We start from the raw sequence: 54,873 nt of genomic DNA, 5'->3' as shown, positions 1-54,873 counted from the left end.
CTGGTTGTTTTTTTGACCGATAAACCACCCTTTTTGTCTGCCAAGGCGGCGGCGAGAGCTTGTGCATGGGCAGGATGTTCCAGCGCATAGAGACCACGGGACACGCGCACCAATTGACCCGACTTGACCATGCGGTAAAGCGCCTGGTCGATGGCAGCGCGGGAACCCAGGAACAAGCAATCTGTCGCTGCCAACAGTTGCCCTGCCACCAACTTGCGGGCTTGGGTTTGAATAAGCTGGAAAGTACTCATGTTAGAAATTATGCAATTTTTTCTCACATAACAACAATTTAATTTTTTATAGAATTAATTAGCATCCAAAAAGTCATAAGCATTTTTGTATATCCAGCCCACAAACTGGAAGCCTTGCGCTAATTGTTCCCGCAAGCTGTCGAGGTGGACGACAGAGGCAACATCCGCGTCAATGCCGCCGCCATGCAAATGGCTATGCCAAGCCTTTGAACAACACTACCGGACGTATTTGGAAAGAACGCTGGCCAAGCCGCAGTTGGACACAGCCTACCGCGCTTATCTGGAGCGCACCGCCAAAGCCATTGACCGAGAACACAAAGGCTATTTTGCGGCTTCGCACAATGACAAATCGCAAGAAGAAGCCATCAACCTGATTTTGAAAGAGAAATAAAAACTGCTGTCGACTGACACAGACTTGAGGTTTATTTTTTCTATGTGGGCGCTGCAAGAAGGTTGGGACAACCCGAGTGTGGCAGCGAGCTACACAACATCCACAACCAAGCGGTGCAGGCTTTATCGCTTTATGCAGATCCGATCATGCCAGTGGACAGCGACATAGAGCGAACAACGGTTGACGAATCGCAGCTCGATAGCGTGACGGTTTTCGCTAAGTTACCGCGCATCAACATACCTACGCCGCTGGGCAAAAAATACAACCCTGACTTCGGCTATGCGGTACACCGCCAAGGGGACGCCAAGGCCCTGTATTTGGTGGTGGAAACCAAGGGCTATAAAACCAGAAATCGCATTGCAGATGAAGAAGGCTTCAAGATCGACAGCGCGAAAAAATTCTTTCAGGCCTTGCAGAAAGAGGGCGTGCCTGTTCGGTTTGAGACAAAGATTGATGGTGAGAATTTAAGCGCATTAATTTCAAAAATACTGAAAACCCATTCTTGACTTTTGAAAGAGTTTTTCTAATCTTCAAAAAATCACATTATTTGTTTATCCAACAAACTTGCCCTTGATCAAGCCCGCCACTTCCGCCAGCGCCACCTTGGTCGGCTCGGCGTCCCGGCGGTGCTGGTACTCCACTTGGCCTTCTTTCAGACCGCGGTCGCCGATGGTGACGCGGTGCGGCACGCCGATCAGCTCCCAGTCTGCAAACATGGCGCCGGGGCGCTCGCCGCGGTCGTCCAGCATCACATCTACACCGGCTTGCAGCAACTCGGCGTACAAGGCTTCAGCGGCGGCTTTCACCTCAGGGCTGCGGTCCGGTCCGATAGGACACACCACCACGGTAAAAGGCGCGAGAGAGTCCGGCCAGATGATGCCTTTGGCGTCGTGGTTTTGTTCAATGGCAGCAGCGGGTAAACGCGTGATGCCTATGCCGTAGCAACCCATCTCGAAAAGACGGGGCTTGCCGTCTTCAGCCAAAAATGTGGCGTTCATGGCTGCGCTGTATTTGGAACCCAGGTAAAAAATATGGCCTACTTCAATGCCTCGCTCGATTGCCAACAGCCCTTTACCGTCGGGTGAGGCATCGCCTTCGACCACGTTGCGTATGTCGGCCACCAAGTCGGGCTCGGGCAGGTCGCGGCCCCAGTTCACCCCGGTGATGTGGTGGTCCGGTTGGTTCGCGCCACAAATCCAGTTGCTCATGACTGCCACGTCGCGGTCGGCCACTGTCTTGAGAGGCTTTGGCAGTTTCAACGGCCCCAGGTAACCTGGCTTGCAGCCGAAGTGCTCGTCAATCTCTGACAGCGTGGCAAAGCGAAACCCTTTCTCAAACCCCGGCAACTTGCCGACCTTGACTTCGTTCATGTCATGGTCGCCGCGCACCAGCAGCAACCAGACTTGGCTTTTGACAATCACGCCCTTGTCGTCGGTTTCGTCTGTAGCCAAGACCAGCGACTTGACCGTGGTGGACAGCGGCACGCCCAACAACTCGGCCACGTCTTCACAAGTGCTTTTGCCTGGGGTCGGTGTCAACGTGCAAGCTGCCGAAGCCGCGCCGCGCGGCTGCGCAGGTGCCAGCGCTTGGGCTTTTTCCATGTTGGCCGCGTAATCGCTGTTCGGGCAATACACGATGGCGTCTTCGCCGGTAGCAGCAATCACTTGAAACTCTTCGCTCAGGTCGCCGCCGATAGCGCCGCTGTCGGCCGCCACGGCGCGGTAACGCAAACCGAAGCGGTCAAAAATGCGGCGGTAAGCCTGCGCCATGCTTTGGTAACTGATTTGCGCCGAAGCAGCGTCGCGGTCAAAGCTGTACGCGTCTTTCATGATGAACTCGCGCCCGCGCATCAGGCCAAACCGAGGTCTGCGCTCGTCGCGAAACTTGGTTTGTATCTGGTAAAAATTTTTCGGTAGCTGCTTGTAACTGCGAAGCTCTTGGCGAGCGATGTCGGTCACCACTTCTTCGCTGGTGGGTTGCACCACATAGTCGCGGTCATGCCGGTCTTTGATGCGCAGCAACTCGGGGCCCATCTTCTCGAAACGTCCGGTTTCCTGCCAGAGCTCGGCCGGCTGCACCACCGGCATGGTCAATTCGATGGCAGCGGCGCGGTTCATTTCTTCGCGCACGATCGCCTCGACCTTGCGAATGACGCGCAAACCCATGGGCATATAGGTGTAAATACCCGCACCCAGTTTTTTGATCATGCCGGCGCGCATCATCAACTGGTGGCTAGCGACTTCGGCGTCGGCCGGAGCCTCTTTGAGAGTGGAAATCAGGAACTGGGAAGCTTTCATGGGCAACAGTGAACGCCAACTTGGTGGCTTTTTTTAAGGGATGAAACCTATCGGCCTATTGATGCCAGCCGGATGCTGTGCATAATGGCCTCAGTTGAAATTTTTGAGGTTTGATTATGCTTGACCGTGATGGCTTTCGGCCTAACGTCGGCATCATTCTGCTGAACCAGAAGAATCAGGTTTTTTGGGGCAAGCGCATCCGCACCCACAGCTGGCAGTTTCCGCAAGGCGGCATTGACCGGGGAGAGACACCCGAGCAGGCTTTGTTCAGGGAATTGCAGGAAGAAGTGGGACTGCAAGCTGAGCATGTGCGCATTGTCGCCAGAACCCGCGACTGGTTGCGTTATGAAGTGCCGGACCGCTATATCCGCAAGGATGCACGTGGTCATTACAAGGGGCAAAAACAAATTTGGTTTTTGCTGCAATTGGTAGTGCCTGACCATGCATTGAATTTGCGTGCCAGTACACACCCCGAATTTGACGCTTGGCGTTGGAACGAATATTGGGTACCACTGGACTCCGTTGTCGAGTTCAAGCGGGGGGTTTATGAACTCGCCTTGACCGAGTTGTCTCGCTATTTACCGCGTCTGGAGACCCGCAGCTCTTTTTTACGCCAAGGCATTCGCCAGCACTCGACCGAGGACAGGGCCGCATTTCCACCGACCGAGTAAGTTCGCCAGCACTCGACCGAGGACAGGGCCGCATTGACTATTGGCGAATAAAAAGCATTCAGCGCATCAGTACCAAGTTGTCGCGGTGCACTATCTCTGGCTCAGCCACATAGCCGAGTAATTTTTCAATATCGCTAGACGGTTTTTTGCACAGCAGCCGGCATTCTGCGCTGGCGTAATTGGCCAGTCCGCGAGCCAACTCGTTGCCCAGCAAATCGCTGATGGCGATCACATCGCCGCGTGAAAACTCGCCCTTGACGCTGTGCATGCCTATGGGCAACAGGCTTTTACCCTCACCCAAAAGTTTGTGGACTGCCCCGTCATCTATCAACAGTGAACCGCGCAATTGAAGATGGTCTGCCATCCATTGTTTACGCGCCTGTTGTTTCTGGGTGGGGGCCACCAATAAAGTACCGATGGCTTGACCGTCGCACAAACGCAGCAAAGCGTCCGGCTCCCGGCCCCAAGCGATCACCGTGCTGGCACCCGAACCGGCGGCCCGCTTGGCCGCCAAAATTTTGGTCAGCATGCCGCCACGCCCGATGCTGGAACCCGCGCCGCCAGCCATGGTCTCGAGTGCCGGATCCCCAGCCTGCGCCTGCTGTACCAGCGTAGCGGTTTTGTCCTTGCGCGGGTCAGCGGTAAACAAACCCTGTTGATCGGTCAGTATGACCAAAGCGTCTGCTTCGACCAAATTGGCCACCAGTGCACCCAGCGTATCGTTGTCTCCGAATTTGATCTCGTCGTTAACCACAGTATCGTTTTCGTTGATGACCGGCAACACGTTGTGTAGCAGCAAGGTGTTCAGGGTCGAGCGGGCGTTCAAATACCGCTCGCGGTCGGCCAAATCAGCATGCGTCAGAAGCACCTGGGCGCTGCCCAATCCGTGCTGACGCAGTTTGCTTTCGTACATTTGCACCAGACCCATTTGACCAACAGCCGCGGCCGCTTGCAATTCGTGAATTTCGTGCGGCCGCTTTGCCCAGCCCAGACGCTTCATGCCTTCGGCGATAGCGCCGCTGGAGACCATGATGATTTCGCGTTTATGAGTGGCATGTATCAATGTGGCGATCTGGCGGCACCACTCGCCAATGGCTTGTTCATCCAAGCCGCGACCTTCGTTGGTGACCAGGCTGGAGCCGACTTTGACGACGATTCGTCGCGCGTCTCGCAGAATGTGGGCAGCTTCAGTCATGGAAATTCACATGCGTTGTCAAGTCAATTGCGCAAACCGTGGATCAGGTGCGACTTCTACCTGCGTGGACTTGAACTGCTTTTCCAAGTGGTCGTAGATGGCTCGCACCAATCCATCACAGCCTTCACGGTTAAGTGCAGAAATCTGAAATACCGGGCCTTTGTATTTGAAGCGTTTGACGAAATCTTTGACCCGCGCTTCACGCTCGCTGTGGGGCACCATGTCCAGTTTGTTCAACACCAACCAGCGCGGTTTGTCATACAAGGTGGGGTCATATTTTTTCAGCTCCAGCACAATCGCTTTGGCCTGCGCCACTGGATCCACCGCATCGTCAAACGGAGCCATGTCAACCATATGCAACAACAAACGCGTGCGTTGTAAATGTCGCAAAAACTGATGCCCCAATCCTGCTCCTTCGGCGGCACCTTCGATCAAGCCGGGCACGTCAGCGACCACAAAACTTTGCTCCGCAGCCACCCTCACCACGCCCAAATTGGGGTGTAACGTGGTGAACGGGTAGTCGGCAATCTTGGGTCTGGCATTGGAGATGGCGCTGATCAAGGTAGATTTACCGGCGTTGGGCATGCCTAGCAAACCGACATCGGCCAGCACTTTGAGTTCGAGCTTTAAGCTTTTGCGATCCCCCGGCCAGCCTGGCGTTTTTTGGCGCGGGGCGCGGTTGATCGAGCTTTTGAAACGCATATTGCCGAAACCGCCGTCGCCGCCTTTGGCTATCAAGATCATCTCGCCAGGCGTGAGCAACTCGTACAACACATCGTTGGTCTCAGCGTCAATCATCATGGTGCCGACTGGCATTTTCAATACGATGTCATCCCCTGCTGCGCCAAACATGTCCGAGCCCATGCCATGCTCACCGCGTCTGGCTTCATGGCGGCGCGAAAACCGGTAATCGACCAAGGTGTTGAGGCTGGGATCGGCCACCGCATACACATTGCCGCCACGGCCGCCGTCGCCGCCATTGGGACCGCCGAATTCTTTGTATTTCTCATGACGAAAGGACACACAGCCATTCCCACCGTCTCCGGCAATGATGTCTATAAACGCTTCGTCAACAAATTTCATGGGGTGATCTTAAAGAGAAAAGCCCCGACTTGCGGGGCTTTTCGGGATGGGTGTGTACCTTAAGCTGGTATCACATTCACCATGTGCTTGTTCAAAGAACCTTTGATGGAGAAAGACACATGGCCTTCAACCAGCGCAAACAAGGTGTGGTCTTTACCGATACCGACGTTGGTGCCAGGATGGAACTTGGTGCCGCGCTGACGAACAATGATGGCGCCTGCAGTGATGTGTTCGCCACCGAACGCCTTGACGCCGAGCATCTTGGGGTTGGAATCGCGACCGTTTCGCGTGGAGCCGCCGCCTTTTTTCTGTGCCATGGTGTGATTGCTCCTTAGGCTTGGATAGAGGCGATCTGCAATTCAGTGAATTGCTGGCGATGGCCTTGACGTTTCTGATAATGCTTGCGACGGCGCATTTTGAAAATGCGCACTTTGTCGTGCTTGCCATGGGCAACGACCATGGCTTTGACAGTAGCACCGGACACCAAGGGTGTGCCAACCTTGATTTCAGCGCCGTTACCGACAGCCAAAACCTGGTCAATCACAATTTCTTGGCCAACGTCCGCAGCGATCTGTTCTACTTTGATTTTTTCGCCGGTCGACACGCGATATTGCTTGCCACCGGTTTTTATGACTGCGTACATACGAACCTCTGAAAGATAGACTCTTCATTTGCTCTGCCAACGGATTTCAGCAGAGCCGAACATTTTAGCACGCAAAATGGTTTTATGCCTATTTTTCTCAGCCAATGGCTAGCGGTGCCTATAATTTCCAGCTTTAGAGAGAATAAATGATTTGAGCACCCCTGAATCCACCCAACCCAAAGCTGTCACTGGCTTGATCGGACAGGACATGCTGGCTGTGGACCAGTTCATCACGCAGCGCCTGAGCTCTGGCGTGCCTTTGGTGGGACAGGTTTCTCAACATATTATTTTGGCCGGTGGTAAGCGCTTGCGTCCAGTATTGTTGTTATTGATGGCTGGGGCTCTTGGCTACCAAGGCAGTGACCACCATAAATTGGCCGCCGTGATCGAATTCATACACACCGCGACTTTGCTGCACGATGATGTGGTCGACGACTCGCAACTACGTCGCAATCAACCCACCGCCAACGCCTCTTTCGGAAACCCAGCCAGTGTGTTGGTGGGTGATTTTCTGTATTCCCGTGCATTTCAAATGATGGTTGAATGTCAAAACCTGCGTATTTTGGAGATCGTGTCTGAAGCCACCAATGTGATTGCCGAGGGCGAGGTCATGCAACTTATGAATATGCACGACGCCTCACTCAGCGAACAAGACTATCTGACTGTCATACGCAGCAAAACCGCCAAATTGTTTGAAGCAAGCACCCGCTTGCCTGCCGTTCTTTGCCACAGCTCTGTGCAAATAGAGGAGGCTTGTGCAGCGTATGGCCAAGCGCTAGGAACTGCGTTTCAGGTCATTGATGATGTGCTGGACTACGATGGCGACGCTGCTTTGATCGGTAAAAATCTGGGTGACGACTTGCGCGAAGGCAAGGCTACTTTGCCTTTGATCGTCGCCATGCAACGCGGCAACGCAGAAGAATGTGCCTTGATCAAGCAAGCCATTGAAAACGGTGAGGTTGAGGCTTTACAAAAGATTGCTGACATCGTGCGCCAGACAGGGGCCATGCAAGTCACCCGTGATGCCGCCTCAGCACAAGCGCAAGTTGCTCTGTCCGCATTGAAGTTTTTACCTGAAAGCCCTTATAAACAGGCCTTGGCAGAATTGGCAGAGCAACTACTCAACCGACAAAGCTAACCGCTATTTGGCTTCTTCTTCGCTAGGTTTGGGTTTGTTAACCACTTTGTAACTTAATTCACGCTGCTTTTTGACCACCCTGAACATGCAGTCACGGCGCATTTCACCATTTTTGATTTGGTCGCAGTAAGTGCCACTGGCCGCGTAATTGGCCATGCAAAAAGCTTTTTTGTCTTTGTCTTCTAATTTTGAGCACTCTGCCATGTCGCCTGCTTGTACAGAGGAAAGGGTGATTACAAATAAGGAAAAAACAAAAAGCTTATAAGGATATTGCATTGGATGGGATGGGATGGCGACTCAATGAGTGTTTGAGGATGCTTAGTTTTTTGCAGGACCTTCTTGTAAAAACTTCTTGGCTTCTTGCAGCAATTTCAACGCGTCGTCTTCATTGCCTTCTTTGAATAGCTTTTCACCTTGCGCTCTCATGGCTTTGGCCTTTTCAAGGTCATCTCCTGTCAATTTGGTTTTAGTGAAAGCCAAATCCACGTACTTGATTTCACAAGGTACGGCGCCTGCACAGTGTGCAAAAGCCAAAGAATTCATACACAACAAAGACAGCAAAAGTATTTTTTTCATGGTCGGGTCAAACTCGAGGGTTGATGGCTAAAGAAAAGATTTTGCTATGTTATCAACTCCCTGGCTGACAGTTTCCCTGCATGTAAATAACATTTGTTTGTAAATTGACTGAACATCAACGGCCCCTTGGGGGGTGTAGCTTGGCCTGCTAGAGCGCTACAGTCGGGACTCAAAAGCGCAGATTTGAGCCCTCTCACCCCGTCCAAACTCACTATACCCACACATCCACTTGGCTACCCAGCGTATCTAGGGTGTGCTTGGGCGCATCGTTTGTTTTGCCGCGCAAAGTCTCAGCGGCCTCGGGAAACGGTGATTCGTCCATCTCTGTGAGGGCCATGGTCAATGGTTTTGCAACGCCGGCAACTTTCTTGATGGGGCCTTGCATACGGTTGAGCGGTCGATTCAGGCCGACGGCATCTATTCTCATATCTCCTCCCTGCCTGTTTTAAATTTCAAGGTTCACTTGAATAACAAGTATCGGCAGAATGACTACTATCTTTATAGTTTTTAAAAATCTATGGGCTTGTTTGGGGCTTAAGCCTTGAATTCCAGTCGTTTACCCTTATCATTAGCACTCTAGTCGGTCGAGTGCTAACAATACAGCCAAGACCGGTTTGAGTTTGTGCACCCTAGGTGCCTCATTTGTCTTGTTCAGTTTCCCTCAGGAGAACCCATGAAACTTCGTCCATTGCATGATCGCGTGATCGTCAAGCGCATTGAAAGCGAAACCAAAACCGCTTCAGGCATTGTCATTCCTGACAACGCCGCTGAAAAGCCCGACCAAGGTGAAGTACTTGCCGTCGGCCCAGGTAAGAAAAATGACAAAGGCGATCTGTCTGCCGTGAGCGTCAAAGTTGGTGACCGCGTTTTGTTCGGTAAATACAGCGGCCAGACCGTCAAGGTCGACGGCGACGAGCTGTTGGTCATGAAAGAAGAAGACCTTTTCGCAGTGGTCGAGAAGTAATTGTTACTAAGCGAACGCCATGCGTCCTTGCTCCATGCTCGCCATCCTCACGTACAAAAGTACGAACTGGCGGCTGTTCGCGGTGCGCCTGGCCTGACGTCCGCACGTCACACAATTATTTTCCCGACCAAAGTGTCCGTAACCCTCATTTGATATTTCTGGAGTCCTAACATGGCAGCAAAAGACGTAATTTTCGGCGGCGAAGCCCGCGCACGCATGGTCGAGGGTGTCAACATCCTGGCCAATGCAGTCAAAGTAACCCTGGGCCCTAAAGGCCGTAACGTGGTGCTCGAGCGCTCTTTCGGCGCCCCCACGGTGACCAAGGACGGTGTGTCCGTGGCCAAAGAAATCGAGCTCAAAGACAAATTGCAAAACATGGGCGCTCAAATGGTCAAGGAAGTGGCTTCCAAGACATCTGACAATGCAGGTGACGGCACCACCACTGCCACCGTTCTGGCTCAGGCTATTGTGCGTGAAGGCATGAAATATGTAGCAGCAGGCATGAACCCCATGGACTTGAAGCGCGGCATTGACAAAGCCGTAACTGCCCTGATCGAACAGCTGCACAAAGCTTCCAAAGCCACCACCACCAGCAAAGAAATTGCGCAGGTCGGCTCCATTTCTGCTAACAGCGACCACAGCATCGGTGAAATCATCGCCAAAGCCATGGACAAAGTCGGCAAAGAAGGCGTTATCACCGTGGAAGACGGCAAGTCATTGGAAAACGAACTCGACATCGTCGAAGGCATGCAGTTTGACCGTGGCTATTTGTCGCCTTATTTCATCAACAACCACGACAAACAAGTCGCGCTGTTGGACAACCCGTTTGTGCTGCTGTTCGACAAAAAGATCAGCAACATCCGCGAACTGCTCCCCACTTTGGAAGCCGTGGCCAAAGCCGGTCGTCCTTTGCTGATCATTGCCGAAGAAGTGGACGGCGAAGCGCTGGCGACTTTGGTGGTCAACACCATCCGCGGTATTTTGAAAGTGGTTGCTGTCAAGGCACCAGGTTTCGGCGATCGCCGCAAAGCCATGTTGGAAGACATCGCTATTCTGACTGGCGGCAAGGTGATTGCTGAAGAAGTCGGTTTGACCTTGGAAAAAGTCACGTTGGCCGATCTGGGTTCTGCCAAGCGTATCGAAGTCGGCAAAGAAAACACCACCATCATCGACGGTGCTGGTGCTGCTGCTGACATCGAAGCACGCGTCAAACAAATCCGCATTCAAATCGAAGAAGCGACCAGCGACTACGACCGCGAAAAACTGCAAGAACGCGTGGCCAAGTTGGCCGGTGGCGTGGCAGTGATCAAGGTTGGCGCTGCCACCGAAGTCGAAATGAAAGAGAAAAAAGCACGTGTGGAAGATGCATTGCACGCAACCCGCGCCGCGGTGGAAGAAGGCATCGTGGCTGGCGGCGGCGTGGCATTGCTGCGTGCCCGTCAAGCTGCAGGCAACATCAAAGGTGACAACGCTGACCAAGACGCCGGTATCAAACTGGTGTTGAAAGCGGTTGAGTCTCCTTTGCGCGAAATTGTCTACAACGCCGGTGGCGAGCCTTCTGTGGTGGTCAACGCAGTGTTGGCCGGCAAAGGTAACTACGGCTTTAACGCCGCCAACGACACCTATGGCGACATGATCGAAATGGGTATTTTGGACCCCACCAAAGTGACACGCACTGCGCTGCAAAACGCAGCGTCAGTGTCTTCACTGATGTTGACCACTGAAGCCATGGTGGCTGATGCGCCTAAGGACGAGTCAGGCGCTGGCGGCGGTATGCCTGGCGGCGACATGGGTGGCATGGGCGGTATGGGCGGCATGGGCATGTAATTGCTGCTTGCGAGGGAATACGGGGCAAAGTTGTATCAATTCATCGTGGTCTAACCACTTTCAATTCAATCACTCTTTGCTCTGTTTTCTTTGACATCCTCAAAGCTTTAAGGCTTTTAAAAACCCAAAGCCCTGCAAGGTTCACGCCTTGCAGGGCTTTGGCTTTAGATAGTTCATATCCCAGTTAAGCTCTCTCATCTCAATCGCCCCATATTTTGGGTCAGCATGGTTTTTCCATTTTTTGATTTCGACATGAAAGTTTTCAAGTTTCGATACCGTGTTCTGACCGCTTTGTATTTTTTGTTGATGTGGAGTCAGCAAGTTCATTCCAATGAACCAAACGTATCCGGCGAATCCTTGCTTGAAGTTACCAGCGGTCAACCGTTCTCATCGGTTGAATTTTTAAAGTCGGTGCAACAAGCAGATATTCTTGTACTCGGCGAAATCCACGACAACCCACGTCACCATGTGTTACGCGCTACGCTGCTGAGTGACCCATCCATGGCTGGCCGCCAGGTGGTGGCTGAACCATTGAGCGCCGGACTGCAAGTAGACAACAGCCAAGCCTTGCTTGCGGGTTTGGAGCGTGCAGGTTTTGATGCTGCAGCCTGGGGCTGGCCACTGCATGAACCTGTTTTTTCAGCAGCCCGCAGTAACGGACTGCCTATCCACGGCGGCAATATCACGCCGTCACAAACACGCGATATTTTCAAAAGCAAGGGTCACAGTCTGCCCAATGAGATTCAAGCTTTGCTCGAGCGGGCCAGCTTGAATGGTGATGAACTGAAACAACTGCGACAAGAAATTGATGAAGGCCATTGCGGCGCCTTGCCCGCCACCATGTTTGATGCCATGGTCGCTGTGCAACGGGCCCGTGATGCAACCATGTCTGAACAAATACTGCAGCATTTACCTGCTGTGCTGATCGCAGGCAACGGACACGCATGGAAACACCTGGGCGTGCCACAAATCATTCGCCACAACCGCCCTGAGTTGCGCCTTGTCAGTGTGCTTTTCCTCGAACACGCCCCGTTTGCAACTACAAGCGAACAATCTGCTTGGGCGCAAGGTTTCCAAGGCATTGCAGACTTCGTATGGGTAACACCTGCGCAACCACGCACCGATCCCTGCCTGAGCTTGGTGAAAAAATGAATACTTTTGTGGTTTTAATACAAAAATAAGTGTTTTATTTAGTTTATATGTACTAAAAATAACTTTGTTTTGTTACTATTTAGGTAATTCAACGTACTAAATAGTCTAAATGAAGCCTATCGCACTACATGAATCGCGTGATTTCAAACACGCGATTTCTGCAGCCCCTACAGATGAAGTGTTTGTCACTGCTTGCGTCTTACCGCAAACGGCGCGGCACTGGCTGTTGCCCAAGCCCCGACCCGTTAATCTGCGGGTGGTGCGGGTCCATCATCCGGCACTTGCCTTTAACAAAGGCATGCAAGTTGATCTGACTGTTTAAGCCTTTTTTATTTCAAAAGCAAGGTATCCAGCTTTTCGGTATCCGAACAAAAGGCACGAATGCCTTCGGCTAATTTAGTGTGGGCCATGTCTTCATCATTCATGGCAAAACGAAATGAGGACTCATGCAAATGCACTTCTGGTAAAGCCATATGGGCGGCTTTGTCACGGCTCAAAGCGGGCTGCACCTCAAGCTCTGTGCTTTGCAATTGAGCCAATAACTCAGGACTGATGGTCAGCAAATCGCAACCGGCCAGCGCAATGATTTGACCGGTATTTCGAAAACTCGCCCCCATGACCTCGGTCTTGATGCCGTGTTTTTTGTAATAGTTGTAGATACGAGCGACGCTTTGTACGCCTGGGTCACGGGCGCCAGCATTCGCCGCCTCATCCCATTGCGAACCAGCAGATTTTTTATACCAGTCATAGATGCGGCCGACAAATGGGGAAATCAATTTGACGCCAGCATCAGCGCACGCCACCGCCTGGGTGAATGAAAACAACAAGGTCAAATTGGTGTGAATACCCTCGCGTTCAAGCCGGGCAGCCGCTTGTATACCTTCCCAAGTAGCTGCAATTTTTATCAATACGCGTGACTTATGAATACCTTGGGATTGGTAAAAATCCATGATGCGTTGAGCACGTGCCACGGTAGCCTCGGTATCAAAACTTTGTCTGGCATCCACCTCGGTCGATACCCTGCCGGGGATCAACGCCAAAATGCTGCATCCGAACTTAACCAGTAAATGGTCCATCACCACATCGAGTGGCGCGCCTGTATGCTGTGCCCGCGTGTCTTGCAAGAGTTGCTGGTATGCCGGCATTTGTACTGCTTTGAGTATCAAAGACGGGTTGGTGGTGGCATCTTGCGGTTGGAATCGAGCAATTTGCTGAAAATCACCGGTGTCTGCCACCACCGTGGAATAAAGCTTTAATGCATCAAGTTGGTTCATTCCCAGATTATCACTCCGCTTATCACACAAGCTAAGTTACTCGGCCCAAGGAACAGGCTACATTCCTACTTATGAAAAATGTTCTTGTTTTAGGTGGCAGCGGTTTTGTCGGCCGCCATGTGTGCGAAGCGCTCAACCGTGCGGGTGTGAACGTGACTGTTGTGACCAGGCGATTACCTGCACGCTCAGTGCAAATGCTGCCGTTGATCACAGTCGTAGAGGCAGATGTTCACGACTTGAATGTATGGAGCAGATTGATGCCAAGGCATGATGCTGTGATCAATCTGGTGGCGATCCTGCACGGTGACAGGAGTGCTTTTGACAAAGTGCATGTGCAACTGCCGCGCCAGATTGCGCATGCCTGTGTGCAAACCGGTGTCAAGCGCATGTTGCATGTCAGCGCCTTGGGTGCGGACCAACACGGCCCGTCTATGTACCAACGCAGCAAGGCGCAAGGTGAAGCTGCGTTGCAGTCTGAAGTGGTGCATGGTTTGCAATTGACTGTGCTGCGACCGAGTGTTATTTTTGGTGAAGATGATGCATTCATACAGCTGTTTGCGCGTTTACAGTCGATCGCACCCTTTGTTCCATTGGCGGGCGCTGGCACCCGGTTTCAGCCGGTATGGGTGCAAGATGTGGCCAAAGCCATGGTGTATGCACTGTTACACCGCGAAACCATTGGACTCGTATACGAATTAGCCGGGCCGCATACCTTCACTTTGAAGCAACTGGTGCAACACGCTGGTGCGTGGGCCGGTCATCCGCGAACTGTGTGGGGCTTACCAAAGGCCCTGGGGTATGTACAAGCGTTGATGATGGAACTGTTGCCAGGGCCGCCGTTGATGAGTCGAGACAACCTGGCCTCCATGCAGGTCGACAACATCAGCCACGGGCAATGGCCCGGGCTGGCGCAACTCGGTGTTGCCACCCCTTCTAGCCTGCAAAGCGTGTTTCCTTTGAAGTCATAAAACACACAGCCTGCGCCAACTGGCTGACTAACTCACAGGCCGAGGTGTAGGACTATTCATGCGCTAAAGTGCCGCATGCATTCTTTTTCTTTTGGACTTTCCCGTTGAAAACTTTTCTCGTTGGCGGCGCAGTGCGCGATAGATTGCTGGGCATCAGCGGTGCTGACCGTGACTGGGTGGTGGTGGGCAGCACGCCCGAAGCCATGGCCGCGCAGGGATTTACGCCTGTAGGAAAAGACTTTCCAGTTTTTTTACATCCGCTCACCCACGAGGAATACGCACTGGCGCGCACAGAACGAAAGACCGCGCCTGGTTATAAAGGTTTTGTGGTGCATGCTTCGCCTGAAGTGACGCTGGAAGAAGATTTGGCACGACGCGACCTGAGCATCAACGCCATAGCACAAGCCGAAGACGGCTCGCTGATTGATCCCTATGGCGGACAACAAGACATACAACAGCAAGTGTTGCGCCATGTGACCGATGCGTTTCGCGAAGACCCGGTACGCATACTGCGGGTGGCGCGTTTTGCTGCGCGTTTCCCGAATTTTTCAGTTGCGCCCTCGACACTTGAATTGATGCGCAACATGGTGAAGGCTGGCGAGGTCGATGCTTTGGTCAGCGAGCGGGTCTGGCAAGAATTGTCCAAGGGTTTGATGTCTGCCATGCCTTCGCGCATGTTGCAAGTGCTCAGAGAGTGCGGCGCTTTGCATATTTTGCTGCCCGAGGTTGACCGTTTGTACGGTGTACCGCAACCGCCAGCGCACCATCCTGAAATAGATACCGGCATGCACGTGGAAATGGTATTGGATGAAACCGCCAAGGTGAATGCGCCGCTTGAAGTACGTTTTGCAGCGCTGTGTCACGACCTTGGCAAAGGAACAACCGCCACTGACCAACTGCCAAGACACATTGGGCATGAGGAACGCAGTGTCAAATTGTTGCGCGGCCTGTGTGAGCGCTGGCGTGTGCCTGTGCATTGCCGCGAACTTGCCGATGTGGTGGCGCGAGAACATGGCCATGTCCACGGCAGCTTGGCCTTAGGCGCCGAGGCAGTGCTGCGATTGTTGGTGCGCTGCGATGCGCTGCGTCGTCCCGAGCGTTTTGCCTTGTTGCTGCAAGCCTGCGAATGCGATGCGCGCGGTCGCTTAGGGTTACAAGCACGTGACTACCCGCAGTCGGCGCGGTTGCAAGCTTTATTGAACGAAGCACTCCATGTAGATACAGCTTTGATTGCCGAGCAAGCCATGCGGCAAGGTTTAAACGGTTTGGATGTGGGCAAGCGCATCGAGCATGCGCGTGTCAAAGCGATTTCTCAGCACCCTGTATTGCGTGCGGATTAAACAGCTTGATTCACTGTGCCATCAAAAACGCATTCACTCCACCCGCCCGGCCAAGTTTTTCATCAACTGCGTGACTGCCAACACGCGGCGGCTTTGTATGTCTATCAAACTGCGTTCGGCCGCAAGCGCAGCGGTTTGCGCGGTCACTACATTCAAGTAACTGACGGTTCCCGCTGCATATTGCGCTTCAGCGATGTTCACATTGCGTTTGGCAGCATCTACCGCTGACGCTTGCGCCTGAATCTGCAATTGCAATTGATAAGCAGCCACCAGGTTGTCTTGCACTTCTTGCAAACCCTGTAACACTGTTTGTTTGTAGGCAATACCTGCGGCATCCAACGCAGCGAGTGTCTCCGCCTGCACCGACTTGCGTTTGCCTCCATCCAACACAGTCAATGCCATGCTTGGGCCCATTGACCACAACAAATTGGAAGCAGTGAACAAGTTACTCAAACCGTTGTTGCTGTAACCGGCGTTGGCTGTAAAAATCACACTGGGAAAAAACGCTGCCTGTGCCGCACCAGCATTGGCCTGCGCCGACAAAACGCGCTGCTGTGCAGCCCTCACATCGGGTCGGCGTTGCATCAAATCCGCAGACACCACCTCGGGCAATGCAGGTACAACAGGCAACGCAGCGTTGGCAGCCAAATCAAGCTCACCCGGTGCTTGTCCCAACAACACTGCCAAGGCATGCAGCAATTGCATGCGACTGCTATTGACATCAATCAACTGCGCTTGTGTCGTGCTGAGTTGCAACTGCGCTTGCGCCACATCGGCTGCAGACACTACCCCAGCGTCGTAGCGGTAGCTGGTCAATTGCAAGGCACGCTGATATGCAGAAAGCGCCTGATGCAATACCAGCGCTTGCTGCTCCGCATTTCGAATAGAGACATAGGTTTGTACCAGACTCGCTTGTGCAGACAAGCGAGCCAGCGCCAAGTCTTCGCGGCTGGCCTGCAACCCTGTCTTGGCCGCCGTGGTCAACGCGTCCAAGCGACCCCAGACATCCCACTCCCAACTGACAGGTGTGGTCACACTCAGCGTATTGGCCGCTGTCCCACCTGCAGTTTGTGATCGACTGGCGCCCGCACTGACTGATACCGTGGGCGATAAATTGGCTTGTGCGCCAAGCAGTGTGGCTTGTGCTTGCCTGACCTTGGCAGATAACAACTGCACATTCAAATTGCCTTGCCCCATTTGCATTTGCAGCCGATTGAGTTCAGCGTCGTTAAACAAAGTCCACCAATCTGGATCAATTTCTACACCGCCTGTGTTTTGCATGTCAGGCATGACAGGGGCAACCGGTAAACGGGCGGGCTTGAACCAACTGCTGCAAGCAACCAATACTGTGCAAGCCACAAGCGCAGTCAACTGACCAAGTCGGTAACTCATGCCATCTGTCCATTCATAGAAGTTGGATTGTGCCTGTGCGCGTCTGATGACCTGCGACCCAGCAACATTGCACGCAATCGCTCCAATCCGACAAACACGATCGGCGTGGTGTACAGGGTCAACAACTGACTCAATACCAATCCACCCAGGACCGATAAACCCAATGGTTGTCGCATCTCAGCACCGACGCCATGGGCCAACGCCAACGGTATCGCGCCCAACATGGCCGCGGTGGTGGTCATCAAAATCGGGCGCAACCGAGTTTGCGCCGACAGATAAATCGACTGGGCTGGGCTGCGACCTTCACGTTGGTTTTGTAAAGCCACATCAATCATCAAAATAGCATTTTTCTTGACAATACCGATCAGCAAAATCACGCCTATCATGGCGATCACACTGAACTCTGTGTCAAACAACATCAGTGTGAGCAATGCGCCCACACCGGCTGACGGCAAGCTAGACAAAATCGTCAGTGGATGCAACAGGCTTTCATACAAAACGCCCAGCACCAAATACAAAGTAACCAAAGCAGCAAGCAACAACAGAGGCTGAGTTTTCAAAGATTTTTCAAACGCATTGGCCGTTCCTGCAAATCCGCCGCGCACCGACACCGGTAAATGCAGTTGCGCCACCGTGTCATTGATGGCCTCTGTGGCTTGCGACAAACTCACGCCAGACGCCAGACTGAAGCTGAAAGTATCGGACGGCACGCCCGCGTCGTGCGACACCGACAGTGAGGTTGCGGTCATCATCACTTGGGCAAACGCACGCAGCGGCACCGCTTGGCCCTTGTCGTTGATGAACTGCAAGCTGTCAAGCGTTGACGGGTTTTGCAAATGATCGGCGGCGAGTTCAAGCACCACGCGGTACTGATTCAGCGGGTTGTAAATCGTGCTGACCTGGCGTTGCGAATAGGCATTGGCCAAAGTGTTGTCTATGCTGCGCATAGACAAGCCCAATCGAGCCGCGGCATCCCTGTCAATCACCAGCGAGGTTTGCAGACCCCTGTCCTCGTAGTCGTTATTGATGTCTTCGAGTTCTTTGAGTTTGGCCATGGCACGCCTGAGTTTGGGTTCCCACTGTCGCAACTCGGACAACTCGTCGGCCTTGATGCTGTACTCGAACTGCGAGTCGCTGCTGCGTGCGCCTATTCGTAAATCTTGCACCGGCGTCATGAATAAACGTGCGCCGGGTTCTTTGGATAACTTGGCACGCAAACGCTTGACCACCTCATCTGCGCTGACATCGCGTTCATGGCGTGGCTTTAAGGTCATGAACATTTGCGCCGCATTGCGCTGGCTGTTGCCGGTAAAGCCCGTGACATTCAACACCGCCGGGTCGGCTTGCACAATCGCCAGCATGCTGTGCAACCGTTGTTGCATGGCTAAAAACGAAGAGCTTTGGTCGGCGCGAATATAGCCGTTGATACGACCAGTGTCTTGCTGCGGGAAAAAACCTTTAGGGATGCTCCGGTACAAGCTGACATTCAACACGATGGTGGCGATCAACACCAGCCACATCACCCATTGATGCCGCAAGGTCCAGGCCAGACTGCGGCGGTACCCGTTTGCCATGCGCGACGAAGCACGGTTTTTTTCCAAAGGTTTGCTTTGTGCTGGTAGCAACACCGCGCACATCATCGGCGTGGTGGTCAGTGATACCAGCAGCGATATCAGAATGGCAGAGGTCATCACCACCGCGAATTCATGGAACAACCGTCCCAGCACACCGCCCATGAAAAGAATGGGGATGAACACCGCCACCAAGGACACGCTGATAGCCACCACCGTAAAACCGATGTCCCGCGTGCCTTGCAATACAGCCTGACGCAATGGCATGCCACGTTCGCGCAAGCGGGTGATGTGCTCAAGCACCACAATGGCATCGTCGACCACAAAACCCGTGGCTATCGTCAAGGCCATCAGGCTGAGGTTATTCAAACTGAACTTCATCAGGTACATGACCGCACACGTACCCGCCAGCGACAAAGGCACGGCCACGGCCGGTATCAAAGCTGTACGCCAGCGTTTCAAAAACAATGCCACCACCAGTATCACCAAGCCCATGGACAAGGCCAAAGATTTTTGAATTTCCACAAGGGATGCGCGAATCGTAGGCGTGCGGTCTGACACCACTTCCATGCCCATACCGTCAGGCACATCTTTTTGCAGCGAAGGCAGCAAGCGGCGGACTGCATTCACCGTCTCTATCACATTGGCGCCGGGTTGCTGGTAGAGCACCATCAGCACCGCTGGCTTGCCTTGCGAGATGCCGTCTGTGCGCACATCCTGCATGGCCTCGCTCACCTTGGCAACATCTTGTATACGTACTGCGCGGTTATTTTGGTAGCGGATAACCATGCCTGCGTATTGCTCAGGTGTGCGGGCCTGGTCGTTGGCCTCGATTTGCCATGACTGGTTCGCGTCTTCCACCATGCCTTTGGGGCGGTGTGCATTGGCAGCCACCAATGTTTGGCGCACATCTTCCAAAGCAATGCCATAAGCCGACATGCGTTCTGGTTGTACCGCCACGCGAACTGCAGGTAATGCACCACCGCCAATAGTGACCTGTCCCACACCATCGACCTGCGACAAGCGTTGCACCAGCACAGTCGACGCCAGATCGACCATGGAAGCGCGAGAAAAACTTTGCGAAGTCAACGCAATGATGAGCATCGGACTTTCAGCCGGATTGACTTTGCGGTAAGTGGGTCGCCCGGGCATGCCGGTGGGCAACAAGGTTTGCACCAGATTGATGGCGGCTTGCACATCGCGCGCCGCACCGTTGATGTCTCGCTCCAAATCAAATTGCAGACTGATGCGCGTGCTGCCTTGCGAAGAAGTGGAGGTCATCTCGTTGACGCCGGCAATGCTGCCCAAAGCACGCTCCAACGGCGTGGCAACAGTGGCTGCCATGGTCTCTGGACTGGCGCCGGGCAGACTGGCCTGCACCGAAATCGCTGGGTAATCCACTTGCGGCAAAGGAGCAACTGGCAGCATGCGGTAAGACAACGCACCAGCCAGTGCCACGCCCAAACTCATTAACGTGGTGGCAACCGGACGGGCTATAAATACAGATGACAGGTTCATGCTGTGTCTACGCTTGAACCTGTCTTCGTCCAACGCGCCAGCAATAAATAAATCACTGGTGTGGTGAACAAGGTCAACCATTGACTGACGATCAAGCCGCCGACCAAGGTCACGCCCAACGGGTGACGCAATTCACTGCCCACGCCAGTGCCCAGCATCAATGGCAAAGCGCCCAGCAAGGCGCATAACGTCGTCATCAATATCGGTCTGAAACGCAACAAACAAGCCTGCTCTATGGCCTGCCGCGGCAACAGGCCTTGGTGTCGTTCGGCATCCAGCGCAAAGTCGATCATCATGATGGCGTTTTTCTTGACTATGCCGATCAACAAAATAATGCCAATGACGGCGATCAAACTGATGTCCATACGCGCCAGCCACAGCGCCAACAACGCACCCAAAGCAGCCGACGGAAGGGTAGACAAAATCGTCACTGGATGTATATAACTTTCATACAACACACCGAGAACGATGTACATGGTGACCACCGCAGCCAGCACCAGCCACAGGCTGTGAACAAGCGACGCTTGAAACGCCAATGCAGCACCCTCAAAGCGCGACTCAATGCTATCGGGCACCTTGTCCTGCGTGCGCATATGTTGCCAAGTTTGCTCAATCGCCGCCACCGCTTCACCTAAGGAAGCGCCTTCAGCGGGCTGAAACGACAAGGTAACCGCCGGAAATTGGTTGACATGCACTTGGCTGAGTAATGCAGGCCGTTCTTCAATCACAGCAACGCTGCTGAGCGGTACTTGCGCCCCGCTGGTCGATGGCACACTCAACCGCGCCAGTGCCTGTGGCCCCATGCGGTCTTTCGCAGATACTTCCAGCACCACACGGTATTGGTTGCTTTGCGTGAAAATGGTCGACACCAGCCGTTGCCCAAATGCGTTGTACAGCGCGTTGTCTATCGCCATCACGCTCACCCCCAATCGACTCGCCGCATCGCGATCAATGCGCACATAAGCCTGCAAGCCTTGGTCCTGCCAGTCACTGGCGACCTCCGCGAGTTGACTGTGCTGTCGCAACTGCCACAGCAAACGCTGCGACCACACACCTAGCGCTTCGTTGTCAGGGCCACTCAACAAAAAACGGTATTGGGTACGCGCCACCCGATCTTCAAGTGTCAGGTCTTGCAAAGCTTGCAAGTAGATGTGCATGCCGCTGATGCGGTTGGCCGATTGAGACAGGCGTTGCAATATGTCGGCCAAAGGTGCATCACGTTGCGATTTGGGTAGCAGATTCAAAGTCATGCGCCCCGTATTCAAAGTAGAGTTCGGTCCATCGACACCTATGAACGAACTCAGGCTTTGCACCGCCGGGTCTTTCAACAACACCGCCGCCAAGGCCTGTTGCCGCTCAGACATGGCCGCGAACGAGGTCGACTGCGTGGCCTCGGTGATCACCTGTACCGCGCCCGTGTCTTGTAACGGAAAAAAACCTTTAGGCATCCACACATACAAACCAACGGTCATCAACACTGTGATTCCAAACACAGCCAAGGTTTGCAATGGCCGGTTCAACACCGCTTGCAATCCAGAGGCGTAACGATCGATGGTCCATTGCAACCAAACCGGTGTATGCAAGCCATTGCCCGACTTGGCTTGCTTGGAAACCGGCTGCAATACATAGGCGCACATCATCGGCGTGAGGGTCAGTGACACCACCGCTGAAATAAGAATAGCCACCGCCAGCGTGATGGCGAATTCATGGAACAAGCGTCCCACCACATCGCCCATGAACAACAGTGGTATCAACACCGCCACCAGCGAAAACGTCAGCGAGATGATGGTGAAACCGATTTGTCTCGCGCCTTCCAATGCCGCTTGCAAAGGCCGCATGGGTTTGTTCGGATCTTGCAAATAGCGTGCAATGTTTTCGATCATGACAATGGCGTCATCCACCACAAAACCCGTGGCGACTGTCAACGCCATGAGGGTGAGGTTATTGATGGAAAACCCAGCCAGGTACATGACGCCAAATGTGCCGACCAACGACAATGGCACCACCACCGCCGGAATCAAGGTGGCTGCTGCGCTGCGCAAAAATAAAAATATCACCATCACCACCAACGCGATAGACAGCAATAACTCGAACTGCACATCCCGCACTGAAGCGCGTATGGTCACCGTGCGGTCGGTCAGCACCTGCACTTTCACACCCGGCGGCATGGCTTCGCGCAACACAGGCAGTTGTTGCTGAATACGCTCGACGGTTTCAATCACATTGGCGCCGGGCTGTCGCTGTATGTTCACGATGATCGCGGGTTTATCGTTTGCCCAAGCGGCCAAGCGGTTGTTCTCTGGCGCTTGCACGATATCGGCCACATCGCCTAAGCGCAATGGATTGCCTCTGACATAGGCCAGCACCATGTGTTCGTAGTCTTTGACCGATCGCAACTGATCGTTTGCATCCAAACTGGAAGCGCGCGCCGCGCCATCCAAATTACCCTTGGCCATGTTCACGTTGGACAAGTTGATGGCGCTACGCACATCTTCCAGTGACAAACCTGCGGCCGCCAAGGCTTGCGGATTCACCTGCACGCGCACGGCTGGACGTTGCCCGCCGGCGATACTGACCAGTCCCACACCACTGACCTGTGACAAACGCATGGCCAGTCGGTTTTCCACCAAATCGTGAATAAACGTCATCGGCATGTCGTCGGCACTCACCGCCAGCGTCATGATGGGCGCGTCCGCCGGATTGACCTTGCTGTAACCCGGGGGCATGGGCAAATCAGTCGGCAGAAAATTTGCACTCGCGTTGATAGCGGCTTGCACCTGCTGCTCGGCCACGTCCAGCGGCAACTTCAAAGAAAAACGCAGTGTGATGACGGATGCGCCACCGGAGCTGACCGAGGTCATCAGCGCCAGCCCCGGCATTTGGCCAAACTGACGCTCTAGCGGCGCGGTGACCGATGCCGTCATCACATCCGGACTGGCGCCAGGGTAAATCGCAGTGACTTGTAGGGTGGGGTAATCCACTTGCGGCAGCGATGCCACAGGCAACCAGCGGTAAGCCAATGCACCAGACAGCAACAAGGCCAGCATCAACAATGATGTGGCAACCGGACGCAGTATGAACAACCGCGACAGGTTCATGGCTTGGCGGCTTTCACCACCTCGACCTTGCTGCCTGAGCGTAATCGGTCTGCGCCGTCGGTGACCACGCTGTCGCCTTCTTTCAATTCATCGGACTGAATCGCTTGCCTGTCGTCTTGCACGGCAGACAATTTCACCGCCACCGATTTGACCGTCCCGTCACTTTGCACCACCAGCACGAAGTTGCCTTGCGCACCGCGTTGCACCGATGCAGTCGGCACGGCCAAGGTATTTTTCAAGGTATCGAGTTGCAATTCGATTTGAGCAAACTGGTTAGGAAACAACTGGCCGTCACGGTTGTCCAATGCTGCTTTGAGCTTCAAGGTGCCGGTAGCGATATCTATCGCATTGTCAGTGGTGCTGACACGCCCGCTGGCGAGTTTTTGTTTGCGTTCGCGGTCCCAAGCCTGTACGGTCAAGGCTTGGCCAGATTTGAGTTTGCGCATGATCAGCGGTACGTGCATTTCAGGTACAGCAAACACCACCGCCATCGGTTGCGTTTGGGTGATGCTGACCAAGCCATTGGGGTCGCCGGCGCGCACCAGACTGCCCAACTCAGCCTGCTTCAATCCCAATCTGCCACTGATAGGCGCGGTCACGCGCGTGTAAGACAATTGCAATTTGGCGGTGTCTACCTGGGCTTGATCGGCTTGTACGGTTCCTTGCAACTGCGATACCAATGCCGCTTGTGTGTCGACTTGCTGGCGCGCGATCGCGTCCTTTTTCAACAAGTCCTGGTAACGCTGTAAATCCAATTGCGCGTTCAATAATTGGGCGTTGTCGCGTGCCAGTTGACCCAGCGCTTGGTTGAGTTGCGCCTCAAACGCCCGCGCATCAATTTCCGCCAACACCTGGCCTGCTTGCACCTGTTGGCCTTCGGTAAATCGCAATGATTTGAGAACACCATCGACTTGTGAACGCACCACCGCCGTGTTCATCGCGGTCATGGTGCCCAAGGCTTGCACCGTCAACACCATATCCATGCGTTTGACCTGATCGGTGCTCACCGGTGTGGGCTTACCACCACCCTCGCCCATGTCTTTGTTGCCGGGTCTGCCGCCACTGTATTTGGATTTATCACCTGATTTATCACCTGATTTATCACCGGTTTTAACAGCGGCTTTGTCAGTGGCAGTATTGCTGCCTGAGGCATAACGCTGCCACATGGCTGTCAGATCGGTGAATCGCCAAGCACCCCAGGCGAGCAACAGCACCAGCACAGACAAAGCGGCGATATGTTTAAAACGTAAGCCTTGGATCAAAGACATAAAACAGTGGAACCAACAGATAAGACATTCAACATGTTAACCATGTCATAAGACGCGGGCAATCAATGCACACACCATACTCAAAATAAGCGTGGTGGTGATGGGAATAAAGAACTCACGGCCGAAAATTTTGAAACGCAAATCACCTGGCAAACGGCCAAAACCCAACTTGGCCAACCAAGGCGTGACGCTTTGAATCAACAGCAACACGACAAAAACTACCAGTACCCAACGAATCATGTTCAGCCTATAAGCGGTTTGACCTGTCGCCTTGCACAAAACCCATTGGCTCCCAAGCTTCCCCGGGGCCGATGGCCAGCACTTTGAAGAGTTCGCCCATCTCATGGTCTTGGATCAATAGTTGCACTTGCTGTCGCTCGGGCACAGAGACATTCTCGAGCAAGGCAAGCAAACCACTGTTGATCAAGAAATGTCCCTGACTGGTATAGCCCAGACAGTGCAGGCCCGCGTCCTGTGCGCTCAATGCCATGGCGGTGAAATTCACATGCGCGGTGATATCTTTGCGACCGATGTCACTCAACGGGTCCGCGTCGCTGCGATGTGCATGGTGACACATCAAGGTGCCCATGTGTCTTTGTACATGGTAATACTCATGCTCAGGAAACCCGTAGTCAATGAAAAACGCCGCACCGCTTTTCAAGCGTTCGCACAAACTGTGCATAAAGGCTTCGGCCTGCGGATGGATTTCACACAGGTAATCATGCGAGCCTTCAATCTCACAAGGTGGCCTCAGGTCCGTGGGTCTGTCCAGCCAGTTGTACTTCGCGGTCACTGGGTCCCAAACGACGCCACGCTCATGCCAAACCGTGTCTAGTCGATGCAGCAATTTCACCGGCATAGCGTCCAGCACCTCGTTGCCGATCACCACAGCGTTGATCTGCTCAGGCAAAGTGTCCAGCCATTGCACTTTGTGCAACAAGAGATTCAATGTTTTTTTCTGCTGCTCGCGCAAATGGGCCGACACTTCGACAATCGCATAACTTTGGACACTGTCTCCCAGACTGTCTAGCAACTGCAAGGCCAAACTGCCGTCACCGGCACCAAACTCCATCACTTCGCTGGTGCCCGTGTGCTGCAGTGCTTGGTGTACGCTAGTGGCCAAGGTTTGTCCAAAGTAAGCAGACAAAACCGGTGCGGTGACGAAATCGCTGCCCCCCGAAGGCATGCGGCCGATAGGCCGCTGGCGTGCACTGTAATAACCGGCACCCGGTGCATACAAGGCCAATGCCATGAAACGGTCAAAGGGCAACCAACCCGATTCAGCCTTTAAACGTGCTTGTAAAAGTCGATGCAGGTCAGTCGCTAAACTCGGTGGCTGTTCATTCATGCTTTGCATTGTCCACCATGACCTCTGTTGAAACTGCACGCACTGTCCCTACCGTGCTCGTCACTGGCGCAGGCAAGCGCTTGGGCCGCGCCATGGCCTTGGGCTTGGCTGCCGCAGGCTGGCGGGTAGCCGTGCATTACCGGGATTCAGCTACCCAAGCGCAAGACACCGTCAAGGCATGCGCAGAGCTGTGCGCCGGCGCCCAATGCTTCACTGCTGATTTATCGGATGAAGCGCAAACCAGAGCTTTATTGCCTCACGTGGTTCAAGCCATGGGGCATGTCGACGCAGTGATCAACAGCGCAGCCCTGTTTGAAAACGACAGTGCCCACAACTTCAGTTACGCTTGCTTGCAAACACATATGCTGACCAACACCGCTGCTGCCATCGTATTGGCACAGCAACTCCATGCACATGTGTCGGCGCGTCAAACCAACGGCGTGGTAGTCAATCTTTTGGACCAGAAACTGTGGAATCTGAACCCCGATTTTTTCAGCTACACGCTCAGCAAAGCCGCGCTCGAAACCGCCAACACTTTGCTGGCCAAAGCATTGGCGCCGGTTTTGCGCGTGGTAGGCGTGGCGCCCGGTCTGACCTTGACCAGCCATATGCTGGACGAGCAAACATTTGAGGCATTACATAAACTCTCGCCACTGGGTCGTTCTTCAAGCGTTGACGATGTGGTGGCAACCGTGTTGTTTGCGCTGCGTAACTCTTCGATCACCGGCACGACACTGCTGGTCGATGGCGGCCAACACCTGATGCCTTTCGAGCGCGATTTTTCGCTGATGTGACATGAATACACCGCAACACGGCCACCGCACACTGTCTCTCTCAGGTTTGCGCTTCAAAGCCAACCTAGGGATATTGCCGCACGAGATCAACGCCCCGCAACCGATACAAGTGGACGCCGAACTCAACCTCGGTCCGCAAGACCTGCTGCCCAGCGATGACGACATCAGCCATGTGCTGGACTACCGCAAGTTCAGGCAAATCATCATCAATGAGTGCACGGCCGAGCACATCAATTTACTCGAGACTTTGATTGGCAAGCTGTCGCACCGTTTGATGCAATTACCCGGCGTGATCGGCGTACGGGTGAAAATCGCTAAGTTAGAAATTTTTGATGATTGTGAAGTGGCAATCCGCATGGAGGCAGGCCAATGGTAACGACAACTATAGAGCGCGAAACCCAGAAACTGGAAAAACGGCTGTGCCGTCAGGTGGGTGAAGCGATTGTGCAGTTCAACATGATCGAAGAAGGCGACAAGGTCATGGTGTGTGTGTCTGGCGGCAAGGACAGCTACAGCATGCTCGACATTCTGCTGAAGATGCAAATGCGCGCGCCGATTGATTTTGAAATCATCGCGGTCAACCTTGATCAGAAGCAACCCGGTTTTCCAGCGCATGTGCTGCCCGAGTACCTGACGAAAATTGGCGTGCCGTTTCGCATTGAAAACCAAGACACCTACTCTATCGTCAAGGACAAAATCGCGCCGGGCAAAACCATGTGCAGCCTGTGCAGCCGTTTGCGCAGAGGCATTTTGTACCGTGTAGCCGATGAAATTGGCGCGACCAAAATTGCTTTAGGTCATCACCGCGACGATATTTTGCAAACGCTGTTTTTGAACATGTTTTTCGGTGGACGACTCAAAAGCATGCCGCCCAAATTGATGAGCGACACAGGCCGTCACATCGTCATCCGCCCGTTGGCATTTGTCGCCGAGCGCGATTTGGTGCGCTGGGCAGCGCACCGCGAATTCCCCATCATTCCGTGCACACTGTGCGGCAGCCAAGACGGCTTGCAGCGCCAGCAGGTCGGCGACATGCTGCGTGAATGGGAAAAGAAGTACCCGGGACGTTTAGACAATATGTTCAATGCCTTGCAACACACTGTGCCATCGCATTTGCTCGACGCCCAATTGTTTGACTTCAAAGGCATGAAAGCCACTGGCTTGCCACAAGAGGATGGCGACATGGCGTTCGATCCAGAAACATTCAGTATGTCCACACTGCCCGGTATTCAGACCATCACAGTTTGAAAAACACAGGCTGAAAAAAAGCGGCCCGCAGGCCGCTTTTTTTTCGTGCAGTGATGTCAATGCTTTTTGTATGCCACCACGTGCTGGTGCTGTTCGCCCAAACCTTCGATACCCAGTGACATGGTGTCACCGGCTTTCAAAAACACGGGTGCTGGCTTGCCGTTTTTCTTCATGCCCATGCCGACACCGGGAGGTGTGCCAGTGGTGATCACGTCACCAGGCATCAGTGTCATGAATTCGCTGACATAGCTGACCAACTTGGCGACATTGAACACCATGGTCTTGGTGTTGCCCGTTTGCATGCGCACGCCGTTGACGTCCAACCACATACTCAAACGCTGTGGTTTCGGCACTTCGTCACGAGTGACCAGCCATGGACCGATAGGGCCAAAGGTGTCACAGCCCTTGCCCTTGTCCCAGGTCATGCCGCGCTCGAGTTGGTATTCGCGTTCGGACACATCGTTGATGGTGCAATAGCCAGCCACATAGTCCAATGCACGCGCTTGCGACACATAACTGGCACGTGTGCCAATGACCACGCCGAGTTCAACTTCCCAGTCTGATTTGACCGAGCCTTTGGGCAGCATGACGTCATCGTTGGGTCCTTGGATACAGCTGTTGGCCTTCATGAACACCACGGGTTCCTTGGGCACAGGCAAATTAGATTCAGCGGCATGGTCAGCGTAATTCAGACCGATGGCAATGAATTTACCAACGTGACTGATGGGACAACCCATGCGTGGCTTGCCGCGCACCAATGGCAAATTGGCCGTTTTGAGTCGAGCGATTTTGGACAACTCTTTGTCGCTCAAATGCTCTGGGGTGATGTCTTTGATGACACCAGACAAATCGCGCAATTTACCGTCGGCGTCAATCAGACCGGGTTTCTCGCGGCCAACTGCGCCGTAACGTACAAGTTTCATGTGTGCTCCTGAAAAAAATCAATAAGTGGATCGGCCGCCGGACAAATCGAAAGTCGCGCCAGTGGAAAAAGAACAATCATCGGTGCACAACCAAGCCACCATGGCGGCGATTTCATCGGGTGTACCAAAACGTCCCATGGGGATTTTGCTCAGCATGAACTGTATATGCTCGGGCGTGAGTTGATCAAAGATTGGTGTTTTGACTGCCGCCGGTGTGACACAGTTGACGCAAATCGCTGTGTCAGCCAATTCTTTGCCTATGGATTTCGTCAATGCAATCACAGCGGCTTTGCTGGCGCTGTAGGCGCTGGCGTTAGGGTTGCCGTCCTTGCCCGCCACCGATGCAATATTGACGATACGGCCTTTGTTACGCGCTTTCATGTGTGGCACCAGTTCGCGACAGCAGTAGTACAAGCCGTTGACGTTGATGTCAAACACCTTGTGCCAATCGTCCAGCGGGTAGTCCCAACTCTTTAAGTTAGGGCCGCTGATACCTGCGCTGTTGACCAGTGCATCCACATCGGCCAGCGCCAGTGTTTTTTTGACTGCGTCCACCACTTGTGCATGTTGGGTCAGATTGACTTGCACCGATTCAATCGACGAAGACGGCCACTGTTGACGCAAATCGGCCACGGCTTTATCCATGCCTTTTTGGTCATAGTCCCAAACAGTCACGCGCGCGCCAGAGTGCAACAAGCGTTGCACGATGGCCAAGCCCAGTCCACTGGCCCCGCCGGTAACCACCGCGTGGCGGCCTTGCATGTCTAATTGGTTCATGAAATCGTGTCCTTGAAATTCAACGCTGAAAACAGGTGATTATCAACTTGCTTGAACACCATTCACCATAGATGAGCAAGATTTTTTGATCACAGCATCGCATTCAAGCTGGCATCCAGATGCTCTGTGGGGGAGCGTTTATAGCCTGAGCGTGCAAACCGGTGTAATCGTCCGATCACAAAAGACACCGCCACAGATGCTTGTACTTGGGCATCAACCGTCGGTGTCGCAGAAGTGGCTGCGCTTTCTCGCAACACCTGTCGCAAGCTGACTTCGATCTTGTCAAAAAACAAATTCATGCGCTGATGCAATCTGTCGTTTTCAAATACCAACGCATCTCCGACCATGACGCGCGCCATACCGGGATTGCGATCGGCAAATTGCAATAACACCGTCAACATACGACGCACCTTGTCACGCGCTTCATGCGGGCCATCGGCAATTTGATTAAGCAAGCTGAACACGCTGGTTTCTATGAATTCAATCAAGCCTTCAAACATTTGCGCTTTGCTGGCGAAATGGCGGTAAAGCGCGGCTTCACTCACCCCAAGGGTGGCCGCCAACGCTGCCGTGGTAACGCGCTCGGCGCCGGGTTTTTCCAGCATGGCCGCCAGCGCTTGCAAAATTTGAATGCGTCGCTCTCCCGGCTTGGGTCGCTTGCGTACCTCTTGATTGGCAGTGCTAGCTGGGTTTTGCTCATCAGCCATAGGACAGTCTCCTCTGGAAATCAGTGCGAACGAATCATGGTGCCAAAAGCCTGGTCAGTCAAAATTTCCAACAACAGTACGTGCGATATACGCCCGTCAATGATGTGCACGGCGTTGACGCCGCTTTTGGCCGCGTCGAGTGCGCCACTGATCTTAGGCAGCATACCGCCACTGATAGTGCCATCTGCAAATAAGCCATCGATCTGTCGCGCACTCAGGTTGGTCAACAGCTGACCCGCTTTGTCCAGCACCCCGGCCGTGTTGGTCAACAACACCAGTTTTTCCGCCTTGAGCACGGTGGCCAATTTAGAGGCCACCACATCGGCATTGATGTTGTAACTTTCATTGTGTGCGCCAAAACCAATCGGACTGATGACGGGAATAAAGGCGTCTTCCTGCAATGCCTTGACAACAGATGGGTCTATAAAGGTGATGTCGCCCACCTGTCCGACATCATGCTCAATATGAGGATCTTGGTTATCCACCATTTTTAATTTTTGCGCCCGTATCATGCCGCCGTCGCGGCCAGTGAGTCCAACAGCCTTACCGCCCGCTTGGTTGATCAAGCCCACAATGTCTTGCTGAACTTCCCCGGCCAACACCCATTCGACCACCTCCATGGTTTCGGCATCAGTCACGCGCATGCCTTGAATGAATTCACCTTTTTTGCCTAAACGGTGCAATGCATTTTCAATTTGCGGTCCGCCGCCGTGCACCACCACCGGATTCATGCCCACGAGTTTGAGCAGCACCACATCGGCGGCGAAATCCGCTTGCAATGCAGGATCAGTCATGGCGTTACCGCCATATTTAATGACTATGGTTTTGCCATGAAACTGGCGTATATAAGGCAGTGCCTTGGCCAGAATTTGTGCCTGTTCACCAAAGGCCTGTTGATCAGAGTCAGAGTGGTTCATGCGTTGAATTCGACAAATGTTGCCATTGTGCACCAAGCCTTACAGGGTGTTGGCGTCTTTATCTGCTGATTGAAAAAAGCAAATAATATTTGCTGATTTATTTTTTTGACAATATAAACTTTAATAAAACTTAAAATAATTTATTCAAATAATTCAATATGCGAGATAATATATGATTGAATATTGTTTATAAGGAAATTATTATGTCAAGACTTAGTCCATCGAGCCAATTAGAAAAAATCCGTGCCGCCAGAATTAAACTTGAAAAAGAAGAACAGCGTCTGATGTCACGCACGCACGATAAAGTGCTGGCACAAATCGTACAACTTGCGCATTCAGCCGGATTAACTGCTGAACAAATTTCTGCAGCCTTAGGCGGCAAAAGTAAAGCCAAATCGGCCAAATCCACCGCCACTAAGACGCCCAAAGCCAAACGTGCCACGGCTGGCCGCAAGGTTGCACCCAAGTACCGTGACCCTGCCAATCCCGCTTTGACTTGGACCGGACGCGGTCGTACACCTGCCTGGGTTCAGGCTTTACAAAACGCTGGTCAATTGGCCAGCGCAGAAATCAAGGCTGAATAAATAACCTGGCCGCTGCGTCCTTGACGGACAGCAGCGGTTCGCCTTGAATATCAGACAACGGCCAGTCAATCGCAATATCAGGATCGTTCCAAATAATCGCGTCTTCATCGCTGGCGACCCAATAATCTGTGGTTTTATAAATCACTTCAGCAGTTTCACTGATCACCACAAAACCATGGGCAAAGCCTGGGGGAATCCATAATTGCTGGTGGTTTTCACTGTCCAGCATATGGCCGGTCCATTTTCCGTATTGTTTTGAAGCTGGCCGGATATCCACCGCCACATCAAAAATACGCCCTTGCGGTACCCTGATTAATTTACCTTGCGGGTGTTGTTTTTGAAAATGCAGGCCGCGCAAAACACCGTGTCGCGATTTACTGTGGTTATCTTGAACAAATAAAACATTTAATCCGGTTGCTGAATTAAATTCACGCTGATTAAAACTTTCAAAGAAAAAACCGCGCGGATCGGCAAAAACACGAGGCTGTAAAAGCAATACTTCTTCTAAATCAGTGGATTTAACGGTATAGGGCATATTAATAAACCAATAAATTTAATAAATATTGACCATAAAAAGTTGATTTATAAGGTTGCGCCAGTTTTTCCAACTGGTCGGCACTGATCCAACCCTGTGAAAAAGCAATTTCCTCGGGGCAAGCCACCATCAAGCCTTGACGCTTTTGTATCGTAGCGATGAATGTGGCAGCTTCCATCAAACCATCATGCGTTCCAGCATCCAACCAAGCATAGCCGCGCCCCATGGTTTCTACATTCAATTGTTTTTGTTCTAAATAACGGCGATTGACGTCCGTGATTTCTAATTCTCCACGGGCCGAGGGTTTGATATCCGCAGCAATATCACCAACTTGGCGGTCATAAAAATACAAACCTGTCACGGCGTAATTAGATTTTGGTTGCTTGGGTTTTTCTTCAATATGAATTGCGCGGTGTTGATCGTCAAAACTGACCACGCCATAGCGTTCGGGATCGGCCACATGGTAAGCAAATACCGTGGCGCCTTCCTCGCGTTCATTGGCGTGAATCAACTGCTTGACCAGATCATGGCCGTAAAAAATATTGTCCCCCAGTACCAAAGCGCTGGGCTGGTTGTTGACAAATGCCCGTCCAATTAAAAAAGCCTGCGCCAAGCCTTCGGGTTTTGGCTGCACCGCATACTGAATATTCAAGCCCCATTGTGCGCCGTCACCGAGCAAATCAGCGTAACGCGGGGTGTCGTGCGGGGTTGAAATAATCAGCACATCTCGGATGCCAGCCAGCATCAATGTACTGAGTGGGTAATACACCAAGGGTTTGTCATACACCGGCATCAATTGTTTGCTGACGGCCAGCGTCAAGGGATATAAACGGGTGCCAGAGCCACCCGCCAGCAAGATACCTTTTCTTTGCATTGTTGTCATATCGGATTCCGTTGGTCACAAGTTTGGATCATGCGTCACTCACTGGGTATTCCATCTTCTCGGATTTCGGCTAATTGCCGCATCACTTTATCCACCCCGGTTTGCCAATTGGGCCACGGCAGTTTTAATGTTTGAGCCAGCAAACTGCTGTCAAGCAAGCCATAAGCAGGGCGGACAGCCGGTAACGGGTATTGGGCGGTCGTGATGGGTTCCACCTTCTGCGGGGTAGCTTTCAACCTCCAGCCTAGCTGCAACGCTTGCTCAAGCACATATTGCGCATAAGCTTGCCAGTGGGTTTGTCCGGTTGGAGTGGCATGAAACAATCCCATCAAGCCTTGTTCGTCAGACAAGCGCATGGCTGCCAGCGTGATGTCTGCCAACCAAGCCGCTGCGGTGGGAACCCCCTTTTGATCAGCCACCACCCGCAAGCTATCACGCTCCATCGCCAAGCGCAGCATGGTCTTTAAAAAGTTGTGTCCGTGCGCACCGACCACCCAAGAGCTGCGAAAAATCAAATGGCGTGCACCTGACGCATGAACAGCCAGATCGCCGTCGCGTTTGCTGCGGCCATACACCGACTGTGGGTCGGTGGCATCGGTTTCCAGATAGGGACGCGTGGCCAAACCATTGAACACGTAATCACTGGAGTAGTGCACCAAAGCGGCTCCTTGCGCGCGTGCCAATGTGGCCAGCATGCCGGGCAACTCAGCGTTCAACGTGTGGGCGAGTTGCGGTTCTTGCTCGGCTTTATCCACCGCGGTGTAAGCAGCCGCATTGATGATCCAATGCGGTTTGAGTTGATCGACCACCCGTTTGAGAGCATCCAGTTCGCTCAAATCCAACTCGCGTCGGGTCAAAGCAGTCAACTCATAATGCGGATGCTGAAACCGTGCCGCCAATTCATGGCCCAATTGCCCTGCGGCACCCAGCAATAAGACGCGGTCACCCGCCATAGTGAAGGTCTACCCATTGGCGGTATTGGCCGCTGGTCACATTCGCTACCCAATCCGGATGGTCCAAATACCACTGCACAGTTTGGCGCAAACCTGTTTCAAAGGTTTCCTGCGGCCGCCAGCCAAGCTCGAGGTGAATTTTGCTCGCGTCGATAGCGTAACGCCTGTCGTGCCCCGCGCGGTCTTTGACAAAGGTGATCTGCTCGGCATAACTGTGACCGTCCGCACGTGGTTGCAATTCATCAAGCAACTGGCACAAGGTGCGCACCACCTCAATATTCGGTTTTTCATTCCAGCCGCCAATGTTGTAGGTTTCACCGGGTTTGCCAGCCTGCAACACGCGGGCAATGGCACGGCAATGGTCTTGCACAAACAGCCAGTCACGGATTTGCATACCGTCCCCGTAAATAGGCAACGGTTTACCAGCTAACGCATGGTGCAATACCAAGGGAATGAGTTTTTCGGGGAAATGGTAGGGTCCGTAGTTATTGCTGCAATGGGTGGTCAACACCGGTATGCCATAGGTATGGTGCCAAGCTCGCACCAAGTGGTCAGACGCAGCTTTGCTGGCGGCGTAAGGACTGTTGGGCTGGTAAACATGGGTTTCTTTGAAGGCGGGAGCGCCGGCTTCTAGGCTGCCAAATACCTCATCGGTACTGACATGCAAAAAACGGAAACTTTGCTGTAACTCTGGGCTTAAACCCTTCCAGTATTCGCGAACCGCTTCAAGCAACTGACAAGTTCCCACCACATTGGTGTGAATGAAATCAAGCGGCCCATGGATGGAGCGATCGACATGCGATTCCGCAGCGAAATGCAACACAGCACGGGGTTGATGCTGCCTCAGCAATTCGCCAACCAACACCTTATCGGCTATGTCACCTTGCACAAACACATGGCGCTGGTCGTTTGCCAGCGTCTGTAAATTTCCCAAATTACCTGCGTAAGTGAGTCTGTCAAGGTTAACAATGGGCTCGTCGCCACCTGACAACCAGGTATGAACAAAATTGCTACCGATGAAACCGGCGCCGCCGGTCACCAATAGGGTCATACGGGCAAGCTCTCTTCGGTGATGCCCAAGACGGTGGAGCGCACCATTTCGCGGAGTATTTTTTTCTCCGGAAAACTTAAGGGTCGATCCAGTGCACGCCTGACACGAAGCAACATATGGCGATCGACTTCCTGCGGTATGCCATGGCTGCCGCGCAACTCATCGCGCAAATCCTCACGCAAATCTTCGGGCTCATCGTCCCACCACTGGGTGACTACTTCCAACAATTTGGTACGAACCACTTCGGGGTCTTGGGGTGCGGCAGGCGCTGACGGCACGCGCGGGGTGGCGGTAAGTTCACGCGCGGCTTGCGGCAAAAGGAGCACACGACGGTCCGCCTGCGCCAGCAGCCCACACCAAGCGGGGTCTTCCGTGACCAGTTGGTCCATGTGACGGGCAGACTCATCGGCCAGCAAGTACACATTCAGGCCATGCAACTGCGCGTCATCGATCACCGCAGTCAAACGGTCATCATCGCTGGCAATCAATAAATGGTCACACGCATGGTGCTGAGCCAAACGGCCAATGTCTGCCGACATGGACTGGAAAACCACGTCGCCAGGTTCGCCGCCTGCTGCATCCAATTGGCGCACGATCTGATCTTGGGGAAACTGGGTGTCGGGATTGTCTGTGTACCAATACACGCGTTGAATGTCCACGCTGAGCCCTGCGCCTTTGAGCGCGTGACCCAGTGAAGGTATCAGTGCGAGCCGGTTATAGGTTTCCGGTTCTGCGGCTGCATCAGTCGATTGACGCAGCAGCCAAGACATGTAGTTGCTGTCAATCAATGCAATGCATCGACCGGTTCGCATGGGTGTGGAATCTTTGCGGTTGTGTGTGGGACGTGTCTCGTTCTTCATTTAAAGTTACCTGTTGCTTTGAAAGCTAATTGTGAAATTGACAGCGGGTGAACCGTCGGTTGAGCGCTGCAGACACCCGAAACTAATGACTAAGCCTGCAGGGCGAATATTAGCTGATATTGAAGCGGGACTCCAACGGCAGGGCGGGATTCAGAGTGTCGTGGTTGTCGCCAGTTTGACCCGCTGACACTTGATCATCCGTACGGCCAAAGCGCCTGACCCTGTGTTCGTACCAAGAAATCGCCTTTTTCAACGCCGCAGCATCGAAATCAGGCCAATGGGTTTCAGTGAAAAACAACTCGGTGTAAGCGGTTTGCCACAACAAAAAATTGCTGATGCGTGACTCGCCGCCGGTTCTGATCATCAATTCAGGATCAGGTAAATCGGCTGTGCTCAGGAAAGAGGATAGAGCAGAAGCATCCATGTCTTGTAAATTTTGAGTCGGATGTGCGTTTTGCCATGCGCGCATGGCATTCAACACATCCCACTGCCCGCCGTAATTTGCAGCAATCGTCAGGTGTAAGCGTGTGTTGTGCGTGGTTTCCCGCTCGGCTTGATCGATGCGTGATTGCAACAGCGGGGCAAAAGCACTGCGGTCGCCAATGACCCTCAAACGGATACCGGCAGCTTTCATTTCAGCGACTTCGGTCTCCAAGTATTGCAAGAACAAACCCATCAATGCACTGACCTCTTCCGCTGGGCGGCGCCAGTTTTCTGAACTGAACGCAAACAAAGTGAGGTACTTGAGGTTCAAGTCAGCAAAAGTTTTCACCATCTGGCGGACATTGGCCGCTCCCCTGACATGGCCGACAGTGCGGGGTAGCAACCTTTTTTTGGCCCATCGCCCATTGCCGTCCATGATGATGGCGATATGTTGGAGAGTATTGGCCATGGTCAAATGGTGGCGGGTCTTAAGTCTTGCATGTCAGTCACGATACGGTGTTGTTTATTCAGTAATTCAATCAAAACCATGGCGCGCATTTCTCCATCGCTTTGCTGGTAGATACCTTCCAAGCCACGCAAAGGTCCGGAGACAATTTTCACTTGTTGGCCAGGCTGAATCAATCGTTGCGTTTCTTGCTTAGGCAGATTTTTCAATGCCACAATCAAATCATCGGAGACAACCGCTGGCCGGTTGCCAAAGCTGACCAACTTGCTCACACCCAAGGTCGAGCGTATGGGTGACCAATTGGTTTGCTCGGTATCCAAGCGAATAAACAAATAGCGACTGAACATGGGTTCGATCACACGCATCAGTTTAGAGCGCAGCACTTTTTCCACTTCCATCAGCGGTAACCAGGCTTCAAAACCCTGTCTTTGTAAATTTTCCAGAGCGCGTTCTTCCTGTCTGGGTTTAGAGTGGATGGCGTACCAATGCATAACCGGTGGCTAAAAAAATATATTCAAAAATGACAAATGATTGTAATGCGGTTAAATTGCAATGATATTCTTTCACAGGAGCACAGACATGGCGAGCAAGCCCCCGGAATTTGATCCGCAACAAATGAGCGAACACATGAAAAACTCTGCCCAGCAAATTTGGCAAGCTGGGCTGGGCGCTTTTGCCAAAGCCCAAGAAGAAGGCAGCAAAGTCTTTGAAGCCCTGGTCAAAGACGGCAGTCAATTACAAGAAACCACATTGCAAGCCCAGGCCAAAATGGCCGAGGCCGCGGCAAAGGCCAGCGCCATGGCCAGCGACATGGGTCAACGTGCCAGCGGGCAGTTCGATAGGCTGGAAGGTATTTTTGAAGAACGGGTAGCCACAGCATTGAAACACATGGGGCTGCCCACTGGGCAAGACATGGCAGATTTACAGGCCAGGGTGGAGGCGCTGGAAGCGGAATTGAAAGCACTGAAATCCGGCGGCAAGGGATGAGTCGGTGAAAAAACCGCCACGCCGTACCGCTGAGCGCATCCTCGCCACCGCACTGGATTTGTTCAACCGCTACGGCGAACCTAACGTGGCCACTACCTTGATCGCTTCAGACATGGGCATCAGCCCAGGTAATTTGTTCTACCATTTCCCGGCCAAAGAATTGCTCGTCAACGCTTTGTTTGACGACTACCAACAAGAAATACACCAATTACTGCCCGCCGCCACTGAAGTGCAGGACATAGAACATGCTTGGTTTTTGATGCACAGCTTGTTTGAATTGATTTGGCGGCACCGTTTTTTATACCGCGATTTGAACGATTTGCTCAGCAAGAACCGGCACCTGGAGGGCGCGGTAAAAGGTATTTTGCAACTCAAGCAAAAAGCGTTTGACGATATGCTTTCAGGCTTGCACGCATATGGTCTGCTGGTGCAAACCAGCACCGAACGCGCCTACTGCTCGACCCATATGGTGGTTGTATTGACTTGGTGGTTGAGTTATGCGTATGTGCAAAATCCGCGTCACGCCATGGAAGATGGCAACGCAAACCACAGCGCGTTGAGTGGTGCGCAACAAGTGCTGGGCTTGCTGTTGCCTTATTTGAAAGAACGGCCAAAGGGGCAGTTGCAAGCACTGATAGCGGTCTATCAACCAGAGTGAGCATTCGCCCTGACCCAGCGAGAGACGGCTGGGTTATGCAGTGTGTGGGGGCGTGAAAACCTGCTGGACGTCAAGTCTTGGCGAGAAATTTCTCTACCATATGGACCCAAATAGTGCCGCCCAGCGGAATGAGATCATCATTGAAGTCATAGCTTGGGTTGTGCAAGGTGCATGGGCCGCCGCCATGACCCATCTCTCGGTGCTGACCTTCACCATTGGCTAAAAAGAAATAGGTACCTGGCTTGGCCAACAACATATAAGAGAAATCTTCTGCGCCCATGGTCGGTTCTTGCGCCAGCACATTGTCAGCGCCAATGATGTCGGCCAACACACTGCGTGTGAAGTCGGCCTCGTTGGCGTGGTTGATGGTAGGCGGGTAGTTACGTACAAATTCAAATGTGCAACTAGCCTCGTGCGCAGCGCTGACATGCTCGGCGATGGTGCGCATGCGCCGCTCGATCATGTCGAGCAACTCCACCGTGAAAGTGCGCACCGTGCCTTGCAATTCGCAAGTGTTAGGCACGACGTTGGTGGCTTCACCGGCGTGGATCATGGTCACTGAGATGACGCCGGCGTCCACTGGCTTGATGTTGCGTGACACGATGGTCTGGAAGGCCTGCACCATTTCACATGCGATAGGCACGGGGTCTATGCCGTTGTGCGGCAACGCGGCATGGCAGCCTTTGCCTTGGATGGTGATTTTGAATTCGTTGCTCGACGCCATCACTGGTCCGGCACTGACCGCCGCTTGCCCAACCTTCATACCGGGCCAGTTGTGCAGCCCAAAGACCGCATCCACGGGGAACTGCTCGAACAAACCGTCTTTGATCATTTCACGCGCGCCGCCGCCGCCTTCTTCGGCGGGTTGAAAAATCAACACCACGGTGCCGTCGAAATTTTTGTGTTGCGACAAATGCCGGGCTGCCGCCAGCAACATAGCGGTGTGCCCATCGTGGCCGCACGCGTGCATCTTGCCGGGGTGTTGGCTGGCGTGGGCAAAGGTGTTGGCCTCTTGCACGGGCAGTGCGTCCATGTCGGCGCGAAGGCCAATGCTGCGTTGACTGCTGCCGTTTTTGATGACGCCGACCACGCCGGTGGTGCCCATGCCGCGGTGCACTTCAATGCCCCAGCTGCTGAGCTGTGTGGCCACCAAGTCGGAGGTGCGGTTTTCCTGAAAGCACAGTTCCGGGTGGGCGTGTATGTCGCGTCGCAGGGCAACAATGCTGGCGGCTTCGGTGGCGATCGAGTCGAGCAGTTTCATGGGGTCACCTGTATGTAAGGATTGAGTAATCAGTCTACCTGATTGGCCTATGTTGGGTTGTCTTTGGTGCAGTTAGCTTTTGCAATGTGGCGCGTGGGTTGAGGCGAACTGGGTTTGGTGCTTGGGGTAAGTGGTGTCGGGTGAGGTGCATCGGGTGAAGCGCTTCAGGTGAGGCAAACACCGCAGGCCCGGCCTCGCCTCCACGCTTGCGCAACGTCGGCTAAGGCCGGGCCTGCGGTGTTTGCCTCATGGGTGAAAACACGCTTGCAGCACTTATGAAAAAAACTAAAAATAGTTTTTCATTCCTTTCAAGCTTGGTTCCAACGAGTGACTGATGAAAAACGCCATGTCAAACATGCTTAAAACCAAATCTGGCCGGTGGGTGAAACTTCCGACTAATGAGGAGAATGAAACCATTCGAGCAGCCGCCATCTCCGACCCGGATGCGCCCTTGCTGACGGATGAGCAAATGGCGGGTATGCAACCTCTACCGATATTCGGCAATTCCTTGGTCGATAGAAAAACCCCAGACGCAACGCGCGACTATTTAAACAAAGGTGCGCGAGATGCCTAAAACCGATGCATACGAAACAGCATTGCTTTCAACATTTGAGGGTGGAGCGCTTAAGTCTGTTGCAACAAAAGCAGAACTTGCAAAGTTCAAGGCGACGGCGTCAACCACCGACATCTATGACGGTAGCTTTGATATACAGCCGTCATCGGGTGATTTACAAGCCCTTCAAGAAACACAGTGTTTCTCATCAATACCTGACATGCGCGAATCGATCAAAGACGGCATGACCGAACCTATAGACGACTGCGGCAAGGATATTGACTGGTGAATTGGCACTGTAAATTGCAAGATATCGAGACATTTGTCTTTTATTCATGGCTGGCCAAAATTAATCTCCCTTCGTAAAGTGTTCCGTTTTATGTTCCATCAACTCATCAGAGTGGGGCTTTTTAAAAAGATCGTTATTCGTTGTGTATGCTTGACGCGGATCATTTTGATTTGAATAAGCCCATATTAAGTATTGATTCACAACCAAAGGGTTGAGAATTCTTTTTCGTAAATCACGTCCATCCGTCTGTCGTCCCAACAGCTGTGCAATCGCTCTCATTCCGAGGTATCTACCTGAACAAAGTTCCAAAACTGTTTGCTTAACTATTTCAGGTGACACTCTTGCACGTTGTGCTACGGGTGCCGCAATAGCCCTAAGCCTGATCAGCTCATCGGTAGGTATTTGTTCTAAATCAGCAAACACCACACGAACAGGAAAAAAGCCATCACTGTTCGTGGCCTGCTCCGAAGTTAAAGAACTTAGCTCGGGTGTTAGTGCGCTTAGCTCGGGTGTTAACCGCTCGAACTCGGGTGTTAAGCCCCCCAACTGTGTGGCATCAAGCCCTTCCTCAGATCTGAACAATGGGGCAATCGTAGGTACTTGCCAAGGCAGAAAGTACGCCATGCCTCGCCCTGCGCCACGTGCTTTAAAAAGTCCTTCACGCACCAAATTGGCAAGCATTTTGGTGATGTCTGCCGGGTGGTCAGATGAAATTTCGCGCAATCGAGAGTGGTTGAGTGCACCTTCTACGCTTGCTGTTATCAAGGCTATCCGCGCCAATTCTGACAAAGATGTGAAACGCGAACCCAATCTTGATTGGAGTTCTTCGAGAACCCTCTCAGGAACAAGACTACTCATGCGTAGTTCCATCAACGTATTTTCAGGCTCATGCTGCTCATAAAGTACAGGACGCCGCCAAAGCTGCCCAGCCCAATTACTGTAAATTTTTGGCAACCCTGAGCCGGCATGGTCGCCATAGCCCACCAATTGGAACAATTTTTGCAAACGTCGGTTGCGACAATCGCTATTACCACCGACGACAGCTAAAGAAGGTGGAATTCGCATCAAGCCCGGATTACGAAATCCAAACATATCTGGACGCTTGACTACCAACACCGAGACACGCCCTGAAAAATCAGCGTGAATCAGCGTATTGACCAAAGCCTCCCGCAACGCTTCATGAACAGGGGTGTCATCAATTCGCTGCCCTTCTTGCAATTGAAAAGGCACTTTCAAGTCTGCGGTTAGCTTCTGATACACCTTACGGAAAAAATCATATACATTGCCCGACCAACTGCCATCAGGCACCAATCGATCAATCCAACGTTTTTCCACTTTGGCTTCGGGCCGCTCTTGATAATCGACCATGTAATGCGGCAAAGCGTCACAGATGACCTCAGCCCGACCAAACATCAACAAACCGGCAAGACGCAAACCTGTGCGGCTATTGTCACGATCTTTTCCATAGGCACCAATTCGTTCCAAAAACTCAAGCAGAGGCAGGTCACTCCATACGTGCCCTGGTTTGACTGCGGCAAACCGATTTCGATACGCCGCAACCGTATCCATGTCAAGGTCTTGAAAATCAAAGTTCTGAAGAACGCGTTCATCACGGGAATCCTCAATACGCTCAGCAAGCATGCGACGCACTGCTTCATCATCAGCAGCGTAATCTCCTTCGTATCGGCGCAGATAAGTGCCTGCAAATGGATTGGTGCCCAGATGAACAGGCTTGTAATGACGGTCAGCGCGTGGAACCTCGATGCGTAGCAAGGTTTTTCCCTCTATCTGAATTGGTTCGATATTCGCTTCAGTCAACAGGTTTGCACTGATGTGTTTTCGGTTGTTCAAGTTGTCCCAAAGGGCCTTGCGCACCTTGTCAATATCTGTCAAACCCAATAACTTGAATACTCGGGTTGGCTTTTCTTGTACGCCTAAGAAAATAAGTCCGCCCTCCGTATTCGCCATGGCAGAGTAACTTTTCCAAAAATCTTCTGGCAACTCCCCACGTCCATCACGCCCTTGTGCTGCTTTGCACTCCAAATCATGAGACTCGGACAAGCTGCAAAAGTCCAAGTCTTTCCAGAGGTCATTCATGCCGCTTCCTTTGACTTGCGGTTACACGGTTTTTTCAGCGCCGCAGCAGAGGGCCGGCCAGCTTGGCCGAACTTGCGATCTATGTGTTGGCGGGCCAGAGCTTCAGGGGTCATTGAGCTTCTTTCAAATGAGGCACCGTTTTAGCGCCTTATTTCGCCGCTGAATTTAACATTAATAGTTTATTTAAATATATTAAATACATAAATATATTTCAAATCAATTAGGCGAATAAATTGCACAATGCCAACATGAACACCACCACCATCCTGGGCGCCTGCCCGCACGACTGCCCGGACACCTGCTCTTTGGTCACCACCGTGCAAGACGGTGTGGCCACCAAAGTGCAAGGCAACCCGCACCACCCCATGACCGACGGCGTGCTTTGCGCCAAGGTGTCGCGCTACACCGAGCGCACTTACCATCCGGACCGTTTGCTTTACCCGATGAAACGTGTCGGCCCCAAGGGCAGCGGTCAGTTCGAACGCATCAGTTGGGACGAGGCTTTAACTACCATCGCCAACAAGTTAAAACCCATCGTCGCCACGCGCCCTGAAAAACTGCTGCCCTACAGCTACGCGGGCACCATGGGTTTGGTGCAAGGCGAATCCATCGCCATGCGTTTTTTCAATCTGCTGGGCGCGGCCAAACTCGACCGCACCATTTGCTCTAACGCAGGAGGCGACGCGCTCAACTACACATTGGGCGGCAAGCTTGGTATGAAGATGGGCTTTTTTGCCGAATCCCAATTGATCATCATCTGGGGCAGTAACTCCATCACCAGCAACATCCATTTCTGGCGCATCGCGCAAGAAGCCAAACGCCAAGGAGCACGTCTGGTGTGCATAGACCCGCGGCGCAGCGAAACCGCCGACAAATGCGATGTGCATCTGGCCATCAAACCCGGCACGGATGCAGCGCTGGCGCTGGCGCTGATGCACGAACTCATCACGCACGACTGGTTAGACCATGACTACATCGCGCAGCACACTTTGGGTTTTGATGCCTTGCGTGAACGCGCTTTGCAATGGTCGCCCGAACGCGCCGCTGCGGTTTGCGGTTTGAAAGTCGATGACATTCGCCAACTGGCGCACGACTACGCCCACACCAAGCCCGCAGGTATTCGCCTGAATTACGGTGTGCAACGCAGTCGCGGTGGCGGCAATGCGGTGCGTGCCATTGCCTGCCTGCCCGCGCTCACAGGTGCTTGGCGGCATCGCGCCGGCGGTGTGTTGATGAGTGCGTCGCACCATGCACGCGCCAACGCAGTCGGTTTGCAACGGCCCGAGTTGCACCGCAACCCCAAAGCACCGCTGGTCAACATGAGCACCATCGGCGACGCGCTGAACACGCCCGGCTTGATCGAAGCCATGGTGGTTTACAACAGCAACCCGGTAGCGGTGGCGCCTGAGTCGGTGAAAGTGGTCAAGGGGTTTGCGCGTGAAGACTTGTTCACCGTGGTGCTCGAACATTTCATGACCGACACCGCAGATTACGCTGACATCGTTCTGCCGGCAACGACGCAACTCGAACACTGGGACATTCACAACAGCTACGGCCATACCGACATGGTGTTGAACCGCCCGGCCATCGCGCCCATGGGCGAGGCCAAAACGAATACACAAATATTCCGTGAACTGAGTCTGCGCATGGGTTTGCATGATCCATTGTTGCAAGAGTCGGATGAAGATCTGCTGCAGACCTCTTTGCAAAGCCCTGCCAACTTGAACAGCGCTCATCCTGTGACCATGGACGAATTGCTGCAACATGGCTTTGCCGCCTGGCCGGTGGCTGACGCGCCATTTGAGCACGGCGGTTTTCCCACACCCTCAGGCAAATGCGAGTTTGTCAGCCATCGATTGGCCGCCATGGGCCTCGACCCCTTGCCTGACTACCTTCCGAACTACGAGCAGTCGGACGAGACGGCTGTCTATCCCTTGGCCATGATTTCGCCACCTGCGCGTAACTTTTTAAATTCAAGCTTTGTGAATGTAAAAAGCCTGCGTGACATGGAAGGCGAACCGTTGCTGGAAATTCACCCGCAAGACGCGGCAAACAGACAACTGAATGATGGCGATAGGGTGCGCGTGTTCAACGACCGGGGCAGTTACGAGTGCAAAGCACAGATCAGCACGCGCGCGCAACCAGGCATGGTGGTGGGACTCGGTGTCTGGTGGCGCAAGCTCGGTGCCAACGGCACGAATGTGAACGAGTTGACTTCACAACTGCTGACCGATATCGGCCGTGCACCGGTGTTTTACGACTGCACGGTGCAGGTGGCTAGTCTGCGCTGAAGCGCTGCGCCGCAATCTGGCGCAAGCCATCAAAAATCAAACTGTCGACCAATTCACACTGCACCGACATGCTCGGTGCCATTTTCCAACCCGCGCCGCCTGTCATGTAGCACAGCGGTTCGTCTTTGCAGTGAACTCGCACATGTTGCACCATACGTTCGACCGCACCGGCAATGGCAAACGTGCCGCCGCTGGTCAAAGCGTCGCTGGTGTTGGTGGGGAACTCGCGCACCTCTCCGGTGGGCACGCGCAATCCTGCTGTACCCGACTCCAACGCGCGCAACATGATGCCGTGGCCCGGCAAAATCAAGCCCCCTAAAAAATGGCCTTGGGCGTCGATGGCTTCGACTGTGACTGCGGTGCCGACCATGACAACCACCATCGGCCGTGGTGCAGCTTGGGCAGTCTGTGCGCGCATGCGCGCCAACGCACCGATCATGGCTACCCAGCGGTCTGCACCCAAGCGGGTCGGATGGTCATACCCGTTGTGCAAACCAGCTTCGCTGGCAGACGGCACCACCCAACTCGGTGTCAGGTCCCAGATTTCCAACTGCTCATCCACACGGCGGCGCAATGCGTCCCCGGCGACGATGCAACCAAGCATGCGGGTGACAGGTGGCAAGGATTTCCAATCCTCGTCTGCCAAGCGGTCTATGTTTTCCAGAAACACCGCGCCTTGCGACAGCAACGCCGCGTTGGTGCGCGGGCTGTCGTACAAGGCCCATTTCAAGCGGGTGTTGCCAACGTCAAGGGCAATGAATGTCATGGGTTTTCACAAAAAGGAATTGGCGGCGATTATGCGCGGACAGGTCTACTCAAATTGATCAACGTCAGGCCGCAATAACGGATAGCCATCCTGCAGCGCTTTGGCCGCACGTAAAACCATCGCGTCACCGAACATGGGGCCGACCAATTGCACACCCATTGGCAAGCCGTCCGTGGTCAAACCGCAAGGCAAACTGATGGCTGGTTGTTGGCTCAAATTGAACGGATAACTGAAAGGTGTCCAACCGAGCATGGCCTCTGAATTCATGGGACTGTGCCCGGCAGGCAATGCTTTGAAAGCAGGCACAGCGGTACTGGGTGTGAGTATCAAATCAAACCGCTGCATGAACTGACGCATATGTGATCCGAGTGCACCTCTGCGTTGCGTCAACTGGTGCAGCGCGTTCGCGTCCAAGGTTTCACCAATGGCGGCCTGTGCCGCAAAGTCCGGGTCGGTCATCGCTTGTTGCGCGGGACTTAATGTGCGCCACACCTGGTATGCGCCTGCAAACCACAAGCCTGTGGTGATGTCCAGCGGGTCGGTTATGCCGGGGTCAACCTGCTCGACCACAGCACCCAAGTCTTGCAAATACTGCGCGGCTTGCGCGGTGGCGGCGGCAATTTCGGCATGCACATGCTTGGCATAACCCAAGGTCGGTGAATAGGCGATGCGCATTCCCTTGACACCATGGTTCAAGGCTGCGGTGTAGTCCATGCCGTCAAACGGCAGTGAGGTCCAATCGCGCGCATCCGGTTGCGTGATGACATTCATCATCAATGCCACATCCGTGACTGTCATGGCGTGTGGACCCAAGTGCGCCACTGAGCCAAAAGGTGACAACGGATACGCAGGTACGCGACCAAAGCTGGGTTTGAAACCGACATTGCCGCAAAACGCTGCAGGTATGCGCACGCTGCCTGCGCCATCGGTACCTACAGCCAACGCGCCCAAGCCAGCGGATACAGCTGCGGACGCACCCCCCGATGAGCCGCCCGGTGTATGCGCCAGATTCCAAGGGTTGCGGCTGATACCCGTCAACAGTGAATTGGTTTCGCCTTTGCAGCCAAATTCGGGTGTGGTGGTTTTACCCAGCAACACTGCGCCTGCTTCACGCAAGCGCGCGGTGACCGGCGCATCCACATCCCAAGCTTGCCGAGGGTTGACGGTGCGACTGCCACGCAACGTCGGCCAGCCACGGGTCAATATCAAATCCTTGATGGATACCGGAATGCCTTCCAAAGCACCGACAGCGGCGCCTTTGTGTCTGTGCGCCAACCAGCGCTTTTCACTGACCCTGGCACTGGCCAATGCGGATTCTTCATCGACCAGACAAAACGCATTCAACAAAGGGTTGAGTCGTGCAATGCGTTGCAGCACGTCTTGGGTCACCTCCACTGGCGACACAGCGCCGCCGCGAAACAGTGTCTGCCATTGTTCAGCTGTGCAGGGGGTTAAATCAGACATACGCGTCTCCTGTCAGGCCCGGGTGCGTGTCAATGCGCTGAGTTTGCGCCAAGGCAGATCGCCGGGGTCGGCAGCCATCGGACCTGTGGCTTTGGCCACCAGCACCTTGGCTGCGATAGGTTCAAAATCGGCACGGAAATGGTTGGAGCTTTTCAACACAATCAATTTCATCGCCTCTGGTGTGATGCCCACCATGCGAAGCATTTCACGGTCAAACAATTGGGCCTTACCGCTGACCACTGCAACCCATACACCGTCTATATCCAAACAAACGCTAGCGCCAAGTTGGCTGACCATGCCACGCATCATCGGGCCTTTCAATTCGCATCGCCCTTCACTGATGGCCCGCACCTGCGCGCGCGCATGCACTGGCGCATCACTCATTCCCGCATACGTTGGCACAGACACACCCAACACCACATCGATAAATGCACCTACACCGGCAGCAAATGCTTTGGCAGCTACCTCGGGGTGGTACAGCAAGCCCAGCGCGACTGCGCCGGGATAACGCTTACCTGCACCTTGTTGCAACAATACGTGCAACATGCCTGTGGTGTTGCTGTCACCGCCTGCGCCGGGGTTGTCTTGGGTATCTGCAATCAGCACTGGTCGTTCGTGCTGCGCCGCCAACTCCAAGGCCTGCGTCACCGCTTCGCGTGCATTTAAAAAATCCATGCGCCATTGCGCTGGTGGCGCGGCAAGTTGATGCAACGCATCTGCTGCAGCTTGGGCTTGCTGCGGTTGCGCAGCATAAGACCACAACACCGGCGCGCATTCATCAAAATCTGCTGCTGCAAAACCCATGCAAAAGCTCGACACACTGTGATTCGCCTTATCTATAATTGAGATGGCTGGATAAATATCTTTGGCTGGTTGCAACCAGGTCGACTGGGCATTGAGAGAAATCAAATAAGGCAAGCGATGCACTGTCAGCGCTTCACGGCGCCCCAAACGCAAACGCCTTTGTAGCAATTCGGCTGTGCGTTCACCGGTGTCTGCCATGTCGACATGGGGATAGGTGCGATAAGCCACCAATGCATCTGCAGTGTCCAGCATGCGGTGGGTGACGTTGGCATGCAAGTCCAAACTCGCCACCAAGGGCATGTTGTCGCCGATCAATGCACGTACCCGCGCCAGCAATTCGCCTTCTGCATCGTCCGCGTGTTCGGCCACCGCGGCGCCGTGCAAGTCCAGGTAGACCGCGTCAATGCCTTGCGCCAAGCCCTGCTTCAAGTCCGCCAACATATCCGCGGCAATTCGCTCAAAAGCATCTTGGGTGACGTAAGAGGACGGACTGGCTCCGGCCCACACCGACGGCCACAACTGCCAGCCATGGCGTTTGGCCGCATCAATGAAACCACCCACAGGGATATTCACGCCGGTGAATTGGGTTTGCATGGCCTGACCGCGAATGTAAGCAGGAAAAGCATCGCCCCGGTTGAATGCCTCCCAATCCGCCAGACTGGGGGCGAACGTGTTGGTCTCGTGCTGAAACCCGGCGATGAAAACGCAGGTCATGCATTGCCCCCTGGCACACTGGCCAACAGTGCCTGTGTGTAAGCATGTTGTGGGTTTGCATACAAAGCGGCCGTCGGGCCATGCTCAACAATGTGTCCACGGTGCATGACGATAACGCTGTCGCACAACTGTGCGGCCACGCGCAAATCGTGGGTGATGAACAGCAGGCCCAGTCCCATGCTGCGTTGTACCTCTCTGAGTAAATCCAAGATTTGTGCTTGCACAGACACATCCAATGCGCTCACCGCTTCGTCGGCTACCAGCACATCGGGTTGGCAAGCGAGAGCGCGAGCCAGTGCGATGCGTTGGCGCTGACCGCCACTGAATTGGCTGGGGTAACGCTCCCAGGCGTTGGCGGGTAAACCAGTTTGTGCCAGCAGCGCCTGTCCGCGCGCTTGGGCTTGCGCTGCACTCAAACCGAAATTGCGCGCACCTTCCATGATGGATTCGCCGACCCGCATGCGCGGATTGAGTGAGCGGTTCGGGTCCTGGAACACCACTTGCAAGCGATGACGCAATGGCCTGAGTTGCGCCTCGTTCAGGGCTGCGATGTTGTCTTGTCCCCAAAAAATATCCCCGCCGTCAGGGTCGATCAAGCGCAACACACAACGCGCCAATGTGGATTTGCCAGACCCCGATTCGCCGACGATGCCCAGCGTTTCACCGGCACGCAATGCAAAGCTTGCATGGGCCAATGCATCGGTGCGGCGCACGCTGCCCCAGCCTTCGCGGCTGACATAAGTTTTACGTAATGCCTGTACACGCAATACCGGTGGCGTGTCGGGCAAGACACGCGGTGCAGGCGGTGTCATGCCAGGTACAGCAGCCAGCAAGCGGCGCGTGTAATCGGCCTGTGGTTGCCGCAACACTTGGTCACGCTCACCCTGCTCCACTTGAACACCACGGTGCATGACCAGCACCCGATCCGCGGTATCAGCCACCACACCCATGTCATGCGTGATGAACAACACGGCTGTGCCGCTGTCGTGTTGCAATTGTTTGATGAGTTTTAATATTTCCTGCTGTGTGGTCACGTCCAGCGCCGTGGTCGGCTCATCGCAAATCAACAAGGCGGGTTTCAATACCATGGCCATGGCAATCACAATACGCTGGCGTTGCCCGCCACTGAGTTGATGCGGGTAGCTGTCCATCATGCGCTCGGGTTCGGGCAGTTGTACCTGTTGCATGATGTGTAACACGGCTTCGCGACGTTGTGAATGCCCCCAGTCGGTATGACAGCGCAGCACCTCGTCGATTTGTTCGCCACAGCGCATCACTGGATTCAAGGCGGTCATAGGCTCTTGAAACACCATGCCCATGGCGCGTCCGCGCAAGCCTCGCAAACGCGCCTCATCAGCATCTAGCAGCGACTCGTTTTGCAACAGCACACTTCCCTGTGTGACGCGCAACTCGCGCGCCAGCAAACCCATGACCGACATGGCCAGCACCGATTTGCCAGAACCCGATTCACCGACCACACACAAAGTTTCACCCGCGTTCAACGACAAAGAAATATCTTGCATCGCGTGACTGCGGTCTGCACCGGCCGGCAATGCCACCGACAGCTTGTGCACGGACAACACAGGTATGCCCATTAGCCTACCCGCTTGGCAAATTTAGGGTCAAGCACATCGCGTAAACCGTCGCCCAGTAGGTTGATCGCCAGCACCGTGGGAACCAGAAACAGCGCAGGAAACAACACATTGCCCGGTTGCATGCTGAACTGCACCCGGCCCTCGGCCATGATGTTGCCCCAGGTCGGGACATCTGGCGGCAAACCCAAGCCCAGAAAACTCAGAATGGCTTCGGTGAGCACCGCCGAGGCCGCCACAAATGTGCCTTGCACCAACAGCGGCGCCATGGCGTTGGGCAGGATATGTCGCCACAAAATCACCGCTGTAGGCGTGGCCAATGCACGCGCGGCTTCGACATACGCTTCTTCGCGCAAACTCAGCACCAGCGAACGCACCAACCGCGTGACGCGCGGCACTTCGGGTATGGCAATCGCCACCACCACGGTCGCTACATTTGCGCCCAGCACAGCCACCAAGGCAATCGCCAGTAACACCGCAGGTATGGCCATCAAGCCATCCATGAAGCGCATCAGCACCGTATCGACGCGACGAAAATAACCGGCGAGCATGCCGCACAAACCCCCTAAGGACAGGGCCAGCAAAGAAGTGCAAATACCAACTACCAGCGATATACGTCCGCCGTACATGACGCGGCTGTAGACATCGCGGCCGAAGTTGTCGGTACCCAGCCAAAACGTGTGTTGCACCACCGTACCGTCAGGCAAATTGAATGCGCCGGATTTGCCAGCCGGTTGATTGATGACATTGGCGTCCATGGCCGCCGGATCCACCGTGCCCAGCCAAGGCGCGGCCAGCGACAACAGCAACACCAACAACAACACGGCGGCGCCAAAGCGTACCGAACCATGGTCCCATAAACGTTGGTTGAGCGAGGTCATCAGTGACGAATCCTAGGGTCAAGCCAGACATAGCTGGTGTCCACCAATAAATTGATCAACACATAGCTGAGCGAGAACAACAACACCAAACCTTGTATGACGGGGAAGTCGCGGTTGAGCACCGCGTCCACAGTGAGTGAACCCAAACCGGGAATCGCGTACACCGTTTCAGTGACCACCACACCGCCAATCAATAAGGCCACGCCTATACCGATCACAGTGACGATGGGCACGGCCGCATTCGCCAGCGCATGGCGAACCAGTACCGCAAGTTCCGACAGTCCTTTGGCGCGCGCGGTGCGAATGAAATCCTCTTGCAAGGCTTCGGATACGCTGGCGCGGGTGATGCGTGCGATCAATGCCACATAGACGGTAGACAAGGTCAGCCATGGCAGTATGAGCTGACGCATCCACGCCCAAGTGCCTTGTGATTGCGCACCACTGATCGGCTTATAGCCTTGCACCGGCAACCATTGCAATTGCATGGCAAACACATAAATCAGCAGGTAAGCGATGACAAACACCGGCACCGAAAACCCGGCGACTGAAAACGCCGACAGTCCACGGTCTAACCAGCCGCCCATGCGCCATGCCGCCAGACTGCCCAGCGGCACCGCGATACACACCGCCATCAACACCGTGCCCAGCGCCAGCGCCAAGGTAGGTTCCATGCGCTGCGCCACCAATGCAGTGACCGGCTTGCTGAGGTAATACGAGTAACCCAGATCGCCTTGTAAAACTTGCCCCAGCCACAACACATATTGCGCGACGATGGGCTTGTCCAGCCCCATGTGAGCGCGGATGTTGGCAATGTCTTCGCTGGTGGCATTGTTGCCCGCGATCACCGCTGCGGGGTCGCCAGGCGCTAGACGAAGCATGAAAAACACCAGCAGCGAGACCACCAACAGCACAGGCAGCACCGCCAACAGGCGGCGTATCAAAAAGGATCCCATGTCAGCGCTTGGCCAATCCCCACATCACCGGAATGCCTGGGGTTTGTAACAGTCCGCTGACGTTGTTGCGCAGCACAGTGGGGTTGCGGTATTCGCCCAGCGGGACAAAGGAAGCTGTTTCAAACACAATGGATTGGATGTCGGAGGCGATTTTTTTCTGCTCGCTACCCTCATGGGCACGCGCAAATTTTGCTTTCAATTCTTCGATGCGCGGCTCGTCTTGCCAACCAAACCAACCCGTGGCACCTTTGGCATTGAGCATGGCGCTGGTCAATGGGCTGTCAATATCACCCGCAGCCCATGTGGTGAAGAACATATTCCAACCGCCTTGGCTAGGCGGATCTTTTTTGGCTCGCCGCGCCACCAATGAAGCCCAGTCCATTTGTTGTAAATCCACCTTGAATCCAGCGGCTTCCAATTGCTGCTTGGCCACCAAAGGCAGCTTGGTGATGGCAGACAAGTCGGTGGGTCGCATCATCACAATCGGAGTGCCGTCGTAACCGGCTTCTTTCAACAGTTCACGTGCCTTGGCCGGGTTGGCAACGCCGGTGAAGTGAGGTGTGTTTTCATCGGCAAAAGGTGAACTGCAGGGATAAATACTGCGACACAAACGACCCAACTCAGGCACACCGACCTGGGTATTGATGAATGCCTGCTGACCGACGGCCAGCATCGCGGCCTGACGGATTTTGGGGTTGTTGAACGGCGGATGTATGTGATTGAAACGCATGATGTACTGAAAACCAGCAGGCGCGAAATCTTCCACCTTGACGCCTGCGGTTTTCTTTAAAGTGTCGTACTGCTCGAAACTGGGTTGTTCCACGATATCGACTTCACCGGCGACGATGGCATTGAACTGGGTTTGCGGGTCGCGGATGATGACCCATTCCACGCGGTCGAAGTTCACCGGCCTGCCGCCTGCAAGTCCGCTGGGTGCTTCTGTGCGCGACACATATTTGGTGTTGCGCTCATAGACCGCAACCGAGCCGGGTTTGAATTCGTCGGCTTTGAAAATGAACGGTCCAGAACCTATGTGCTCCTTGATCTGCTCGGTGCCAGGCGTGGCCGCGATACGCGCAGGCATGATGAATGGCACATTCGAAGACGCTTTGCCCAACGCTTCGAGCACGATGGCGCACGGCTCTTTCATCAGCATTCGCAATGTGTTGGCGTCTGGTGTTTCCAATTTGTCCACGAACGCAAACAACACACCGCCCATGGTGTCGCGGCTAGACCAGCGCTTGAGTGACGCCGCCACATCTTCGCTGGTCACCGGCTTGCCGTCGTGAAACGCCAGACCGCTGCGCAGTTTGAACGTCCAGACCTTGCCATCCTTGCTGGTGCTGTAGCTTTGCACCATTTGCGGCTGGATTTTTCCTTTGGCATCCTCGGAGAACAAGGTGTCATAAATCATGTAGCCGTGGTTGCGCGTGACGTATGCCGTGGTCCAAATGGGGTCCAGCACCGCCAAATTGGCATGCGGTACAAATCGCAACACCTTGTTGGCAGGCAATGCGTTTTGTGCCTGCACATGGACAAAAGTGCCGACAGCCATGAGTGTGGCGGCCATGGCTTGAACAAACAAACGGCGTGACATTGATTTCCCCTTGGGCCCGCAGGCGGCTACATTTCAAACTCGGCTTCAATATAAACGAATTCATTCAGGTGCCCAGACCGATGGCTATAACCGAACTCAGCGCATTGCAATTGTCTGCCAGTATCCAGCGGCGCGAATTTTCTTGCTTAGAGGTGATGCAGGCTTTTTTACAGCGTATAGCTGCCATCAATCCGCACGCCAACGCCATCGTCAATCTGCAGGAACCCGACATGTTGCTCGCGCTGGCCGCCGTATGCGACCAAGAACTCGCCCGCGGCGATTCGCGCGGCTGGCTGCACGGCATACCGCTGGCTTTCAAGGATTTGGTCGACGTGGCAGGCATACCCACAACCTGCGGCTCGCCACTGCTGCGTGACCATATTCCTGCGCAGGATGCCTTGTTGGTACAGCGCATGAAAGCAGCTGGTGGGCTGGTGATAGGCAAAACCAATACGCCGGAGTGGGGTTTGGGTTCGCACACGTTCAACCAGGTGTTTGGTGCCACCCCCAACGCCTACAACGCCAACTTCACCTCGGGCGGCAGCAGCGGGGGCGCAGCGGTGGCACTGGCGCAACGCCTGTTGCCTTTGGCTGACGGTTCGGATTTCATGGGCAGTCTGCGCAACCCAGCCGGCTGGAACAACGTCTTCGGTATGCGCCCCTCACAAGGTCGGGTACCTGCTTTTCCTCAGAACGATGTCTGGGTCAGCCAGCTCGGCACCGACGGCCCGATGGCAAGGCATGTGGCCGATCTCGCGCGGCTGCTGGAGACCATGGCCGGTTATGACGATCGTGCGCCGCTGTCGCTGGCCAGTTTGCCGCCAGGCTGGTCTTCACAGTTACAACCCAAGGCCAAAGGCTTGCGCGTGGGTTGGCTGGG

55 protein-coding genes and 1 pseudogene are annotated in these 54,873 nt (G+C 53.9%); 20 read left to right on the top strand and 36 right to left on the bottom strand.

Features of this window, described 5'->3' with window-relative positions:
- A partial coding sequence (locus tag AC9UG7_RS10610) for a type IV toxin-antitoxin system AbiEi family antitoxin domain-containing protein (RefSeq protein ID WP_509587468.1) occupies positions 1–251 on the bottom strand: 251 nt, incomplete at its 3' end.
- Positions 252–423: 172 nt separating this feature from the next.
- Here AC9UG7_RS10610 and AC9UG7_RS10605 point away from each other — a divergent pair.
- Both AC9UG7_RS10605 and AC9UG7_RS10600 read left to right on the top strand, forming a co-directional pair.
- Positions 424–642, top strand: a complete 219-nt coding sequence (locus AC9UG7_RS10605; protein WP_509587465.1) for a hypothetical protein — start codon at positions 424–426, stop codon at positions 640–642.
- Positions 643–686: 44 nt separating this feature from the next.
- Complete coding sequence (locus tag AC9UG7_RS10600; RefSeq protein WP_509587463.1) at positions 687–1,148, top strand: restriction endonuclease; 462 nt, start codon at positions 687–689, stop codon at positions 1,146–1,148.
- Positions 1,149–1,193: 45 nt separating this feature from the next.
- Here the strand turns inward: AC9UG7_RS10600 and AC9UG7_RS10595 are convergent, their stop codons facing one another.
- The gene (locus tag AC9UG7_RS10595) at positions 1,194–2,939 is read right to left on the bottom strand and encodes a proline--tRNA ligase (RefSeq protein WP_509587461.1); all 1,746 of its coding nucleotides are present in this window, start codon (positions 2,937–2,939) and stop codon (positions 1,194–1,196) included.
- A 116-nt stretch (positions 2,940–3,055) separates the two neighbouring features.
- Here AC9UG7_RS10595 and AC9UG7_RS10590 point away from each other — a divergent pair.
- Positions 3,056–3,580 (top strand): annotated as a pseudogene (locus AC9UG7_RS10590) (RNA pyrophosphohydrolase); the annotation flags it as partial.
- Between the two features lie 88 nt (positions 3,581–3,668).
- Here the strand turns inward: AC9UG7_RS10590 and proB are convergent.
- From proB to rplU, 4 genes are read right to left on the bottom strand one after another with little or no spacing between them, the layout of a single operon-like run.
- Complete coding sequence (gene proB, locus AC9UG7_RS10585; protein ID WP_509587459.1) at positions 3,669–4,805, bottom strand: glutamate 5-kinase; 1,137 nt, start codon at positions 4,803–4,805, stop codon at positions 3,669–3,671.
- 18 nt (positions 4,806–4,823) lie between these two features.
- Positions 4,824–5,888: an Obg family GTPase CgtA gene (cgtA, locus tag AC9UG7_RS10580; RefSeq protein ID WP_509587457.1), complete on the bottom strand. Its 1,065-nt coding sequence runs from the start codon at positions 5,886–5,888 to the stop codon at positions 4,824–4,826.
- A 59-nt stretch (positions 5,889–5,947) separates the two neighbouring features.
- Positions 5,948–6,205 (bottom strand): 50S ribosomal protein L27, encoded by a 258-nt coding sequence (gene rpmA / locus AC9UG7_RS10575; RefSeq protein ID WP_509580242.1) that lies wholly within the window; start codon positions 6,203–6,205, stop codon positions 5,948–5,950.
- A gap of 14 nt (positions 6,206–6,219) precedes the next feature.
- Entirely contained in the window at positions 6,220–6,531 is a 312-nt protein-coding gene (gene rplU / locus AC9UG7_RS10570; RefSeq protein ID WP_509587455.1) for a 50S ribosomal protein L21, read from the bottom strand.
- 208 nt (positions 6,532–6,739) lie between these two features.
- On the opposite strand from rplU, the gene AC9UG7_RS10565 reads away from it, so the two are divergent.
- On the top strand, positions 6,740–7,669 hold the full coding sequence (locus tag AC9UG7_RS10565; RefSeq protein ID WP_509587474.1) for a polyprenyl synthetase family protein: 930 nt from the start codon (positions 6,740–6,742) through the stop codon (positions 7,667–7,669).
- A 3-nt stretch (positions 7,670–7,672) separates the two neighbouring features.
- On the opposite strand, the gene AC9UG7_RS10560 is transcribed toward AC9UG7_RS10565, so the two are convergent.
- The 3 genes from AC9UG7_RS10560 to AC9UG7_RS10550 all read right to left on the bottom strand — a co-directional run bounded on the left by AC9UG7_RS10560 (position 7,673) and on the right by AC9UG7_RS10550 (position 8,672).
- Positions 7,673–7,873, bottom strand: coding sequence for a hypothetical protein (locus tag AC9UG7_RS10560; RefSeq protein ID WP_509587453.1), 201 nt, complete (start codon positions 7,871–7,873; stop codon positions 7,673–7,675).
- Positions 7,874–7,987: 114 nt separating this feature from the next.
- On the bottom strand, positions 7,988–8,245 hold the full coding sequence (locus AC9UG7_RS10555) for a hypothetical protein (protein ID WP_509587451.1): 258 nt from the start codon (positions 8,243–8,245) through the stop codon (positions 7,988–7,990).
- 211 nt (positions 8,246–8,456) lie between these two features.
- Positions 8,457–8,672 (bottom strand): hypothetical protein, encoded by a 216-nt coding sequence (locus AC9UG7_RS10550; protein ID WP_509587449.1) that lies wholly within the window; start codon positions 8,670–8,672, stop codon positions 8,457–8,459.
- 246 nt (positions 8,673–8,918) lie between these two features.
- Here AC9UG7_RS10550 and groES point away from each other — a divergent pair, with 246 nt between their 5' ends.
- The 4 genes from groES (at position 8,919) to AC9UG7_RS10530 (ending at position 12,510) form a co-directional block, all read left to right on the top strand.
- Positions 8,919–9,209, top strand: coding sequence for a co-chaperone GroES (gene groES, locus AC9UG7_RS10545; protein ID WP_509587447.1), 291 nt, complete (start codon positions 8,919–8,921; stop codon positions 9,207–9,209).
- Between the two features lie 171 nt (positions 9,210–9,380).
- Positions 9,381–11,036, top strand: coding sequence for a chaperonin GroEL (gene groL / locus AC9UG7_RS10540; protein WP_509587445.1), 1,656 nt, complete (start codon positions 9,381–9,383; stop codon positions 11,034–11,036).
- Between the two features lie 252 nt (positions 11,037–11,288).
- The gene (locus tag AC9UG7_RS10535; RefSeq protein ID WP_509587443.1) at positions 11,289–12,188 is read left to right on the top strand and encodes a ChaN family lipoprotein; all 900 of its coding nucleotides are present in this window, start codon (positions 11,289–11,291) and stop codon (positions 12,186–12,188) included.
- A gap of 109 nt (positions 12,189–12,297) precedes the next feature.
- Positions 12,298–12,510 carry a hypothetical protein gene (locus AC9UG7_RS10530; RefSeq protein WP_509587441.1) on the top strand — a complete coding sequence of 71 codons (213 nt, stop codon included), beginning with the start codon at positions 12,298–12,300 and terminating at the stop codon, positions 12,508–12,510.
- 7 nt (positions 12,511–12,517) lie between these two features.
- Here AC9UG7_RS10530 and tal read toward each other — a convergent pair whose 3' ends face one another.
- A complete protein-coding gene (gene tal / locus AC9UG7_RS10525; protein ID WP_509587439.1) occupies positions 12,518–13,462 on the bottom strand; it encodes a transaldolase in 945 nt (314 codons plus the stop codon).
- 71 nt (positions 13,463–13,533) lie between these two features.
- Between tal and AC9UG7_RS10520 the strand changes: the two genes are divergently transcribed.
- The gene (locus AC9UG7_RS10520) at positions 13,534–14,430 is read left to right on the top strand and encodes a complex I NDUFA9 subunit family protein (RefSeq protein ID WP_509587437.1); all 897 of its coding nucleotides are present in this window, start codon (positions 13,534–13,536) and stop codon (positions 14,428–14,430) included.
- Positions 14,431–14,534: 104 nt separating this feature from the next.
- Complete coding sequence (locus AC9UG7_RS10515; RefSeq protein WP_509587434.1) at positions 14,535–15,770, top strand: multifunctional CCA addition/repair protein; 1,236 nt, start codon at positions 14,535–14,537, stop codon at positions 15,768–15,770.
- 33 nt (positions 15,771–15,803) lie between these two features.
- Here AC9UG7_RS10515 and AC9UG7_RS10510 read toward each other — a convergent pair whose 3' ends face one another.
- Genes AC9UG7_RS10510 through AC9UG7_RS10485 form a run of 6 tightly spaced genes read right to left on the bottom strand, consistent with a single transcriptional unit; the run spans position 15,804 to position 25,974 of the window.
- On the bottom strand, positions 15,804–17,162 hold the full coding sequence (locus AC9UG7_RS10510; protein ID WP_509587431.1) for an efflux transporter outer membrane subunit: 1,359 nt from the start codon (positions 17,160–17,162) through the stop codon (positions 15,804–15,806).
- Positions 17,159–20,251 (bottom strand): efflux RND transporter permease subunit, encoded by a 3,093-nt coding sequence (locus AC9UG7_RS10505; RefSeq protein ID WP_509587472.1) that lies wholly within the window; start codon positions 20,249–20,251, stop codon positions 17,159–17,161. The genes AC9UG7_RS10510 and AC9UG7_RS10505 overlap by 4 nt, the downstream gene beginning before the upstream one ends.
- Positions 20,248–23,349, bottom strand: a complete 3,102-nt coding sequence (locus tag AC9UG7_RS10500) for a multidrug efflux RND transporter permease subunit (RefSeq protein ID WP_509587429.1) — start codon at positions 23,347–23,349, stop codon at positions 20,248–20,250. The genes AC9UG7_RS10505 and AC9UG7_RS10500 overlap by 4 nt, the downstream gene beginning before the upstream one ends.
- Complete coding sequence (locus tag AC9UG7_RS10495) at positions 23,346–24,617, bottom strand: efflux RND transporter periplasmic adaptor subunit (RefSeq protein ID WP_509587426.1); 1,272 nt, start codon at positions 24,615–24,617, stop codon at positions 23,346–23,348. Before AC9UG7_RS10495 ends, AC9UG7_RS10500 begins: the two co-directional genes overlap by 4 nt.
- A gap of 45 nt (positions 24,618–24,662) precedes the next feature.
- On the bottom strand, positions 24,663–24,857 hold the full coding sequence (locus AC9UG7_RS10490; RefSeq protein WP_509587424.1) for a DUF2905 domain-containing protein: 195 nt from the start codon (positions 24,855–24,857) through the stop codon (positions 24,663–24,665).
- A gap of 7 nt (positions 24,858–24,864) precedes the next feature.
- Positions 24,865–25,974, bottom strand: a complete 1,110-nt coding sequence (locus tag AC9UG7_RS10485) for a class I SAM-dependent methyltransferase (RefSeq protein WP_509587422.1) — start codon at positions 25,972–25,974, stop codon at positions 24,865–24,867.
- 8 nt (positions 25,975–25,982) lie between these two features.
- Here AC9UG7_RS10485 and AC9UG7_RS10480 point away from each other — a divergent pair, with 8 nt between their 5' ends.
- From AC9UG7_RS10480 to ttcA, 3 genes are read left to right on the top strand one after another with little or no spacing between them, the layout of a single operon-like run.
- Entirely contained in the window at positions 25,983–26,759 is a 777-nt protein-coding gene (locus AC9UG7_RS10480) for an SDR family oxidoreductase (protein ID WP_509587420.1), read from the top strand.
- 1 nt (position 26,760) lies between these two features.
- Positions 26,761–27,135: a dihydroneopterin aldolase gene (locus tag AC9UG7_RS10475; RefSeq protein WP_509587418.1), complete on the top strand. Its 375-nt coding sequence runs from the start codon at positions 26,761–26,763 to the stop codon at positions 27,133–27,135.
- Entirely contained in the window at positions 27,129–28,007 is an 879-nt protein-coding gene (gene ttcA / locus AC9UG7_RS10470) for a tRNA 2-thiocytidine(32) synthetase TtcA (RefSeq protein ID WP_509587416.1), read from the top strand. The genes AC9UG7_RS10475 and ttcA overlap by 7 nt, the downstream gene beginning before the upstream one ends.
- Before the next feature lie 56 nt (positions 28,008–28,063).
- Here ttcA and AC9UG7_RS10465 read toward each other — a convergent pair whose 3' ends face one another.
- From AC9UG7_RS10465 to argB, 4 genes are all read right to left on the bottom strand, one after another.
- Positions 28,064–28,930 carry a fumarylacetoacetate hydrolase family protein gene (locus AC9UG7_RS10465; RefSeq protein WP_509587413.1) on the bottom strand — a complete coding sequence of 289 codons (867 nt, stop codon included), beginning with the start codon at positions 28,928–28,930 and terminating at the stop codon, positions 28,064–28,066.
- Between the two features lie 18 nt (positions 28,931–28,948).
- Positions 28,949–29,707, bottom strand: coding sequence for an SDR family NAD(P)-dependent oxidoreductase (locus AC9UG7_RS10460; RefSeq protein WP_509587411.1), 759 nt, complete (start codon positions 29,705–29,707; stop codon positions 28,949–28,951).
- 89 nt (positions 29,708–29,796) lie between these two features.
- Positions 29,797–30,414 carry a nucleoid occlusion factor SlmA gene (gene slmA / locus AC9UG7_RS10455; RefSeq protein WP_509587409.1) on the bottom strand — a complete coding sequence of 206 codons (618 nt, stop codon included), beginning with the start codon at positions 30,412–30,414 and terminating at the stop codon, positions 29,797–29,799.
- 20 nt (positions 30,415–30,434) lie between these two features.
- Positions 30,435–31,331: an acetylglutamate kinase gene (gene argB, locus AC9UG7_RS10450; RefSeq protein WP_509587407.1), complete on the bottom strand. Its 897-nt coding sequence runs from the start codon at positions 31,329–31,331 to the stop codon at positions 30,435–30,437.
- Positions 31,332–31,534: 203 nt separating this feature from the next.
- Here argB and AC9UG7_RS10445 point away from each other — a divergent pair, with 203 nt between their 5' ends.
- On the top strand, positions 31,535–31,915 hold the full coding sequence (locus AC9UG7_RS10445) for an H-NS histone family protein (RefSeq protein WP_509587405.1): 381 nt from the start codon (positions 31,535–31,537) through the stop codon (positions 31,913–31,915).
- On the opposite strand, the gene rfbC is transcribed toward AC9UG7_RS10445, so the two are convergent.
- The 7 genes from rfbC to rfaH form a co-directional block, all read right to left on the bottom strand.
- Entirely contained in the window at positions 31,902–32,450 is a 549-nt protein-coding gene (gene rfbC, locus AC9UG7_RS10440; protein WP_509587403.1) for a dTDP-4-dehydrorhamnose 3,5-epimerase, read from the bottom strand. The genes AC9UG7_RS10445 and rfbC overlap by 14 nt on opposite strands.
- 1 nt (position 32,451) lies before the next feature.
- A complete protein-coding gene (rfbA, locus tag AC9UG7_RS10435) occupies positions 32,452–33,324 on the bottom strand; it encodes a glucose-1-phosphate thymidylyltransferase RfbA (protein ID WP_509587470.1) in 873 nt (290 codons plus the stop codon).
- 44 nt (positions 33,325–33,368) lie between these two features.
- Positions 33,369–34,286, bottom strand: a complete 918-nt coding sequence (gene rfbD, locus AC9UG7_RS10430) for a dTDP-4-dehydrorhamnose reductase (RefSeq protein WP_509587401.1) — start codon at positions 34,284–34,286, stop codon at positions 33,369–33,371.
- Complete coding sequence (gene rfbB, locus AC9UG7_RS10425) at positions 34,276–35,337, bottom strand: dTDP-glucose 4,6-dehydratase (RefSeq protein ID WP_509587399.1); 1,062 nt, start codon at positions 35,335–35,337, stop codon at positions 34,276–34,278. Before rfbB ends, rfbD begins: the two co-directional genes overlap by 11 nt.
- Complete coding sequence (locus AC9UG7_RS10420) at positions 35,334–36,197, bottom strand: hypothetical protein (protein WP_509587397.1); 864 nt, start codon at positions 36,195–36,197, stop codon at positions 35,334–35,336. The genes rfbB and AC9UG7_RS10420 overlap by 4 nt, the downstream gene beginning before the upstream one ends.
- 109 nt (positions 36,198–36,306) lie before the next feature.
- Complete coding sequence (gene uppS, locus AC9UG7_RS10415) at positions 36,307–37,089, bottom strand: polyprenyl diphosphate synthase (protein ID WP_509587395.1); 783 nt, start codon at positions 37,087–37,089, stop codon at positions 36,307–36,309.
- A 2-nt stretch (positions 37,090–37,091) separates the two neighbouring features.
- Positions 37,092–37,577: a transcription/translation regulatory transformer protein RfaH gene (rfaH, locus tag AC9UG7_RS10410; protein ID WP_509587393.1), complete on the bottom strand. Its 486-nt coding sequence runs from the start codon at positions 37,575–37,577 to the stop codon at positions 37,092–37,094.
- Between the two features lie 88 nt (positions 37,578–37,665).
- Here rfaH and AC9UG7_RS10405 point away from each other — a divergent pair, with 88 nt between their 5' ends.
- Complete coding sequence (locus AC9UG7_RS10405; protein ID WP_509587391.1) at positions 37,666–38,073, top strand: phasin family protein; 408 nt, start codon at positions 37,666–37,668, stop codon at positions 38,071–38,073.
- 4 nt (positions 38,074–38,077) lie between these two features.
- Entirely contained in the window at positions 38,078–38,731 is a 654-nt protein-coding gene (locus AC9UG7_RS10400; RefSeq protein WP_509587389.1) for a TetR/AcrR family transcriptional regulator, read from the top strand.
- A 70-nt stretch (positions 38,732–38,801) separates the two neighbouring features.
- Here the strand turns inward: AC9UG7_RS10400 and AC9UG7_RS10395 are convergent, their stop codons facing one another.
- Positions 38,802–39,992 (bottom strand): M20 aminoacylase family protein, encoded by a 1,191-nt coding sequence (locus AC9UG7_RS10395; protein WP_509587387.1) that lies wholly within the window; start codon positions 39,990–39,992, stop codon positions 38,802–38,804.
- A 346-nt stretch (positions 39,993–40,338) separates the two neighbouring features.
- Here AC9UG7_RS10395 and AC9UG7_RS10390 point away from each other — a divergent pair, with 346 nt between their 5' ends.
- Both AC9UG7_RS10390 and AC9UG7_RS10385 read left to right on the top strand, forming a co-directional pair.
- The gene (locus AC9UG7_RS10390; protein ID WP_509587385.1) at positions 40,339–40,566 is read left to right on the top strand and encodes a hypothetical protein; all 228 of its coding nucleotides are present in this window, start codon (positions 40,339–40,341) and stop codon (positions 40,564–40,566) included.
- Positions 40,559–40,834 (top strand): hypothetical protein, encoded by a 276-nt coding sequence (locus tag AC9UG7_RS10385; protein ID WP_509587383.1) that lies wholly within the window; start codon positions 40,559–40,561, stop codon positions 40,832–40,834. Before AC9UG7_RS10390 ends, AC9UG7_RS10385 begins: the two co-directional genes overlap by 8 nt.
- Before the next feature lie 60 nt (positions 40,835–40,894).
- Here the strand turns inward: AC9UG7_RS10385 and AC9UG7_RS10380 are convergent, their stop codons facing one another.
- The gene (locus tag AC9UG7_RS10380; RefSeq protein WP_509587381.1) at positions 40,895–42,931 is read right to left on the bottom strand and encodes an RNA/DNA-binding domain-containing protein; all 2,037 of its coding nucleotides are present in this window, start codon (positions 42,929–42,931) and stop codon (positions 40,895–40,897) included.
- Positions 42,932–43,179: 248 nt separating this feature from the next.
- On the opposite strand from AC9UG7_RS10380, the gene AC9UG7_RS10375 reads away from it, so the two are divergent.
- Positions 43,180–45,222 carry a molybdopterin-containing oxidoreductase family protein gene (locus AC9UG7_RS10375; RefSeq protein ID WP_509587379.1) on the top strand — a complete coding sequence of 681 codons (2,043 nt, stop codon included), beginning with the start codon at positions 43,180–43,182 and terminating at the stop codon, positions 45,220–45,222.
- Here AC9UG7_RS10375 and AC9UG7_RS10370 read toward each other — a convergent pair.
- From AC9UG7_RS10370 to AC9UG7_RS10340, 7 genes are read right to left on the bottom strand one after another with little or no spacing between them, the layout of a single operon-like run.
- Positions 45,209–45,988 carry a type III pantothenate kinase gene (locus tag AC9UG7_RS10370; RefSeq protein ID WP_509587377.1) on the bottom strand — a complete coding sequence of 260 codons (780 nt, stop codon included), beginning with the start codon at positions 45,986–45,988 and terminating at the stop codon, positions 45,209–45,211. The genes AC9UG7_RS10375 and AC9UG7_RS10370 overlap by 14 nt on opposite strands.
- Positions 45,989–46,033: 45 nt before the next feature.
- The gene (locus tag AC9UG7_RS10365) at positions 46,034–47,452 is read right to left on the bottom strand and encodes an amidase (protein ID WP_509587375.1); all 1,419 of its coding nucleotides are present in this window, start codon (positions 47,450–47,452) and stop codon (positions 46,034–46,036) included.
- A gap of 12 nt (positions 47,453–47,464) precedes the next feature.
- Complete coding sequence (locus AC9UG7_RS10360; RefSeq protein WP_509587373.1) at positions 47,465–48,970, bottom strand: M81 family metallopeptidase; 1,506 nt, start codon at positions 48,968–48,970, stop codon at positions 47,465–47,467.
- The gene (locus AC9UG7_RS10355; protein ID WP_509587371.1) at positions 48,967–50,565 is read right to left on the bottom strand and encodes an ABC transporter ATP-binding protein; all 1,599 of its coding nucleotides are present in this window, start codon (positions 50,563–50,565) and stop codon (positions 48,967–48,969) included. The genes AC9UG7_RS10360 and AC9UG7_RS10355 overlap by 4 nt, the downstream gene beginning before the upstream one ends.
- Entirely contained in the window at positions 50,565–51,443 is an 879-nt protein-coding gene (locus AC9UG7_RS10350) for an ABC transporter permease (RefSeq protein WP_509587368.1), read from the bottom strand. Before AC9UG7_RS10350 ends, AC9UG7_RS10355 begins: the two co-directional genes overlap by 1 nt.
- Positions 51,443–52,396: an ABC transporter permease gene (locus AC9UG7_RS10345; protein ID WP_509587366.1), complete on the bottom strand. Its 954-nt coding sequence runs from the start codon at positions 52,394–52,396 to the stop codon at positions 51,443–51,445. Before AC9UG7_RS10345 ends, AC9UG7_RS10350 begins: the two co-directional genes overlap by 1 nt.
- A gap of 1 nt (position 52,397) precedes the next feature.
- Positions 52,398–53,993, bottom strand: a complete 1,596-nt coding sequence (locus tag AC9UG7_RS10340) for an ABC transporter substrate-binding protein (RefSeq protein WP_509587364.1) — start codon at positions 53,991–53,993, stop codon at positions 52,398–52,400.
- Between AC9UG7_RS10340 and AC9UG7_RS10335 the strand changes: the two genes are divergently transcribed.
- The coding region (locus AC9UG7_RS10335) for an amidase family protein (protein ID WP_509587361.1) at positions 53,987–54,873 on the top strand (887 nt) is incomplete at its 3' end. The genes AC9UG7_RS10340 and AC9UG7_RS10335 overlap by 7 nt on opposite strands.

The organism is Limnohabitans sp. (assembly GCF_046052765.1).
Taxonomy (GTDB): Bacteria; Pseudomonadota; Gammaproteobacteria; order Burkholderiales; family Burkholderiaceae_C; genus Limnohabitans.
This window is presented reverse-complemented; position numbering and strand designations above follow the sequence as displayed.

Excerpts from the sequence above, each read along its gene's own strand:
- rfaH (WP_509587393.1), bottom strand. The coding sequence starts at position 37,577 with ATGCATTGGTACGCCATCCACTCTAAACCCAGACAGGAAGAACGCGCT.
- AC9UG7_RS10505 (WP_509587472.1), bottom strand. The coding sequence starts at position 20,251 with ATGAACCTGTCATCTGTATTTATAGCCCGTCCGGTTGCCACCACGTTA.
- uppS (WP_509587395.1), bottom strand. The coding sequence starts at position 37,089 with ATGGCCAATACTCTCCAACATATCGCCATCATCATGGACGGCAATGGG.
- AC9UG7_RS10380 (WP_509587381.1), bottom strand. The coding sequence starts at position 42,931 with ATGAATGACCTCTGGAAAGACTTGGACTTTTGCAGCTTGTCCGAGTCT.
- AC9UG7_RS10475 (WP_509587418.1), top strand. The coding sequence starts at position 26,761 with ATGAATACACCGCAACACGGCCACCGCACACTGTCTCTCTCAGGTTTG.
- AC9UG7_RS10370 (WP_509587377.1), bottom strand. The coding sequence starts at position 45,988 with ATGACATTCATTGCCCTTGACGTTGGCAACACCCGCTTGAAATGGGCC.
- AC9UG7_RS10490 (WP_509587424.1), bottom strand. The coding sequence starts at position 24,857 with ATGATTCGTTGGGTACTGGTAGTTTTTGTCGTGTTGCTGTTGATTCAA.
- rplU (WP_509587455.1), bottom strand. The coding sequence starts at position 6,531 with ATGTACGCAGTCATAAAAACCGGTGGCAAGCAATATCGCGTGTCGACC.
- AC9UG7_RS10460 (WP_509587411.1), bottom strand. The coding sequence starts at position 29,707 with ATGAACCAATTAGACATGCAAGGCCGCCACGCGGTGGTTACCGGCGGG.
- AC9UG7_RS10480 (WP_509587420.1), top strand. The coding sequence starts at position 25,983 with ATGACCTCTGTTGAAACTGCACGCACTGTCCCTACCGTGCTCGTCACT.
- ttcA (WP_509587416.1), top strand. The coding sequence starts at position 27,129 with ATGGTAACGACAACTATAGAGCGCGAAACCCAGAAACTGGAAAAACGG.
- AC9UG7_RS10345 (WP_509587366.1), bottom strand. The coding sequence starts at position 52,396 with ATGGGATCCTTTTTGATACGCCGCCTGTTGGCGGTGCTGCCTGTGCTG.
- AC9UG7_RS10355 (WP_509587371.1), bottom strand. The coding sequence starts at position 50,565 with ATGGGCATACCTGTGTTGTCCGTGCACAAGCTGTCGGTGGCATTGCCG.
- AC9UG7_RS10375 (WP_509587379.1), top strand. The coding sequence starts at position 43,180 with ATGAACACCACCACCATCCTGGGCGCCTGCCCGCACGACTGCCCGGAC.
- AC9UG7_RS10365 (WP_509587375.1), bottom strand. The coding sequence starts at position 47,452 with ATGTCTGATTTAACCCCCTGCACAGCTGAACAATGGCAGACACTGTTT.
- AC9UG7_RS10550 (WP_509587449.1), bottom strand. The coding sequence starts at position 8,672 with ATGAGAATAGATGCCGTCGGCCTGAATCGACCGCTCAACCGTATGCAA.
- AC9UG7_RS10520 (WP_509587437.1), top strand. The coding sequence starts at position 13,534 with ATGAAAAATGTTCTTGTTTTAGGTGGCAGCGGTTTTGTCGGCCGCCAT.
- rfbD (WP_509587401.1), bottom strand. The coding sequence starts at position 34,286 with ATGGCGGGTGACCGCGTCTTATTGCTGGGTGCCGCAGGGCAATTGGGC.
- AC9UG7_RS10385 (WP_509587383.1), top strand. The coding sequence starts at position 40,559 with ATGCCTAAAACCGATGCATACGAAACAGCATTGCTTTCAACATTTGAG.
- rfbA (WP_509587470.1), bottom strand. The coding sequence starts at position 33,324 with ATGCAAAGAAAAGGTATCTTGCTGGCGGGTGGCTCTGGCACCCGTTTA.
- AC9UG7_RS10500 (WP_509587429.1), bottom strand. The coding sequence starts at position 23,349 with ATGAACCTGTCGCGGTTGTTCATACTGCGTCCGGTTGCCACATCATTG.
- AC9UG7_RS10405 (WP_509587391.1), top strand. The coding sequence starts at position 37,666 with ATGGCGAGCAAGCCCCCGGAATTTGATCCGCAACAAATGAGCGAACAC.
- AC9UG7_RS10565 (WP_509587474.1), top strand. The coding sequence starts at position 6,740 with ATGCTGGCTGTGGACCAGTTCATCACGCAGCGCCTGAGCTCTGGCGTG.
- AC9UG7_RS10360 (WP_509587373.1), bottom strand. The coding sequence starts at position 48,970 with ATGACCTGCGTTTTCATCGCCGGGTTTCAGCACGAGACCAACACGTTC.
- AC9UG7_RS10485 (WP_509587422.1), bottom strand. The coding sequence starts at position 25,974 with ATGCAAAGCATGAATGAACAGCCACCGAGTTTAGCGACTGACCTGCAT.
- AC9UG7_RS10420 (WP_509587397.1), bottom strand. The coding sequence starts at position 36,197 with ATGAAGAACGAGACACGTCCCACACACAACCGCAAAGATTCCACACCC.
- rpmA (WP_509580242.1), bottom strand. The coding sequence starts at position 6,205 with ATGGCACAGAAAAAAGGCGGCGGCTCCACGCGAAACGGTCGCGATTCC.
- groL (WP_509587445.1), top strand. The coding sequence starts at position 9,381 with ATGGCAGCAAAAGACGTAATTTTCGGCGGCGAAGCCCGCGCACGCATG.
- AC9UG7_RS10555 (WP_509587451.1), bottom strand. The coding sequence starts at position 8,245 with ATGAAAAAAATACTTTTGCTGTCTTTGTTGTGTATGAATTCTTTGGCT.
- tal (WP_509587439.1), bottom strand. The coding sequence starts at position 13,462 with ATGAACCAACTTGATGCATTAAAGCTTTATTCCACGGTGGTGGCAGAC.
- AC9UG7_RS10350 (WP_509587368.1), bottom strand. The coding sequence starts at position 51,443 with ATGACCTCGCTCAACCAACGTTTATGGGACCATGGTTCGGTACGCTTT.
- AC9UG7_RS10560 (WP_509587453.1), bottom strand. The coding sequence starts at position 7,873 with ATGGCAGAGTGCTCAAAATTAGAAGACAAAGACAAAAAAGCTTTTTGC.
- AC9UG7_RS10340 (WP_509587364.1), bottom strand. The coding sequence starts at position 53,993 with ATGTCACGCCGTTTGTTTGTTCAAGCCATGGCCGCCACACTCATGGCT.
- cgtA (WP_509587457.1), bottom strand. The coding sequence starts at position 5,888 with ATGAAATTTGTTGACGAAGCGTTTATAGACATCATTGCCGGAGACGGT.
- groES (WP_509587447.1), top strand. The coding sequence starts at position 8,919 with ATGAAACTTCGTCCATTGCATGATCGCGTGATCGTCAAGCGCATTGAA.
- rfbC (WP_509587403.1), bottom strand. The coding sequence starts at position 32,450 with ATGCCCTATACCGTTAAATCCACTGATTTAGAAGAAGTATTGCTTTTA.
- AC9UG7_RS10535 (WP_509587443.1), top strand. The coding sequence starts at position 11,289 with ATGAAAGTTTTCAAGTTTCGATACCGTGTTCTGACCGCTTTGTATTTT.
- AC9UG7_RS10510 (WP_509587431.1), bottom strand. The coding sequence starts at position 17,162 with ATGAGTTACCGACTTGGTCAGTTGACTGCGCTTGTGGCTTGCACAGTA.
- argB (WP_509587407.1), bottom strand. The coding sequence starts at position 31,331 with ATGAACCACTCTGACTCTGATCAACAGGCCTTTGGTGAACAGGCACAA.
- AC9UG7_RS10495 (WP_509587426.1), bottom strand. The coding sequence starts at position 24,617 with ATGTCTTTGATCCAAGGCTTACGTTTTAAACATATCGCCGCTTTGTCT.
- AC9UG7_RS10390 (WP_509587385.1), top strand. The coding sequence starts at position 40,339 with ATGTCAAACATGCTTAAAACCAAATCTGGCCGGTGGGTGAAACTTCCG.
- slmA (WP_509587409.1), bottom strand. The coding sequence starts at position 30,414 with ATGGCTGATGAGCAAAACCCAGCTAGCACTGCCAATCAAGAGGTACGC.
- AC9UG7_RS10465 (WP_509587413.1), bottom strand. The coding sequence starts at position 28,930 with ATGAAACTTGTACGTTACGGCGCAGTTGGCCGCGAGAAACCCGGTCTG.
- rfbB (WP_509587399.1), bottom strand. The coding sequence starts at position 35,337 with ATGACCCTATTGGTGACCGGCGGCGCCGGTTTCATCGGTAGCAATTTT.
- AC9UG7_RS10530 (WP_509587441.1), top strand. The coding sequence starts at position 12,298 with ATGAAGCCTATCGCACTACATGAATCGCGTGATTTCAAACACGCGATT.
- AC9UG7_RS10605 (WP_509587465.1), top strand. The coding sequence starts at position 424 with ATGCCGCCGCCATGCAAATGGCTATGCCAAGCCTTTGAACAACACTAC.
- proB (WP_509587459.1), bottom strand. The coding sequence starts at position 4,805 with ATGACTGAAGCTGCCCACATTCTGCGAGACGCGCGACGAATCGTCGTC.
- AC9UG7_RS10445 (WP_509587405.1), top strand. The coding sequence starts at position 31,535 with ATGTCAAGACTTAGTCCATCGAGCCAATTAGAAAAAATCCGTGCCGCC.
- AC9UG7_RS10395 (WP_509587387.1), bottom strand. The coding sequence starts at position 39,992 with ATGAAACTGCTCGACTCGATCGCCACCGAAGCCGCCAGCATTGTTGCC.
- AC9UG7_RS10595 (WP_509587461.1), bottom strand. The coding sequence starts at position 2,939 with ATGAAAGCTTCCCAGTTCCTGATTTCCACTCTCAAAGAGGCTCCGGCC.